This is a genomic window from Leeuwenhoekiella sp. NPDC079379 (genome assembly GCF_044542075.1).
In the GTDB taxonomy this organism is placed as follows: Bacteria; Bacteroidota; Bacteroidia; order Flavobacteriales; family Flavobacteriaceae; genus Leeuwenhoekiella.
This window is the reverse complement of record NZ_JBITTU010000011.1, coordinates 1-57,671: the sequence shown is the minus strand read 5'-3', so window position 1 is coordinate 57,671 and position 57,671 is coordinate 1. Positions and strand designations below refer to the sequence as shown.

Annotated in this window: 56 protein-coding genes (1 of these 56 running past the window's edge); 35 read left to right on the top strand and 21 right to left on the bottom strand. The window is 35.9% G+C overall.

Going from position 1 to position 57,671, the window contains the following annotated elements; all coding sequences use genetic code 11:
* Positions 1-85: the beginning of a PASTA domain-containing protein gene (locus ACIGAM_RS16655; RefSeq protein ID WP_396512609.1), read on the bottom strand. The gene continues 551 nt to the left of window position 1, outside the view; the window shows 85 of its 636 coding nt (coding positions 1-85); it begins with the start codon at positions 83-85; the stop codon falls past the left edge of the window.
* A gap of 143 nt (positions 86-228) precedes the next feature.
* Between ACIGAM_RS16655 and ACIGAM_RS16650 the strand changes: the two genes are divergently transcribed.
* The 4 genes from ACIGAM_RS16650 to ACIGAM_RS16635 all read left to right on the top strand — a co-directional run bounded on the left by ACIGAM_RS16650 (position 229) and on the right by ACIGAM_RS16635 (position 3,358).
* Positions 229-1,209 carry a D-alanine--D-alanine ligase gene (locus ACIGAM_RS16650; protein ID WP_396512608.1) on the top strand — a complete coding sequence of 327 codons (981 nt, stop codon included), beginning with the start codon at positions 229-231 and terminating at the stop codon, positions 1,207-1,209.
* Between the two features lie 82 nt (positions 1,210-1,291).
* Positions 1,292-1,744: a pantetheine-phosphate adenylyltransferase gene (gene coaD / locus ACIGAM_RS16645; RefSeq protein ID WP_396512607.1), complete on the top strand. Its 453-nt coding sequence runs from the start codon at positions 1,292-1,294 to the stop codon at positions 1,742-1,744.
* A gap of 51 nt (positions 1,745-1,795) precedes the next feature.
* Positions 1,796-2,551, top strand: coding sequence for a hypothetical protein (locus tag ACIGAM_RS16640; protein ID WP_396512606.1), 756 nt, complete (start codon positions 1,796-1,798; stop codon positions 2,549-2,551).
* Positions 2,552-2,578: 27 nt separating this feature from the next.
* Positions 2,579-3,358 (top strand): hypothetical protein, encoded by a 780-nt coding sequence (locus ACIGAM_RS16635; RefSeq protein ID WP_396512605.1) that lies wholly within the window; start codon positions 2,579-2,581, stop codon positions 3,356-3,358.
* 19 nt (positions 3,359-3,377) lie between these two features.
* On the opposite strand, the gene ACIGAM_RS16630 is transcribed toward ACIGAM_RS16635, so the two are convergent.
* Both ACIGAM_RS16630 and ACIGAM_RS16625 read right to left on the bottom strand, forming a co-directional pair.
* Entirely contained in the window at positions 3,378-5,465 is a 2,088-nt protein-coding gene (locus tag ACIGAM_RS16630; protein WP_396512604.1) for a TonB-dependent receptor family protein, read from the bottom strand.
* A gap of 3 nt (positions 5,466-5,468) precedes the next feature.
* Positions 5,469-6,740: a PQQ-dependent sugar dehydrogenase gene (locus ACIGAM_RS16625; RefSeq protein WP_396512603.1), complete on the bottom strand. Its 1,272-nt coding sequence runs from the start codon at positions 6,738-6,740 to the stop codon at positions 5,469-5,471.
* A 388-nt stretch (positions 6,741-7,128) separates the two neighbouring features.
* On the opposite strand from ACIGAM_RS16625, the gene ACIGAM_RS16620 reads away from it, so the two are divergent.
* Positions 7,129-8,670 (top strand): SulP family inorganic anion transporter, encoded by a 1,542-nt coding sequence (locus ACIGAM_RS16620; RefSeq protein WP_396512602.1) that lies wholly within the window; start codon positions 7,129-7,131, stop codon positions 8,668-8,670.
* A gap of 696 nt (positions 8,671-9,366) precedes the next feature.
* Here ACIGAM_RS16620 and ACIGAM_RS16615 read toward each other — a convergent pair.
* The 11 genes from ACIGAM_RS16615 to ACIGAM_RS16565 all read right to left on the bottom strand — a co-directional run bounded on the left by ACIGAM_RS16615 (position 9,367) and on the right by ACIGAM_RS16565 (position 18,453).
* Positions 9,367-9,495, bottom strand: coding sequence for a hypothetical protein (locus tag ACIGAM_RS16615; protein ID WP_262490346.1), 129 nt, complete (start codon positions 9,493-9,495; stop codon positions 9,367-9,369).
* A 120-nt stretch (positions 9,496-9,615) separates the two neighbouring features.
* Complete coding sequence (gene trpA / locus ACIGAM_RS16610) at positions 9,616-10,380, bottom strand: tryptophan synthase subunit alpha (protein ID WP_396512601.1); 765 nt, start codon at positions 10,378-10,380, stop codon at positions 9,616-9,618.
* A 192-nt stretch (positions 10,381-10,572) separates the two neighbouring features.
* Positions 10,573-11,757 carry a tryptophan synthase subunit beta gene (trpB, locus tag ACIGAM_RS16605; protein ID WP_396512600.1) on the bottom strand — a complete coding sequence of 395 codons (1,185 nt, stop codon included), beginning with the start codon at positions 11,755-11,757 and terminating at the stop codon, positions 10,573-10,575.
* 71 nt (positions 11,758-11,828) lie between these two features.
* The gene (locus tag ACIGAM_RS16600; RefSeq protein WP_396512599.1) at positions 11,829-12,572 is read right to left on the bottom strand and encodes a phosphoribosylanthranilate isomerase; all 744 of its coding nucleotides are present in this window, start codon (positions 12,570-12,572) and stop codon (positions 11,829-11,831) included.
* A gap of 4 nt (positions 12,573-12,576) precedes the next feature.
* Positions 12,577-13,383 (bottom strand): indole-3-glycerol phosphate synthase TrpC, encoded by an 807-nt coding sequence (trpC, locus tag ACIGAM_RS16595; protein ID WP_396512598.1) that lies wholly within the window; start codon positions 13,381-13,383, stop codon positions 12,577-12,579.
* A 96-nt stretch (positions 13,384-13,479) separates the two neighbouring features.
* Entirely contained in the window at positions 13,480-14,478 is a 999-nt protein-coding gene (gene trpD, locus ACIGAM_RS16590; RefSeq protein WP_396512597.1) for an anthranilate phosphoribosyltransferase, read from the bottom strand.
* A 78-nt stretch (positions 14,479-14,556) separates the two neighbouring features.
* Positions 14,557-15,138, bottom strand: coding sequence for an anthranilate synthase component II (locus ACIGAM_RS16585; RefSeq protein WP_396512596.1), 582 nt, complete (start codon positions 15,136-15,138; stop codon positions 14,557-14,559).
* A 41-nt stretch (positions 15,139-15,179) separates the two neighbouring features.
* Positions 15,180-16,577 carry an anthranilate synthase component I family protein gene (locus tag ACIGAM_RS16580; protein ID WP_396512595.1) on the bottom strand — a complete coding sequence of 466 codons (1,398 nt, stop codon included), beginning with the start codon at positions 16,575-16,577 and terminating at the stop codon, positions 15,180-15,182.
* Between the two features lie 205 nt (positions 16,578-16,782).
* Positions 16,783-17,349: a YceI family protein gene (locus ACIGAM_RS16575; RefSeq protein WP_396512594.1), complete on the bottom strand. Its 567-nt coding sequence runs from the start codon at positions 17,347-17,349 to the stop codon at positions 16,783-16,785.
* Between the two features lie 20 nt (positions 17,350-17,369).
* The gene (locus ACIGAM_RS16570) at positions 17,370-18,002 is read right to left on the bottom strand and encodes an NAD(P)H-dependent oxidoreductase (protein ID WP_396512593.1); all 633 of its coding nucleotides are present in this window, start codon (positions 18,000-18,002) and stop codon (positions 17,370-17,372) included.
* On the bottom strand, positions 17,995-18,453 hold the full coding sequence (locus tag ACIGAM_RS16565) for a MarR family winged helix-turn-helix transcriptional regulator (protein WP_396512592.1): 459 nt from the start codon (positions 18,451-18,453) through the stop codon (positions 17,995-17,997). Before ACIGAM_RS16565 ends, ACIGAM_RS16570 begins: the two co-directional genes overlap by 8 nt.
* Before the next feature lie 287 nt (positions 18,454-18,740).
* Between ACIGAM_RS16565 and ACIGAM_RS16560 the strand changes: the two genes are divergently transcribed.
* The 24 genes from ACIGAM_RS16560 (at position 18,741) to ACIGAM_RS16445 (ending at position 44,569) form a co-directional block, all read left to right on the top strand.
* Positions 18,741-19,184, top strand: coding sequence for a TlpA disulfide reductase family protein (locus tag ACIGAM_RS16560; protein WP_396512591.1), 444 nt, complete (start codon positions 18,741-18,743; stop codon positions 19,182-19,184).
* 24 nt (positions 19,185-19,208) lie between these two features.
* Complete coding sequence (locus tag ACIGAM_RS16555) at positions 19,209-19,829, top strand: thioredoxin family protein (RefSeq protein WP_396512590.1); 621 nt, start codon at positions 19,209-19,211, stop codon at positions 19,827-19,829.
* 70 nt (positions 19,830-19,899) lie between these two features.
* On the top strand, positions 19,900-20,217 hold the full coding sequence (locus tag ACIGAM_RS16550) for a rhodanese-like domain-containing protein (protein WP_396512589.1): 318 nt from the start codon (positions 19,900-19,902) through the stop codon (positions 20,215-20,217).
* Positions 20,218-20,470: 253 nt separating this feature from the next.
* Complete coding sequence (locus ACIGAM_RS16545) at positions 20,471-20,950, top strand: UpxY family transcription antiterminator (RefSeq protein ID WP_396512588.1); 480 nt, start codon at positions 20,471-20,473, stop codon at positions 20,948-20,950.
* 218 nt (positions 20,951-21,168) lie between these two features.
* Positions 21,169-22,509, top strand: a complete 1,341-nt coding sequence (locus ACIGAM_RS16540) for a capsule assembly Wzi family protein (protein WP_396512587.1) — start codon at positions 21,169-21,171, stop codon at positions 22,507-22,509.
* A gap of 44 nt (positions 22,510-22,553) precedes the next feature.
* On the top strand, positions 22,554-23,948 hold the full coding sequence (locus ACIGAM_RS16535; RefSeq protein ID WP_396512586.1) for a nucleotide sugar dehydrogenase: 1,395 nt from the start codon (positions 22,554-22,556) through the stop codon (positions 23,946-23,948).
* Between the two features lie 22 nt (positions 23,949-23,970).
* Positions 23,971-24,846 (top strand): glucose-1-phosphate thymidylyltransferase RfbA, encoded by an 876-nt coding sequence (rfbA, locus tag ACIGAM_RS16530; RefSeq protein ID WP_396512585.1) that lies wholly within the window; start codon positions 23,971-23,973, stop codon positions 24,844-24,846.
* A gap of 6 nt (positions 24,847-24,852) precedes the next feature.
* Positions 24,853-25,428 (top strand): dTDP-4-dehydrorhamnose 3,5-epimerase, encoded by a 576-nt coding sequence (rfbC, locus tag ACIGAM_RS16525; protein ID WP_396512584.1) that lies wholly within the window; start codon positions 24,853-24,855, stop codon positions 25,426-25,428.
* On the top strand, positions 25,425-26,288 hold the full coding sequence (rfbD, locus tag ACIGAM_RS16520; RefSeq protein ID WP_396512583.1) for a dTDP-4-dehydrorhamnose reductase: 864 nt from the start codon (positions 25,425-25,427) through the stop codon (positions 26,286-26,288). The genes rfbC and rfbD overlap by 4 nt, the downstream gene beginning before the upstream one ends.
* Complete coding sequence (gene rfbB / locus ACIGAM_RS16515) at positions 26,288-27,298, top strand: dTDP-glucose 4,6-dehydratase (RefSeq protein ID WP_396512582.1); 1,011 nt, start codon at positions 26,288-26,290, stop codon at positions 27,296-27,298. The genes rfbD and rfbB overlap by 1 nt, the downstream gene beginning before the upstream one ends.
* A 524-nt stretch (positions 27,299-27,822) precedes the next feature.
* The gene (locus ACIGAM_RS16510) at positions 27,823-28,749 is read left to right on the top strand and encodes a glycosyltransferase family 2 protein (RefSeq protein WP_396512581.1); all 927 of its coding nucleotides are present in this window, start codon (positions 27,823-27,825) and stop codon (positions 28,747-28,749) included.
* Between the two features lie 56 nt (positions 28,750-28,805).
* Entirely contained in the window at positions 28,806-30,056 is a 1,251-nt protein-coding gene (locus tag ACIGAM_RS16505) for an O-antigen ligase family protein (protein ID WP_396512580.1), read from the top strand.
* A 34-nt stretch (positions 30,057-30,090) separates the two neighbouring features.
* Positions 30,091-31,077, top strand: a complete 987-nt coding sequence (locus tag ACIGAM_RS16500) for a hypothetical protein (RefSeq protein WP_396512579.1) — start codon at positions 30,091-30,093, stop codon at positions 31,075-31,077.
* Positions 31,078-32,196 carry a glycosyltransferase family 4 protein gene (locus ACIGAM_RS16495; protein WP_396512578.1) on the top strand — a complete coding sequence of 373 codons (1,119 nt, stop codon included), beginning with the start codon at positions 31,078-31,080 and terminating at the stop codon, positions 32,194-32,196.
* 2 nt (positions 32,197-32,198) lie between these two features.
* On the top strand, positions 32,199-33,416 hold the full coding sequence (locus ACIGAM_RS16490) for a glycosyltransferase (RefSeq protein WP_396512577.1): 1,218 nt from the start codon (positions 32,199-32,201) through the stop codon (positions 33,414-33,416).
* A gap of 73 nt (positions 33,417-33,489) precedes the next feature.
* Complete coding sequence (locus ACIGAM_RS16485) at positions 33,490-34,920, top strand: NDP-hexose 2,3-dehydratase family protein (RefSeq protein WP_396512576.1); 1,431 nt, start codon at positions 33,490-33,492, stop codon at positions 34,918-34,920.
* Positions 34,921-34,986: 66 nt separating this feature from the next.
* Positions 34,987-35,877 (top strand): NAD-dependent epimerase/dehydratase family protein, encoded by an 891-nt coding sequence (locus tag ACIGAM_RS16480; protein WP_396512575.1) that lies wholly within the window; start codon positions 34,987-34,989, stop codon positions 35,875-35,877.
* A gap of 10 nt (positions 35,878-35,887) precedes the next feature.
* Positions 35,888-36,856, top strand: coding sequence for a Gfo/Idh/MocA family protein (locus tag ACIGAM_RS16475; RefSeq protein WP_396512574.1), 969 nt, complete (start codon positions 35,888-35,890; stop codon positions 36,854-36,856).
* A gap of 66 nt (positions 36,857-36,922) precedes the next feature.
* Complete coding sequence (locus ACIGAM_RS16470) at positions 36,923-37,825, top strand: SDR family oxidoreductase (RefSeq protein ID WP_396512573.1); 903 nt, start codon at positions 36,923-36,925, stop codon at positions 37,823-37,825.
* A gap of 3 nt (positions 37,826-37,828) precedes the next feature.
* Positions 37,829-38,932 carry a DUF1972 domain-containing protein gene (locus ACIGAM_RS16465; protein ID WP_396512572.1) on the top strand — a complete coding sequence of 368 codons (1,104 nt, stop codon included), beginning with the start codon at positions 37,829-37,831 and terminating at the stop codon, positions 38,930-38,932.
* A gap of 2 nt (positions 38,933-38,934) precedes the next feature.
* On the top strand, positions 38,935-39,873 hold the full coding sequence (locus tag ACIGAM_RS16460; RefSeq protein WP_396512571.1) for a UDP-glucuronic acid decarboxylase family protein: 939 nt from the start codon (positions 38,935-38,937) through the stop codon (positions 39,871-39,873).
* 87 nt (positions 39,874-39,960) lie between these two features.
* Positions 39,961-41,307, top strand: a complete 1,347-nt coding sequence (locus ACIGAM_RS16455; protein WP_396512570.1) for an exopolysaccharide biosynthesis polyprenyl glycosylphosphotransferase — start codon at positions 39,961-39,963, stop codon at positions 41,305-41,307.
* 57 nt (positions 41,308-41,364) lie between these two features.
* Positions 41,365-42,165 carry a polysaccharide biosynthesis/export family protein gene (locus ACIGAM_RS16450; RefSeq protein WP_396512569.1) on the top strand — a complete coding sequence of 267 codons (801 nt, stop codon included), beginning with the start codon at positions 41,365-41,367 and terminating at the stop codon, positions 42,163-42,165.
* Between the two features lie 22 nt (positions 42,166-42,187).
* Positions 42,188-44,569 (top strand): GumC family protein, encoded by a 2,382-nt coding sequence (locus ACIGAM_RS16445; protein ID WP_396512568.1) that lies wholly within the window; start codon positions 42,188-42,190, stop codon positions 44,567-44,569.
* A gap of 263 nt (positions 44,570-44,832) precedes the next feature.
* Here the strand turns inward: ACIGAM_RS16445 and ACIGAM_RS16440 are convergent, their stop codons facing one another.
* Genes ACIGAM_RS16440 through ACIGAM_RS16415 form a run of 6 tightly spaced genes read right to left on the bottom strand, consistent with a single transcriptional unit; the run spans position 44,833 to position 51,352 of the window.
* On the bottom strand, positions 44,833-45,804 hold the full coding sequence (locus tag ACIGAM_RS16440; protein WP_396512567.1) for a glycosyltransferase: 972 nt from the start codon (positions 45,802-45,804) through the stop codon (positions 44,833-44,835).
* Positions 45,797-46,429, bottom strand: a complete 633-nt coding sequence (locus ACIGAM_RS16435) for an acetyltransferase (protein WP_396512566.1) — start codon at positions 46,427-46,429, stop codon at positions 45,797-45,799. The genes ACIGAM_RS16440 and ACIGAM_RS16435 overlap by 8 nt, the downstream gene beginning before the upstream one ends.
* Entirely contained in the window at positions 46,426-47,340 is a 915-nt protein-coding gene (locus tag ACIGAM_RS16430; RefSeq protein ID WP_396512565.1) for a hypothetical protein, read from the bottom strand. The genes ACIGAM_RS16435 and ACIGAM_RS16430 overlap by 4 nt, the downstream gene beginning before the upstream one ends.
* A gap of 15 nt (positions 47,341-47,355) precedes the next feature.
* Positions 47,356-48,804, bottom strand: coding sequence for an MBOAT family O-acyltransferase (locus tag ACIGAM_RS16425; RefSeq protein ID WP_396512564.1), 1,449 nt, complete (start codon positions 48,802-48,804; stop codon positions 47,356-47,358).
* Between the two features lie 38 nt (positions 48,805-48,842).
* Positions 48,843-49,919, bottom strand: coding sequence for a DegT/DnrJ/EryC1/StrS family aminotransferase (locus ACIGAM_RS16420; protein WP_396512563.1), 1,077 nt, complete (start codon positions 49,917-49,919; stop codon positions 48,843-48,845).
* On the bottom strand, positions 49,916-51,352 hold the full coding sequence (locus ACIGAM_RS16415) for a lipopolysaccharide biosynthesis protein (protein ID WP_396512562.1): 1,437 nt from the start codon (positions 51,350-51,352) through the stop codon (positions 49,916-49,918). The genes ACIGAM_RS16420 and ACIGAM_RS16415 overlap by 4 nt, the downstream gene beginning before the upstream one ends.
* Positions 51,353-51,593: 241 nt before the next feature.
* Here ACIGAM_RS16415 and ACIGAM_RS16410 point away from each other — a divergent pair, with 241 nt between their 5' ends.
* The 5 genes from ACIGAM_RS16410 to ACIGAM_RS16390 all read left to right on the top strand — a co-directional run bounded on the left by ACIGAM_RS16410 (position 51,594) and on the right by ACIGAM_RS16390 (position 54,162).
* The gene (locus tag ACIGAM_RS16410; RefSeq protein WP_396512561.1) at positions 51,594-52,214 is read left to right on the top strand and encodes a tyrosine-protein kinase family protein; all 621 of its coding nucleotides are present in this window, start codon (positions 51,594-51,596) and stop codon (positions 52,212-52,214) included.
* 625 nt (positions 52,215-52,839) lie between these two features.
* Positions 52,840-53,355 (top strand): hypothetical protein, encoded by a 516-nt coding sequence (locus tag ACIGAM_RS16405; protein WP_396512560.1) that lies wholly within the window; start codon positions 52,840-52,842, stop codon positions 53,353-53,355.
* Position 53,356: 1 nt separating this feature from the next.
* On the top strand, positions 53,357-53,827 hold the full coding sequence (locus ACIGAM_RS16400) for a DUF5675 family protein (protein WP_396512559.1): 471 nt from the start codon (positions 53,357-53,359) through the stop codon (positions 53,825-53,827).
* The gene (locus ACIGAM_RS16395) at positions 53,817-53,942 is read left to right on the top strand and encodes a hypothetical protein (RefSeq protein ID WP_396512558.1); all 126 of its coding nucleotides are present in this window, start codon (positions 53,817-53,819) and stop codon (positions 53,940-53,942) included. The genes ACIGAM_RS16400 and ACIGAM_RS16395 overlap by 11 nt, the downstream gene beginning before the upstream one ends.
* A 22-nt stretch (positions 53,943-53,964) precedes the next feature.
* Positions 53,965-54,162, top strand: a complete 198-nt coding sequence (locus tag ACIGAM_RS16390; protein WP_396512557.1) for a hypothetical protein — start codon at positions 53,965-53,967, stop codon at positions 54,160-54,162.
* Positions 54,163-55,956: 1,794 nt separating this feature from the next.
* On the opposite strand, the gene ACIGAM_RS16385 is transcribed toward ACIGAM_RS16390, so the two are convergent.
* Positions 55,957-56,199 (bottom strand): helix-turn-helix domain-containing protein, encoded by a 243-nt coding sequence (locus tag ACIGAM_RS16385; protein ID WP_396512556.1) that lies wholly within the window; start codon positions 56,197-56,199, stop codon positions 55,957-55,959.
* Between the two features lie 744 nt (positions 56,200-56,943).
* Here ACIGAM_RS16385 and ACIGAM_RS16380 point away from each other — a divergent pair.
* The coding region (locus tag ACIGAM_RS16380; protein ID WP_396512555.1) for a TonB-dependent receptor plug domain-containing protein at positions 56,944-57,671 on the top strand (728 nt) is incomplete at its 3' end.

The window sequence follows — 57,671 nt, the reverse complement described above, 5'->3', positions numbered from 1 at the left end:
CAAAACCCAGCACAATCAATACGATTACGGCTAACAGTAACTGCATCAAAAATGCTTTGCTAAATATAAATTTTATGAGTCCCATATACATGCGATTTTGCGGCTACAAACTTAGTTTAAAATTGGCTGACCCTCAATTGCAATCATTTTTTTTGCCTAATTATTCTAAAATTAGCGTTCTTTGAGCCCCTATTTCTTATTACTTAACGCAAAGGATTTCTATTTACTATGTCAAAAAAAAATATAGCAGTTATAATGGGTGGTTTTTCAAGCGAGGTTGCCATCTCTATGCTTAGCGGAAACACGGTTTGTAAACATTTGGATACTTATAAATATACGGTTTACCCAATTTCTATTTTAAAAGAGGGCTGGTTTTGTACACATTCAGATCATAAACCTATACCTGTAGATAAAAGTGATTTTTCGTTAACTATCGAAGGCACAAAGATTACTTTTGATTGTGTGTTTAATACCATTCACGGCACTCCTGGAGAAGATGGTATCATACAGGCGTATTTTGATTTAATGCAGATACCTCAGACGGCTTGCGATTATTATGAGGCTGCGCTTACCTTTAATAAGCGCGATTGTGTAAGTGTGTTAAGGGCTTATGGTGTTAAAACAGCAACAAATTATTTTTTAAATAAAGGAGATGCCATTAATCCTGCCGAAATTGTTGCCAGAGTAGGCTTGCCTTGTTTTGTAAAAGCCAATAAGGCGGGGAGCAGTTTTGGTGTTTCTAAGGTGTATGCAGAAGAAGAACTGGAGGCGGCAATTGCAGTTTCTTTTAAAGAAGACGATGAGATTATTATTGAATCGTTTCTTTCGGGCACCGAAGTTTCAGTAGGCGTAATTAATTATCACGGAAAAATACAGGCTTTGCCGGTCACCGAAATTGTAAGCGAGAATGATTTCTTTGATTACGAAGCTAAATACGCCGGAAAGTCTCAGGAAATTACTCCTGCACGAATTTCAACAGAACAAACCGAAGCTGTGCAGCGTGAAGCAGAGAAGGTTTTTAAAGTTTTAAAATTGAAAGGGCTCACTCGAGCTGAATTCATTTTTCATAACGGGGAACCCCATTTCTTAGAAGTAAATACGACTCCGGGGTTAAGTCCCGCGAGTATTATTCCGCAGCAGGCACAAGTAGCAGGTATTAGCCTTTCTGATTTGTTTGATAATGTGATAGCGCAAGCGCTTTTAAAATAAAAAACACGAAATACAAAAAGTATCTTGAACCTTGAAGCATTACTAATTTGTATTTTTAATCTTCAATATTGAATACGTTATTATGAAACGCGCAGTCTTCCCCGGTTCTTTCGATCCGTTAACTTTAGGTCATTTTGATATCATCGAACGTGGTTTGAAGCTGTTTGATGAGATTATATTAGCTATAGGTGTCAATGCAGATAAGAAATATATGTTCACGTTAGAGCAGCGTGAGGCTTTTTTAAAGGACTCGTTTAAAGACGAACCTAAGATTAAAGTAATGACCTATAAAGGGCTTACGGTAGATTTTTGTAATGCGACAGATTCGGGTTTTATCCTTCGTGGACTTAGAAATCCAGGGGATTTTGAATTTGAAAAAGCCATTGCGCATACAAACCGAAAGCTTTCTCAAATCGAAACCGTATTCTTGCTCACCTCTTCAGGTAAGAGTTATATTTCTTCTTCAATAGTTAGAGATGTAATTCGTAATGGCGGTGATTATACCGGTCTGGTACCTGATACGGTGCGGGTTTAAAAACGTGCAACTTTAGCGAGTCATACCGGTCTTTAGTATAGATTTTACTTTATGCTGAAAACCCGTTTATTTATTCTCACTCTTTTTATAGCGCTCAACAGCTATTCTCAAATCACTAGAGGAAAGGTTTATGCAGACAATAGACCTAAAGAAGGTGTTTTGATTATTAATACTACTCAAAATACAATGTCTTCTACTAACGTTAAAGGGGATTTTAGCTTTGCCGCAAATCTAGGAGATTCTCTTGTCTTTAGCGCTTCTTTTTATAAAACTCAACTTATTAAAGTGGAGCACTACCATTTAGAAAAAATCTGGGTGGTAGAGTTACTCGAAAACCGTAACGATTTAGATGAAGTACATTTAACCGGAGCTTCAAAGATTAAAGCCTTTAGTATAGAGGAGTATGATAAAAACTTTAATACGTGGCTTCAGAAAGATATAAAAGAAAATCCATTTGCGTACAGTCCGCAACCATCTGGAGGACTCGATTTATTAGCAATAGGTAAGATGATTTTTAATGGAATTAATCGAACTAAAGAAAAAGAGGCTCTTGATGCAAAAAGATTTAGAACCTTAGAACTTGAGGAATTAATAGTTTTTTTTAAAAGAGATGATTTTTTTAATGAAGATTTGCTGCGTAATCAATTGGCTATTTCTAAAAGCGAAGAAGGCACCTATTTTGATTATTGTCAAAGTCAACAAATAGATTCTCGATTATTACTAAAAAAGAATCAAATTCGATTTTTAGATTATCTTTTAAAACGCAGTGATGAGTACCATAATTTATCACAAGCGGAAACCAATTAGATTAGCTTAACGCTGTAATACCTAAATATGAATAGTAAACAAGTTCTCTTTTTTTGTATTTCACTCTGTGCTGTGGCAGGATATTCTCAAAATACTTCAGGCAAAGTTTACGCAGGAGAAAAGCGGGTTCCAGGTGTTTTGGTAGAAAACAGAACTCAGAATAAAAGTACTGTAACTACAGATGAAGGTGATTTTAGTTTAGCCGCTCGACTCAAAGATTCTCTGGTGTTTAGCGCGCCGTTTATGGAAACTCAGGTTTTTATTGTAGAACCCTATCAGCTTGAAAAACGTTGGGTAGTTGAACTTAAAGAGAATCTAAACGAACTGGAAGAAGTGCGTCTTACGGAAGCGCCAAAAGTTCGGGAGTTTAACTTAAAAGAATACGACAGTATAGTTAATGCAGCCATACAGGCTGATGTTAAGAAATATCCACATTTGTATAAACCACCAAATTATACAAATGGTATGGATTTTATTGCAATAGGTAAAATGTTTTTGAGCTTATTTAAAAAAGACCCTTCAAAACAGAAAAAGGAATACAATCCCATCACTTATGAGCAGTTGCATGTGCTATTTGCCACTAGCGATTATTTTGATCGAAAATTCTTAAATCGCCAGTTAGAAATAGAATCCTACCATCAAAATTTATTTTTTGAATATCTTGATGCTAAGCAGTTGAAAGGTGAACTTTTGCTTCCGGAACATCAACTTGATCTTTTGGATCGTCTTATGGTTTTAAGTACCAGTTTCAAAACTGAACTTAAGAATTTTGAACAGGAAGGTGTTTCTATTCCTGAGAAAAATTAAAGTTCAGTTTTTAATAATCTTAGTTCAGGTTTACATTTAACCCTACATAAAAGTTTATAGGCTCCCCGGGATAATAATAACGCGGTGCAGCACCACCAAATCCTGTGGCATTAGGTAAAATTTGAGCGGCATAATTGGTGTCAAATACATTATTTACACCACTATAAAGTGTTGCTTTAAATTTTTGTGAAAGCTGAAATGCGTAATCTGCTCTTAAATTTACCAGATTATAACTGTCACTATAAATTGTATTTGCATCATTTAATGGGATAGCGCCGGTATATCTATAATTCACATTAAACCGAAGTCCGTTTGCGTGTTGTAAATCTACACCCAGATTAATTATTTTATCGGCCACGCCGGTTAAATCATTACCGCCGTAGTTAATATCATTATCGGTAAATTCATCAAAAGAGTAATCGTTTATTGTAGCCGAGGCATAAGGTCTAAACTCCCAGTTTGCAGCAAGTTGCGTTCTATAATTAATCAGTAATTCTATCCCATTATGATCAGTTTTGCCGGCATTACGTCCAACGTACTGATCATTGCCAACGCGCTCTGCAACCAGTAAATCATTTACCTGTACCGTGTAAAACGCAAGCTCTGTATAGAGTGTTTTATTAAACCACTGTGCTTTTAAACCCAGTTCATAATTAATGCCGGTTTCCGGTTTGATTTCGGGGTTTATAGCGCCTTCGGGAGTGAGTGTTTCGGCAACTGTGGGTAATGAAAAACCTCTGCTTACGGTTGCATATAAAAACTTATCTGTATCCACTTCGTAAGTCAAACCTGCCTGAGGTAAAAACAAGCGCGGGTAGGTATATACTCCAGAATTGTCAATATTGCTTTCGTTGAGGTAATCGTTAAGTACATACCTGCTGTGATTGTAGTTAAGCCCTATATCTGCCTTTAAACGTTCAGAGAATTGAAGACTTATTTGTGCAAAAAGGTTAAGATATTTTCGGTCTTGTTCCTGATTACTAAACAGGTTACCTTGTAAACTTCCGTTTCCGGAATTATCCTGATATAAATTTTCAAAGAGTTTTGCCTGGTAATGCTCGTCAAAATACTCAACTCCAATGCTGCTTTTTGCAGGAATATTAAAAATAGAAAAGGAGGATTGTAAATTGCTACGTATCCCGAAAGCAAAAGAATCTTCATCTAAAATATCAAACGGTCGTGGTTCGTAACCATCTCTGTAGTTGACAAACACATTGGTTGTCCACGAGTTGTGCTCATTAAACTGCCAGTTGTACGAAAGCCCTGCAAGACCCTTATCGTACGATTCAAAACCCTGAGCAGCATTCCACGTAAAAGCTGCTTTTTCGGGATTATTTTTTAAATCTTCCGCGTTAATTGAGCTCGGGATAAAGGCTTTTAAACGCGTATAATTTCCAAAAAACGTTAGTGAACTTTTGGCATTGAGTTCTGTTTTCGCGTATGCGGTATAGGTATTCCTGTTGTAATTACTATTATCTCTAAAGCCTTCTTTTTCAAGATGATTATAACTGATGAAACCTGCAGTTTTATTGTTTGCTAAAGATGTCGTTACTCCGCTTTTAAAAAGGCCAAAAGAGCCACCAAGACCATTAAGCTGAACTGAAGCAGATTCTGGTTTTGGTTTTATTACCGAAATATTGATTGCTCCTCCTAGACCGGCACCATAACTACTGCTTGCGGGACCTTTAATAATTTCGAGACGTTCAATAAGGTTGAGGTCAAGGTCTTCTAACGTAGTTTCTCCCTCACCGGTAGTGAGTGGTATACCTTCTATATAGGCTTTCACCCGGTTTGTAGTATACTGGCTACGCGCACCCAAACCGCGAATACTGATGCGGCTGGTGTTTAAAGCGCCTTGCTGCATTTGAATACCAGGATTCTTATTGATTTCGTTTGCGATAGAGAGTTGGTCACCGCGCTGCAGATCTTCTGCATTAATAACATTTACCGATGCGGGAATGCGCTGCAATTGATCTTGAATAGGGGTAGAAGTGATTACCACTTCCCCCAGAGTGTTACGTACAAAAACAGAATCTGCTGTTGTCTTCACTTGAGCCTGAGCAAAAGTAGAAAGCAACAGCAGAAAAAGAATAGCTATTTTGTTCATAGATTATTTTGCAGAAATCTTCCAGATAATACCACTATCATCATCATTAACAAGTAGTGAACCATCTGGAGTAACTGTAGTTGCTACCGGGCGGCCATATACTTCGTCACCATTTGCATCTGGTATAAAACCGGTTAAGAAATCTTCTGCAGGTTGTGGTTTTCCATTTTCAAAAGGAATAAAAACAACTTTATAGCCTGAAAAAGGATCACGGTTCCAAGATCCATGTTGACCTACAAAAGCTCCGTTTTTATATTTAGCAGGAAATGCATCTGCGGTGTAAAAGGTAAAACCTAAAGAAGCCGTATGTGGTCCTAAAGGTACATCTGGCATAATCGCTTTATCCACTAAATCCTGATGCGGATCATCTGCCCAGCGTGGATCTTTAATTTGACCGTAGTAGCTATAGGGCCAGCCATACCAGCCGCCTTTTTGAACGCTTGTTGCATAATCTGGTACCAGGTTGTTTCCTAATTCGTCACGCTCATTTACCGCAGTCCATAAATCACCAGTAACCGGATTCCAGTCCATACCCACCGGGTTTCTAAGTCCCGAAGCATATACGATTTCACCGCTTCCGTCTAGATTTACCTCAAGAATATTAGCGCGGCGCTCTTCTTTTTCCATCCCCTGATCTCCCACATTACTTGCAGAACCTACAGAGATGTAAATTTTATCTTTAGCAGCGTTTGTGATGATATTACGCGTCCAATGGTTGTTATAGCCACTTGCAGAAAGGGCAACAATTTTCTCACCTTTACCTTCTAGTTTAGTTTGTCCTTCTTTATAAGGGAAACGATATAAACCATCTGTATTAGCAATGTAGAAGTAGTTGTTTACAACCAGCATACCAAAGTTTTGATTTAAGCCATCTTTAAATACAAAACGCTTATCTACTTCGCCATCCTGATCTGTATCTCTCAACAGCGTAATTTGATTTGCGCTATCACGGGTATTTGCTTCAGCGACAAAAATATCATTATTAGGTGCGATATACGTCCATCGTGGGTGCTTTAAAGAGTCGGCAAAACGCGTAACGGTAAAACCTTCTGGTGCCACGGGTGTTTTACCTTCTGGCCAACCTATAACCTTACTGTTTTTAGATACAGATTCTGAAGAAAAAGGAGCTACAAGGTCTAAAGGACCTGCTGCAGTTTGTACGGTTGTAATTCCCGCATCTGCAAGCTCTTCTTTTTCTGCATCCGGTACAGATTTTTCATTTTTGCACGCTGAAAGTAGTAGTAGACCTACTGTTGCATATAGATATGTTTTCATAAAATCATTTTCAACGAAAATAGTATTTAAATAATTCCTCAATCCCTTATAGCAGCGGATTAATAAAAATTTAACGGGTCTCAAGGCAATATATCGTTTGAGTTTAATTTAAAGTAACGTATACAATGCTTAAAGTGCTGTTTTTTAATAATTTATCTTACTGAACTACAGGTGTCTTGTCCTTTTAATTAAAAAGATTATTTTTGCCAACTTATTATGAAAATTACCATTCATTTTATCGCAGTTACTCCGCCTTGATTTACAGCCTTTAAATCAATGTTTAACACTCAATTCTTATACGATTCTAATAAATTGAATGGTTTGAAAATTTGAGACCCAATCCTAATTCCTAATCAGCCAGTAATCCTGCAGTTTATCAATACTAATTATGAAAAAAGTACTCAACTTATTTGATTTAACTCAAAAAGTAAATTATAAAACCGAAGTATTAGCAGGTTTGACTGTTGCAATGACGATGATTCCAGAATCGTTATCTTTTGCAATACTGGCAGGTTTTCCACCTTTAATGGGGCTATATGCTTCTTTTATTGCGGGTTTAGTAACGGCAATTTTTGGAGGAAGACCAGGAATGATTTCGGGTGGAGCGGGAGCAACCGTTATTACACTTATTGCATTAATGAATTCTAATGGGCTGGAGTATGTATTAGCTGCTGTAGCGCTTGCCGGTGTCATTCAAATTTTAATCGGTCTTTTTAAACTGGGTAAGTTTATACGACTGGTACCGCACCCGGTAATGTTTGGCTTTGTAAACGGTCTTGCGATTGTAATTTTTATGTCACAGATAAAGCAATTTAAAGTATTAGTGGGCGGCGAGTATGAGTGGCTAACAGGTACCCCGTTATTGATTATGGCCGGTCTGGTAGCTCTTACTATAGGTATTGTTGTGTTTTTACCAAAATTGACTAAAGCCGTGCCTTCTTCTCTAGTAGCTATTATAGTAGTTTTTGTTTTAGTTTATTTCTTAGGAATAGATACGAAGACTGTAAAAGATATTGCTTCGATAAGCGGTGGTTTTCCTCCGTTTCATATTCCTAACATTCCTATAAGTTATGAGACTTTAAAAATAATAGCGCCCTATTCGTTAATAATGGCAGCTGTGGGACTAACAGAAGGTTTATTAACCTTAAACCTTGTTGATGAAATTACTGAAACTAAAGGTAACGGAAACAGAGAGTGTATTGCTCAGGGAGGTGCAAATATGCTTAATGGCTTTTTCTTTGGGATGGGTGGTTGCCCAATGATCGCACAAACTTTGGTGAATCTATCTGCCGGCTCTAGAGCACGCCTCTCTGGTATAATTGCTGCACTAACAATTTTGGTAATTATCTTATTTGGAGCTCCTGTAATAGAGCAGGTGCCTATGGCTGCATTAGTAGGAGTTATGATTATGGTTGCGATAGGAACCTTTGAGTGGGTGAGCCTAAAGATTTTTAATAAAGTGCCTAAGAAAGATATTTTTCTAGTTATTATCGTTGCGGTTATAACTGTAGTACTACACAATCTGGCACTAGCGGTTTTAGTAGGGGTGATTCTTTCGGCTTTGTTTTTTGCATGGGAAAGTGCAAAACGTATTCGAGCCAGAAAGTTTGTTGACGAAGATGGGATTAAGCATTATGAGATATTTGGTCCCTTGTTTTTTGCCTCTACGACTAATTTTATTGAAAAGTTTGATGTTGTAAATGACCCCGAAGTGGTGATAATCGACTTTAAAGAAAGCCGTGTTTCTGATATGTCTGCTATTGAGGCTCTAAATGTAATTACCCAGCGCTATCATAAAGTAGGAAAGAAGGTGCATTTACGGTATTTGAGTAATGACTGTATTCGCCTACTAAAAAATGCAGAAGCGATAATAGATGTCAATATTATGGAGGATCCAACTTATAGACTTGTAGAAGATAAAAAGAGCTAGTTTAAGAGTTTTATAATTATTTGGGCGTGTCCCTATGGGTCGGGCTATACGCTGCAATTCCTTGGCTGCGTTGTCACTTGCCTGTGGGATTTACGCTGCTCTCCCTCAAGCGAATATTCTAGTCATTCTTTTTATAATTTTTTGGGCGTGTCCCTTCAGGTCGGGCTATACACTGCAATTCCTTGGCTGCGTTCTCACGTGCCTGCGAGATTTACGCTGCTATCCCTCACGCAACTATTCTGGTCATTTTTTTTATTATTTTTTGGGCGTGTCCTTTCAGGTCGGGCTATGCGCTGCAATTCCTCGGCTGCGTTATCACTTGCCTGTGGGATTTATGCTGCTATCCCTCACGCGAATATTCTAGTCATTCTTTTTATAATTTTTTGGGCGTGTCCCTTCGGGTCGGGCTATACGCTATAATTCCTCGGCTGCGTTATCACTTGCCCGTGGGATTTACGCTGCTATCCCTCACGCAAATATCCTGGTCATTCTTTTTATAATTTTTTAGGCTTGTCCCTTAGGGTCTGCAATTCCTCGGCTGTGTTATCACGTGCCTGCGGGATTTACGCTGCTATACCTTAAACGATTACGCTCTGAAAAGTTAATTGAAGTATTAGAAATAAACCTTTTAAAAAATAGTAAACAAAAAAAGCCGATCTAATACGTTAGATCGGCTTTTATAGGTAGAAGTTTTAATTACTTCTTATTTTGTTGGTCTTTGATGGTTTTCTTATCAAAGTCCACTTTATTTGTATTTACGTTTCTATCTCCCGTAGGATTCGTTGGGTTTTTCTGGTCTACTTTACTATCAAATTTCTTGTCCATAATATATCTTATTTTAATTTATTTAAAGTTACACAGTGATGTTGTTAATTAGTGGTAACAACATCCTAAAACAAGGTTAATATAAAGACAGCGAAGTGATTAATATCAAAAACTAATAACCTAAGCTCTTATGGTTTTGATAAAATTAGATATTCCCGAAATTCCATTTTTAGTTAAGTCGGTGATAAATGCCGAACCTATAATCGCTCCTTTTGCTGATTTTGTAGCTGCTTTAAAGGTTTCTTCATCTTTAATTCCAAAACCTACAATTTGTGGGTTGCTGAGTGAAAGCCCTGAGATACGCTCAAAATAATCGGTTTGAACACTGCCAAACCCCGAGGTTTTGCCGGTTGTACTTGCGCTACTTACCATATAAATAAAACCATCACTAGCAGCGTCAATTTGTCTTATACGCTCGTCAGTCGTTTGAGGCGTAATTAAAAAAACCATTTTAAGGTCGTATTTCTTGAAGATCGCCTGGTAATGCTCCTGATATTCCGCAAGTGGAAGATCTGGCATTATAAGACCGTCAATACCTATTGCTGCACACTCTTTGCAAAACTTCTCAACCCCATATTGCAGCATCGGGTTAAAATAGCCCATTACGATTAGCGGAATATCTACGGTTTTCCTGATGTCTTTAATCTGCTCAAATAGTTTTGCGGTAGTCATTCCGTTTTTCAAGGCAGCTGTAGAACTTTCCTGTATGGTAGGACCGTCTGCTAAAGGGTCGCTAAACGGAAGTCCGATCTCAATCATATCTACACCGGCTTTTACCAGTTCTTCAATCACAGGCACGGTATCTTCTAATTTAGGGTAACCCGCAGTAAAATATATAGACAGAAGCTCTTTGTCTTCCTGTAGGCGTTTGTTTATTCTGTTCATGGTTTGTATTTTTTTAAGTCATTTCTAAACTTCGGCTTTTGCTCAAGATTAGCTTTGTTAGAAATCTTTATGTTTTAGGACTTGCGTTAGGGATTGAGGCTTTTTTGGAGCTCTTTTTTATGTGCTTTTTAACCACATAAAAAAAGCGACTGCCAAAAGCCCGACCCAGCTCCTGAGAGCAGGGGAACGCCCTTATGCTAAATCAAAATATTCGATATAGGTGTTGAGGTCTTTATCACCACGACCACTCAAATTAATCACAATCACATCATCTTTTTTAAATTTGCGATCGTTAAAAATTGCCAGTGCGTGCGAGGTTTCAATTGCCGGGATAATACCTTCTAGTTTACTCAGTTCTAGACCAGCTTCCATCGCATCTGCATCAGTAACGCTTATAAATTCGCCTCTTCCACTTCTAAATAAATTTGCGTGCATAGGGCCAACTCCGGGATAATCTAGTCCGGCAGAAATAGAGTACGGCTCTGTAATCTGGCCGTCTGCAGTTTGCATCAATAAGGTTTTGCTTCCGTGGATGATACCTTCTTTACCTAATGCTGAGGTTGCAGCGCTTTCTCCACTATGAATACCTTTTCCGGCAGCTTCTACAGCAATAATGCCTACTTCAGGATTGTCTAAATAATGGTAATAAATACCTGCAGCATTACTACCGCCACCTACGCAAGCCACCACATAATCCGGGTTTTCGCGACCTTCTTTTTCTAATAACTGTTTTTTTACTTCTGCCGAAATCACACTTTGAAAACGAGCAACCATATCAGGATATGGGTGAGGTCCCACCACGCTACCTATGATATAATGCGTATCTGTAGGGTTATTAATCCAGTCTCGTATAGCCTCATTCGTAGCATCTTTAAGCGTTTTACTGCCCGATTCTGCCGATACCACTTTGGCGCCCAGCATTTTCATACGGGCAACATTAGGAGCTTGCCTTTTAATGTCAACAGCACCCATATATACAATACATTCAAAACCCATAAGCGCACAAACAGTAGCCGTTGCCACACCGTGTTGCCCAGCTCCGGTTTCTGCTATAATACGGGTTTTTCCTAAGCGTTTAGCCATTAGAATCTGCCCAATCGTATTGTTAACTTTATGTGCTCCCGTATGGCATAAATCTTCCCGTTTTAAGTAGATTTTTGTACCGTATTTTTCTGAAAAGCGCTTTGCAAAATAAAGCGGGGTAGGGCGACCTACATATTCTTTCAGCAGCTCATTAAACTCTTTTTGAAATTCTGGCTCCTGCATTACGTTTATGTAATTCTGGCGCAATTCTTCTACATTAGGATACAGCATTTCTGGGATGTATGCACCTCCAAAATCACCGTAATAGCCTTTTTCATTTACGTTGTAATTCATAGCACTATTTTTTTATTACGCCTTTCGATTATCGTTTAGGATAAACCAAGGCGGAGTCGTTTATTGTTTAATTATTTTTTTAAAGCTGAAACTAAGTTCTTCAAATCTTCAATATTTTTTAATCCCGGTTCTAGTTCAAACTTGCTATTTACATCTATCGCATACAGCGGAAGATTTAATTGCAGGAACTCTTTTACCGAGCTAATTTCTGCTAAGCCAATACCGCCACTTAAAATAAAGGGTTTTTGTGATGGGTATTTTTTTAAAACTTCCCAATCAAATGTATAGCCGTTTCCACCTTTTTCTTTGCCTTTAGTGTCAAATAGAAACATATCAACTACGTCCTCATAATCTTCTAATACGGAAAAGTCAAACGTATCTTTTATGCTAAAAACTTTCCAAAGTTCGATTAGATTCTGCGTAGGTACTTCAAATGCAGACGGTGTAGTTTTTTTTTCCGAATCTCTACTGCGCTCGATCTGACAGAGTTTTTTCAGTTGCAGGCAATATTCTGGTGATTCGCTGCCGTGCAATTGAATAGCGTCTAAATCGAACTGCTGTATTTTTTCTAAGACAAAATTAAGTTCTGCATTCACAAAAACGCCCACTTTTTTGATGGCAGCAGGTAATTTGGGTATTTTGTTCAAGTCAAAGTTGCGCGGACTTTTAGCATAAAATATAAAACCTAAATAGTCGGGTTTGAGCGCTGCCACCTCAGTGGTGTTGGCTTTCATTCCACAGACTTTAAGCCGCAGCGCGGCAGGCTTAGTGGAAGAGGGAACTTTATTTTGATATGTACTTTTTTCCTTAGACATATATTTATATTCCCCCTTTGGGGGTTAGGGGGCTTAGTTCTTTGATAAAAGCCTCCGCGCTGCGGCCGGGATTATCTGTTTTCATAAAGTTTTCTCCTATTAAAAAACCTTTATATCCATAAGGTTTCAATTCGTTTATAGCTTCGATGCTGCTAATTCCACTTTCAGAAACCTTTACAAAATCATCAGGAATTTCTGTAGAAAGGGTTTTACTGATGTCCAGACTTACCTCGAATGTTTTGAGATTTCGGTTATTTACGCCCAGCATATCAAGTGAGGGCATAATCGATTTTTGCAACTCTTCCAGATTGTGTACTTCTAACAGCACATCAAGGCCTAAGGACTTTGCAAATTCAGAAAGCGATTTAATTTCGCTTTGCGAAAGCACCGCGGCAATTAAGAGAATCACATCTGCACCATAGGCTTTGGCTTCTAAAATCTGATATTCATCAACGATAAATTCTTTTCTCAAAAGCGGAAACGAACTTGCAGCTCGTGCGATTAGTAAATCATCTAGCGAGCCGCCAAAATATTTTCCATCTGTTAAAACACTCATCCCACATACACCTGCCTGCTCATAACCCATCGCGACATCCTGTACATTTAAACTATTATTGATAGTTGCTTTACTGGGAGAACGTCTTTTATGTTCGGCAATAATACCGGTTTCACTAGCTTTTAAAGCAGCTGCAAGCGAAGGGCTTTTACGCTCAAAGAGTACCGACTGTTCTAATTGTTTTACCGGAATTAATCCTTTTCTTAAGGCTACTTCCTTGTATTTATCTGCAATGATTTTATCTAGAATATTCACGTAATCTATTGTTATTTCAATTCTTATTTTTATTCATAGCCAACTTCTCTAAATTTTTTCGCATAGCGAAAAATAAAAAGGTTCCCCCTTTGGGGGCTAGGGGGCTTTGCTCAATTCTATTAGTTTATTCAGTTTTTCTAAAGCTTTTCCGCCTAAGAGCGATTCTTTTGCCAGCTCAAAACCTGCTTTTGGTTCGAGGTTTCTCACGGTAGCAATGGCCATTCCTGCATTTGCCGATACCACATTAATCTGTGCTTCGGTACCTTTACCGCTTATAACTTTTTTAAAAATAGCTGCCGAAGATTCAATACTATCACCTCCGTAGATTTCTTGTTGGGTGATTTGTTTCACCCCAAAATCTTCAGCACTAAGCATACGTTCGCTTGAGTTGCGTATTGCTTTGGTATTGCCTGTAAGTGAAATCTCATCGTAGCCGTCTATACTGTGCAGAATCGTAAAATTCTTAGTGGTTTGCTGGTATAAGTAACCGTACATTCTGGCCAATTCCAGATTGAAAACGCCTACCAGTTGATTGTCTGGAAAAGCAGGATTTACCATAGGACCCAGCATATTGAAAAAGGTTTTAACACCCAGTTCACGACGTATAGGACCTACGTTTTTCATCGCGGGGTGAAATAGGGGAGCGTGCAATACACAAATACCCGCCTCGTCAAGACAGCGTTTTAAAAAGTCTTTATCACTACTAAATTTAATGCCCAGATGTTCCATCACGTTGCTGCTTCCGCTTACAGAGGAAACTCCGTAATTACCGTGTTTGGTCACATTAATCCCTGCGCCTGCCGCAACAAAGGAAGCAAGTGTAGAAATATTAAAGGTGTCTTTACCATCGCCACCCGTACCACATAAATCAATTGCATTGTAGCCTTCAAAAGGTACAGCAATACACAAATCTAAAAGGGCGTCTCTAAAGCCGGCAAGCTCTGCTACGGTAATGCTACGCATCATATAAACGGTTATGAATGCTGCAATCTGACTCGTATTATACTTACCTTCAGATATGTTTACCAGAACCTCACGCGCCTCTTCTTTACTCAGCTGATCGTGATTTATAAGTCTGTTTAAAATAGTTTTCATTGTCCCCCTCTTGCTCCCCCAAAGGGGGAGAATTAATATTTGAATTTAGGTAAAAGAAACCCTGTTCCCTTTTGGGGGTTAGGGGGCTGTTACCCAATTTTTAATCATTTTCTTGCCTTCTGGTGTCAATACAGACTCCGGATGAAATTGTACACCACGCACATCAAAAGTTCTATGACGTAGCGACATAATCTGCCCATTTACATCTACAGAAGTAATCTCTAACTCTTCCGGAAAACCTTCAGGAGCAACCACCCACGAGTGGTATCTTCCTATTTCAAAAGTTTCAGGAATATCTTTAAAAAGAGGTTCGTCTGCCACCAGTTGTTTTGCTGATGTGGCTACCCCGTGAAAAACCTGATCCAGGTTGGTAAGGCTTCCGCCGAAAACTTCACCTATAGCCTGTTGCCCCAGACAAACGCCCAGCATGCTTTTACTAGCCGCATATTCTTTAATTATAGCTTTTAAAAGTCCGGCTTCATCGGGAATACCGGGACCTGGTGAAAGCAGTATTTTATCGTAGCGTGCAACATCTTCTAACTTTAATTGATCATTGCGTCTAACAGTAACTGTGCAGTCTAAATCTTCTAAATAATGCACCAGATTGTAAACAAAACTGTCGTAATTATCGATGACTAAAACGTGTATTGGCTTCGCCATTATTTTTATGTATTGATACTAATTAATCTTTACTCTTAGGTTTAAATTTCTTCAGCAAGTTTAAGTGCTTTAGTAAGTGCACCCAGCTTGTTGTAGACTTCTTCCAATTCTTTTTCAGGAACACTGTCACTTACGACACCGGCACCGGCCTGATAGTGTAATTGGTGATTTTTACTTAAGAACGAACGTATGATAATTGCGTGGTTAAAGTTTCCGTTAAAATCCATAAAACCTATAGCGCCACCGTAAAAGTCACGGTTTACCGTCTCGTATTTTTCAAGCAGCTTCATTGCATTGTGTTTAGGAGCACCACTTAAGGTACCTGCCGGAAAGGTGTCTGCAACCACGCGCATAGTTGAAGTTTCGGGATGTTTTGTACCGGTTACTTTACTAACCAGGTGAATCACGTGCGAGAAAAACTGAACTTCGCGATAGGTCTCTACCTGTACATTGCTGCCATTACGGCTTAGATCGTTACGCGCCAGATCTACGAGCATTACGTGCTCGCTATTTTCTTTTGCATCTTCAGATAGTTTTTTGGCTAAAGCGGCATCCTGCTCATCATTACCGGTGCGTTTAAATGTACCTGCAATGGGGTGAATTTCGGCTTTACCGTCCTGCACAATAAGTTGGGCTTCGGGTGAACTGCCAAATATTTTAAAATTACCGTAATCAAAATAGAACAAATACGGTGAAGGGTTTACGCTGCGCAAGCTTCGGTATACATTAAATTCGTCTCCACTAAATGCCTGCGAAAAACGCTTTGAAGGTACAATCTGAAAAACATCACCTCGTTGACAATGCTTTTTACACGTACTCACTAAGTCTTTAAATTCTTCATCTGTAGAAAGCGATTTACGCTCGCCCTCAAGTTTAAAACTATATTCAGCGAAACTCTTTATTTTAAGTAATTGAGCGATTTCGTCCAGATTATTCTCGTCGGAATAGGTGTGCGAAAAAATATGCGCTTCATTGTTGAAGTGATTTATGGCAATTATGTTTTGATAAACCGCATAGTAAATATCAGGAACCTGTAAGGCGCCTTCTTTTTTAGAAACCTGTACATTTTCAAAATAGCGCACCGCATCATAACTCATATAGCCAAAAAGCCCGTTCTGAATAAATTTCTGATCATTCGTTTCTGTTTCAAACTTCTTAGCAAAAGCTTCGATAATACCTACCACATCGGTTTCTGATGTGATGGGTGTTTCGTTTGTAGTTCCGTCAGGAAAAACTTCTTTGACCCGTTCATTTTCCACCGTTATGGATGCAATAGGCTTGCAACAGATATAGCTAAAGGTATTGTCGTTTGCACGATAATCACTACTCTCCAGCAATAGGCTGTTGGGGAATTTATCGCGTAATCTTAAATACACCGAAACCGGAGTAATAGTGTCTGCGAGTATTTTTTTACTAAAAGTCTTTAACGTGTACTTCATTTTTAAGATACTATGCTACTAACAAAAAAGGCCTGTCGTGAGACAGGCCTTTTTTTATTTGAATATTAAATACAAGGTTGCTTCACGACGTTACTGTTGCGAGATCCACCACCAGGTATTTACTGTTTTGTTTTTCATAATGAGCATCAAAGATAAAAATAGAATACTCAGCTAGCAAACAAATTATAGAATTACTTTTAAAAAATTACAGGGTTAATTTTATGTCTAATGTAAAATCATCATAAATCGCTTTATCTCCCAGGTTATCGAAGAAACTGCCTGAGCCATAACGCACACCATATTTAGTACGATCTATGGTTAATAAGGTACTTAATGTGTTACCCGCTTTTACTAAATCAAACGTTACCGGCGCTGTGGTATCTTTAATCGTTAAGTCACCTGTTACCGCATAGGTGTTTCCTTTTTTTACTGCCTTAGTAATTACTAATTTTGCTGAAGGAAATTTTTCTACACCAAAAAAGTCATCACTCTTTAGGTGACCTTCTAATTGACCTTTGCTGTCTCCTTCTAAATCTGTTACGTTGATGCTCGACATATCGATAACAAATTCACCACCGGTTATTGCATCGCCTTCCATTTGAAAAAAGCCGTCTTTTAACTGAATTGTTCCTTCGTGATTGCCGGTTACTTTTTTACCTTCCCAGGAAATAGAGCTGCTTTTAACGCTTACTTTCTCTATAATTTCAGAAGTAAATGATGCTGCTGAAACGCCAACAGCTAAAATAAGAATTGATTTAATTGTAGTTTTCATAGTGTGTTTTAATTTAAAATTTAAATAGTTGTGAATAGTTCGTCTTGAGGACGTCTAACTTTTTTACCGTGTTGGTATTTATCATCTTCGCTACGATAGCCTACAGCGACTACAGCTATAGCGTGTAAATTATCTTTTTTAAGATCTAAGATTTCATCAAATTTTGAAGCATCAAATCCTTCCATAGGGCAGGCGTCGATTTTGTTAATAGCGGCAGCGCTAAGTAAGTTGCCTATTGCAATATAAGTTTGACGAGCAGTCCAGCCGGCTTTTGCTTCTTGTGGAAGGGGTAGCAGGCTCCCTTTCATCATGTTGGCATAATCTTCCATGCTGCCGGTCTCTAAACCTTGTATGCGCTCTGCGTGTGCAATATAGCTGTCAACAAGTTCAGGACCAAAATCTGTTTGGTGTGCAAACACAAAAATTTCTGAGGCATCTGTAAATTGAGACTGATTGTAACCGGCTTCTTTAAATTGTGCCTTTACTTTTTCGTCTTGAACCACAAGAATTTTATACGGCTGCAAACCGTAAGATGATGCAGAAAGTTGAACAGCTTCTTTTAAGATTTCTAAATCTTCAGCGCTTACTTTTTTGGAAGCGTCAAATTTTTTGGTGGCGTAGCGCCAGTTTAAATCATCGATATACTTATTCATCTATTTTTAATTTATTTAAAAGGTTATTTAAAGTTTCTAATTCTTTGGTATTAAAATTTTCAAGTGTTAGGGCATTGAAATTTTTCGTAACCGGATCCAGTTCCTTTAACAGGTCTAATCCATCTGGAGTAATTTCAATTTCCACTTTTCTTCGATTCTCAGGGCAGGTTTGTCTTTTAGCCAGATTCTTAACAATAAGTTTATCTACTAATCGCGTGGTGTTGCTGTTGCGATCTATCATGCGTTCCTGAATGCAAGCCAGGCTAGCGGGTTTGCCTTTTTGACCTCTTAAGATGCGTAATACATTAAATTGAGGGTTACTTAGATCGTGTTCCTTAAGTAGTGCGTTAAACTTTTCTTCAATTAACCGTGAAGTGTAATGCAGATTAATCAGCGTTTTAGAAGCTAAATCTGTATTACTGGTAATTTTTAAATCGGCTTCAATTCTCATTATGTATGTACAATTGTTGTAGGTACAAATGTAAGACTAAAAGATATTTGAATCTAATTAATTTTAATTTTAACGCATTTTTATCGTTTTAAAAAAATCCTATTCACAAAAGTCTGGAGTATTTGTGTTATACAAATCTTAAAATGCGGTTAGAGCTATGGTAAATATTTAAGTTTGCTATGGTTTTATAGAATTCTATTTTGCAGAAGTACCTATTTATTTTTCTTATCTATTGCTTATTTACCAGTTGTTCTTCCACGAATTCAGTTGCAACGCAACCCATTCCTTTGGATATCGTAAGGCAGGAAGGTTTGATTTTAGAAGTTTATGATTTTGAGGGATTAAAGCCTTTATTTGCATCTGCTGAAGAACCTACTCTTAAAGTAATCAATTTTTGGGCTACATGGTGTAGTCCGTGTGTTGCAGAACTGCCGGCATTTGAACAACTGAATGAACTGTATAAAGAAGCGGGAGTTGAGGTTATTTTAATCAGTCTTGATTTTCCAGATCAATTAGATACAAAGCTCATTCCTTTTATAAAGAAACATAAACTTAAGTCTAAAGTCATCTACTTAGATGATCCTCACGGGAACGAATGGATTCCGCAGGTTTCCAAAGATTGGAGCGGGGCAATTCCGGCAACGGTCATTATTTCTTCTGATACGTATTCCTTTTATGAGCGCTCCTTTTCCTTTGAGCAACTGCAGAGCGAAATTTTAAAATTTAAGTAATCTAATAGTCTTATTTTTCAGTATATGAAATCCTTAAAAATACTTAGTGCACTCGCCCTTGTTTTAGTTGCAGCAGCGCTTGTTATAATCCGATTGGGAGATTACAAATCAGGTTATGAAGTAGGGGATGTTGCAGCAGATTTTAATCTTAAAAATGTAGATGGCTCTAGGATATCGTTATCAGATTTTAAGGAAGCACACGGGTTTGTCGTGGTATTTACGTGCAATACCTGTCCTTTTTCAAGAGCTAATGAAGATCGCATCATCGCATTGGATACTAAATACAAAGCGTTGGGATATCCTGTAATTGCTATAAATCCCAATAATCCTGAAGTAAGTGTGGGTGATGGTTTTGAAGCCATGCAACTCAAAGCTCGTGAACAGGGGTTCACCTTTCCGTATTTAGTTGATGAAGGTAAGCTCGTATACGCACAATACGGGGCAACGAAAACCCCACATGTTTTTATTTTACAGAAAGAAGCGGGAGCACTAGTTGTAAAATATATAGGGGCGCTAGATGACAGTGTTCGGGATCCTGCAACCGTTACCACGAAGTTTGTAGCTGATGCGTTAGACTTACTGCTAGCTGGGAAAGCGATTAAAACCACGAGTACCAAAGCAATAGGCTGTTCTATAAAAGTATAAGGTTTGTTTGCAATCTTTAAAAAGAACATTTCTTATTTTTGACTATCTAATGATCTAAAGTTTAATTACGATGAAAAATGTAACACAGGAAGAATGGGAGCAGTTGTTATCTACTGATGATAATGCATATATTTTAGACGTACGCACTCAAAATGAGGTGGACGAGGGGATACTCTCTAATTCTCATAATATAGATATTTATGAAGGTCAGGGCTTTATAGATAAGGTTAATGAACTAGACAAATCTAAAAATTATTACATCTATTGCCGTTCTGGTAATCGCAGTGGGCAGGCCGCTCAATTGATGGATCAATTGGGTTTTGAAACCACCTATAATCTTTTAGGAGGTTTTATGGAGTGGGATGGTGAAGTAACGTATCAGGAGTAAGCAATTTACTCTCATAAGAACATTTAAAAGAGCCTTACGGGCTCTTTTTTAATTACTTACAATTCCTATAATTTAAAAGCGATTTTCTGCTATACTAACAACGTTTGCGTAGCGTTTTGTAGGTGATGCTATTTTATGAAAGCCTTAATTTAATGCTAAATTATCCTTGTTTAACGTTTGGTTTTGGTTATTTTCGCGCCTTAATTAATCTTAAATAGTTCTTAATAGAGATCTAAAATCGAGCCTCAGCTGCATGAGTTGGTACGTACTGTATGTAAAATCAAAGTCAGAGAAAAAAGTAGCATTGGCGCTTCAGAATTTGGGTATCAACGTTTTTTGTCCAACTATCACCGAACTGAAAGTCTGGAGTGACCGCAAAAAGAAGGTAGAAACCCCCCTGTTTAAATCCTATATATTTGTCAATTTAGCCGCCTCAGAACGCAATGCTGTATTTGCCGTGGCCGGAGTGGTGCGTTATTTATTTTGGTTAGGGGAGCCGGCAGTTGTTAGAGATGAAGAGATTGAGGTCATTAAGAATTGGTTAGATCACGATAATTTAGATAGCATAGCGCTTGAGAATTATGTGCCCGGTGCTACCGTTCAACTCACCAAAGGAGTGTTGAAAGGGCGGGAAGCCGAAATTATAGCCGTTAGCGGAAAAAAAATGCGTCTGTATTTAAAGTGTTTGGGGATGATTGTAGAGGCCAAATTTAAAGATGTTTTGGATGAATAAGATGTGATTCTTAGAAACGTCCCCTCTGTGTTAGCATTAATTTAGATGAAAATACACTTTTTGTTCTCTTAAAAAAGTGTGAAATTGCGGAGCTTGAGTTTACGCGTAAAGCTCAGAAAAATAGTTTTTTAGTTTATAATAGGGAGTCCGTATGTGACTCACGGCGGCGAAGCCATGTTTAGTAATGTAAGATTGATTCAATTGAATTATAAAAATAAATGAAAAAATTTATCAAATTATTTTTTCTTCTTGTAGCTGTAAACTACGGCTTTGCACAAGAAGGTTTTAATTTTTCGATTGAAGGGAAAGCTTTGGCTTCTACCGGATCAGATAACCCATTTTGGTTTTATTCTAATCAGAAGGGTCGTTTGGATTCAGAGACAAATGTATTAGGTCTTATACAAGCGTCATACAAAAATCAGTTTAATGAAAATAGTGAACTTGAAATAGGGGGTGGTATTCTTGCTAATGATGGTTTGTATGATGGTGTTAAAATAGATGAGTTATACGCGACTTATCGTTGGAAAATTATAGAAGCCAGTGTAGGAGTTAAACATAGAGATGAAAAACTACGTGGAATTTCAAGTGTAGGTGGTGATATTATTTGGAGTAACAATGCACGAGCATTGCCGGGTATATATGTAGAAATGACAGAGCCCATTAAAGTTTTTAAATGGTTAGAGACAAAAGGATCCTTTGGGCATTACTTTTTAGAAGAAGATCGATATGTAAAAAATGCTCAGGTTCATCATAAAAGTCTCGAGTTGGCGTTGGTGTTTAGTGAGAATGATCGCTTATCTGGTAGCATGAAGCATTATGTGCAGTTTGGGGGTACATCACCGGTGTATGGAGAACAACCTGACTCTTTTTCAGATTATATCAAGGTATTTTTTGGTAGTTCCGGAGGTGGTAGTGCTATAGAAGGGGATCAAATAAATAGTTTAGGAAATGGACTAGGTTCTTATGAATTGGCTTATGATATGAAACGCGATAACTATAATTTACGTTTGTATCATCAAAATTTATTTGAAGATGCTTCGGGGATAGAATTGAATAATTTCCCCGATGGAGTTTGGGGTGCTTATATAGAACCTAAAAATGTATCCTGGGTAGATGCTATTGTTGCAGAATATGTGCAAACCGTATCTCAAAGCGGAAGACCTGTAACCGGTATTTTTGGTAAAGAAGGAGATCGATATTTTACTAATGGTACTTATCGTACGGGTTGGAGGTATGAGAATCGTATTATTGGGTGGCCCTTTATTATAGGTAAGCCAGATGGAATTGGAAATACTAATGATCGTAGTTATGTTGTGCATCTAGGCGCAACCGGTAGTCTAGGAAATTTTCGATATACAGGTAAATTAAGTTATGCTACTAATCTGGGTACTTATGATGTAGCATACACCCCCCGCAAGCATGCGCTGTACAGCTATGGGGAGCTAGAATATGCTACCTCTTTTGGTATTTTTACAGGATCTGCCGGTCTTGATTGGAGTGATCGTATTCAAAACACATTGGGTGTTGCAGTAGGTTATAAATATTCTTTTAAAAAATAATATATTTCCACTTTAATGGAAATACAAAATTGTGATAAATTATAATGAAAATTAAAAACATCTGTTGTATTGGTGCCGGATACGTAGGAGGACCTACCATGGCAATTATTGCTCAAAAAGCACCTAGTATTACAGTAACCGTGGTAGATATTAATGAGAAACGTATCGCTGCATGGAATGATGCAGATGTAAACAATATTCCTATTTATGAACCCGGGTTAGCTGATGTAGTAGCGGAAGCTCGTGGACGTAATCTGTTTTTTTCAACAGACGTGGATAGAGCTATTGATGAAGCAGATATGATTTTCATATCTGTAAATACCCCTACTAAAACTTATGGTATTGGTAAAGGGATGGCTGCTGATTTAAAGTTTATCGAATTGTGTGCCCGGCAAATTGCCCGGGTTGCTACCACCGATAAAATAGTTGTTGAGAAATCTACTTTACCTGTACGTACAGCTGAAGCCTTAAAAAATATTTTAGATAATACTGGGAATGGGGTAAATTTTCAAATACTTTCCAACCCGGAATTTTTAGCGGAAGGAACTGCGGTGACCGATTTGCAGTCTCCCGATCGCGTGTTGATAGGAGGTGATCTCGATACCGAAGCCGGTAGGGAAGCGATTGATGCTTTAGTAGATGTATATGCGCACTGGGTTCCTAAAACAAATATTTTAACCACAAACGTTTGGTCTTCCGAACTTTCTAAATTAACCGCAAACGCCTTTTTAGCTCAACGCGTTTCCAGTATTAACGCCTTGTCAGAATTGTGTGAGCAAACGGGTGCAGATATTAAGGAAGTCGCTAAGGCGATAGGGATGGACAGCCGTATAGGACCTAAATTTTTACAGGCTTCTGTAGGATTTGGGGGTTCGTGCTTTCAAAAAGATATTTTGAATTTGGTGTATATATCAAAATCATTAGGTCTAACTGAAGTTGCTGATTACTGGGAGCAGGTGATTATTATGAACGATCACCAGAAGCGTCGTTTTGCGGCGAAGATGGTTAAAACGCTATATAATACTGTTTCAGGTAAAAAGATTGCCTTGTTAGGCTGGGCGTTTAAAAAAGACACGAATGATACGCGGGAGTCAGCAGCTATTTATGTAGCAGATTATTTGCTAAATGAGCGTGCCGAAATTGTGGTTTATGACCCTAAGGTTAATGAAGAGCAAATACTTGCAGACTTGGATTATTTAAATAGTCGAAGCGCAGCAGAGAACCGCGCAAATATTACAGTGGTAAACAATGCAATTGAAGCAACACAAGGAGCTCACGCTATTGCCATAATGACCGAGTGGGATGAGTTCAAAACATTAGATTGGAAACACATATATCAAACAATGCTTAAACCAGCCTTTTTATTTGATGGGCGCAGATTGTTAGATCGTCAAGAACTTGAAACTATAGGATTTGAGTTTTATTCAATAGGAAGTTAACTAAAAATAAACAACACAAACTATGAAAGGAATTATTCTTGCAGGTGGGTCAGGAACTCGTCTTTACCCTATAACTAAAGGGGTTTCTAAGCAATTATTAAATGTATATGATAAACCAATGGTTTATTATCCACTTTCAGTTCTAATGTTAGCCGGTATACGTGAGATTCTAATAATATCTACACCTGTAGACTTGCCTAACTTTGAAAAGCTTTTAGGTGATGGTTCTGATATAGGTATGCATTTTGAATATGTAGTACAGCCTAGTCCTGATGGTTTAGCTCAGGCATTTATACTAGGGGAAGACTTTATAGGAGATGATGATGTTTGTCTTGTTCTAGGGGATAATATATTTTATGGACACGGATTTACAAATTTACTTAAGGAATCTGTTTTAAATGTTACATCAAAAAAGAGTGCTACCGTTTTTGGTTACTATGTGACAGATCCAGAGCGTTACGGTGTTGCAGAATTTGATAAAGAGGGTAATGTTTTAAGTCTTGAAGAGAAGCCTAAAGAACCAAAAAGTAATTATGCAGTTGTAGGTCTTTATTTTTACCCTAACAATGTCGTACAAAAGGCAAAGGAAATTAAACCTAGCGATCGTGGTGAGTTAGAAATCACAACCTTAAACGAAGAATATCTTAAAGAAGATAATCTTAAAGTGGTCTTAATGGGCAGGGGTTATGCTTGGTTAGATACAGGAACGCATGAATCTATGCTTGAAGCTTCAAATTTTATACATACTATTGAAAAAAGGCAGGGCCTTAAAGTTGCTTGTTTAGAAGAGATAGCGTATGAGATGGGCTATATAACTAGAGAAAATTTATTGTCCTTAGCAGAACCTTTAAAGAAAAATGGGTATGGTCAATATCTTATAAAAAGAGCTCAAAAATAATAAAATATGAATTTTGAAAGAACAGCCATACCAGATGTAGTTATATGTAAACCTGATATTTATGGTGATCCGAGAGGCTATTTCATGGAATCATTCCGAGGAGATCATTTATCTGAATTTTTAGGTTATTCTGTCGATTTTTGTCAAGACAATGAGTCAAGTTCTTCATTTGGGGTGCTTCGAGGATTGCATTATCAACTACCGCCATTTGCCCAAACCAAACTCGTGCGAGTATTAGTTGGTAAAGTTTTAGATGTTGCAGTTGATATGCGTAAAGGTTCACCAACATTTGGAGAAAGCGTTGCCGTTGAATTAAGCTCGGAAAATAAACATCAATTATTTATACCTAGAGGTTTTGCTCACGGGTTTGTAGTATTGTCTGAAAGTGCAACTTTTTTCTATAAGTGCGATAATTATTATGCTCCAGAGTTTGATACGGGCTTGGCCTTTGATGATCCTGAGCTCAAAATAGATTGGAGAATAAAGTTAGAAGAAATGATGCTTTCAGAAAAAGATAAAAATCAACCCTCTTTTTCAAATGCTAAGTATTTTGATTTTGACCAAAAACTTTATAGTAAATGAAAATTTTGATAACTGGAAGTGCAGGTCAACTTGGCTCTGAATTAAATACATTGTCACGTGAGTTTAATACAAATGATTTTTATTTCACTAATTCAAAAGAGCTTGACATTACCAATGCTTCTAAAGTTGAAAATTTTATAATTGAAAATAAAATTGATTGCATTATAAATTGTGCGGCATTTACTGCGGTTGATAAGTCTGAAAATGAGAAAGAGCAAGCAGAGTTAATTAACCATTTTTCTGTAAAATCACTCGCTTTATTAAGCAAAAAGTATAATTGTAAACTTATACATATTTCTACAGATTATGTTTTTGATGGGGAAGGTCATAAGCCTTACTTTCCTGATGATTTAACGAGTCCTGTAAATTTTTATGGGTCTACAAAGCTTGCTGGTGAGCAGGCTATGTCAACTATAAATCCTAAGGGCTCAATAATCATAAGAACCTCTTGGGTTTATTCGTCGTTCGGAAATAACTTTGTAAAGACGATGTTAAAATTAGGAAGTGAAAAAGAAAATTTAAACGTCATTTATGATCAGGTGGGATCTCCTACATATGCTAGAGATTTAGCTCAATTTATATTAGAAAGTGGTATTAGTTATGAAGGAGATGATGTGAAAGTATATCATTATACAAATGAGGGTGTATGCTCTTGGTATGACTTAGCTAAAGAAACTTTAGAATTATCTGGTTTAAACTGCACTGTTAATCCTATACCAACATCATCTTACCCTACAACAGCAAAAAGACCTCATTACTCTTTGATGAGTAAAGACAGTTTAAAGGTTGACTTTAATACTGAAATCCCTTACTGGAAAGATAGTTTGAAAAAATGCTTAGTACTTTTAAATAATAAATAATGAAAAATATTCTAATTACCGGCGGAGCCGGCTTTATAGGCTCAAATTTTGTTCCCTATTTCCTTAAAAACAATCCTGACGTTAATTTGATTAATCTTGATTTATTAACTTATGCTGGGGATTTAGCGAATCTTGATGAGATAAAAAATCATGATCGTTATACTTTCATAAAGGGAGATATACGCGATCGTAAGGTCGTAGAGCATATATTTGATGAACACAATATTGAGGGAGTAATACATTTTGCTGCAGAATCGCACGTTGATAATAGTATTAAAAATCCAGGAGTATTCATTGAAACCAATGTTAATGGAACTTTTATATTAATTGATGTTGCTTTTAAAAAATGGATGGACAAACCATTTCAATACAAAAGCGATTTCACCAACTGTAGATTTCATCATGTAAGTACAGATGAGGTTTATGGCACACTAGGAGAGACCGGTCTTTTTACTGAAGAAACTCCATATGCTCCAAATTCTCCATATAGCGCAAGTAAAGCGGGTTCAGACATGATTGTTCGTAGCTATCATCATACCTATGGTATGAATACGGTTATAACAAATTGTTCTAACAATTATGGTCCTAAACAGCACGATGAAAAACTTATACCTACAGTTATTAGAAAAGCTTTAAATGGGGAAAATATTCCTATATATGGTGATGGTAAAAATATAAGAGATTGGTTATATGTTTTAGATCACTGCACGGGTATTGAACTAGCATATAAAAATGGTAAATCTGGAGAGGTTTATAATATAGGTGGAAAAAATGAACGCAATAACAATTATATAGCTAAAACAATTTGTGAACTTCTTGATGTACTAAATCCTAAAGATTCGGGTTCTTATAATGAACAGATTATCTTCGTTGAAGATCGAGCTGGGCATGACCGAAGGTATGCAATAGATGCTTCAAAAATTGAAAAAGAATTAGGTTGGAATGCTGATGAAAATTTTGAAACAGGAATTAAAAAAACTATAGAGTGGTATTTAAAGAAATATAACTAATTTGTTTTCTTATTTACCAACCAATTAATTTTGAAATTTTAATATAATTAGTATTGAGACCAATTATTTACAAGTTTTTTTACTAAAAAATAAAAACCAAATCATCACTTAAATTATATCTTCCCTTTTTACTTTAAATCTTTGTTTCAGTAAAAAACTTTTTATTGATCTTTATTAAAATTACTAATGTTAATTATTTTAAAGTGTTAATGAATATATATTTTCTAACCGGGATTTAGATTAAAAAAAACAGATGATGTTTACGAAAATTATATAATTCTGATAATACTGTGTTCTCATTTATAATTATCAATGTTTTAAAATATAGATTATCGTTTAGATAAAGCATTATCATTAATAAAGCTATAAATAACTTAATATGTGATAGTCTTTAAAAATAGTGGTTATTTTTTTTGAAAGTATTTATTATTGGCATTCACCTACTTCTTTAAAATAATTAACTATGTGTTTGTTTCAATTATAAGAATATTCAAGCTATAACCAATTAAATTTCTTAAGTATTTATGTGTGAACTGGCTATAGTACTTCCCGTATATAAAGCAGTATTTTTAAAAGAAGCCTTAAATTCTCTGGCAAAACAAACAAATAAACAATTTAACGTTTATATAGGGGATGATTGTAGCCCAGATTCAATTGAAACAATAGTGGATGAATTTAGGGAGGTATTAAATATTACTTATTTTAGATTTACTTCAAATCTCGGTTCAAAAAGTTTGGTTCATCAATGGGAGCGTTGTATTGATTTAACGAAAAACGAAGAGTGGCTTTGGTTATTTTCAGATGATGACGTAATAGACGCGCATTGTGTCGATACTTTTTATAAAGAATTAAGTATAAATCGTAATTCATTTGATCTATTTCGTTTTAATGTGAAGGTCGTAGATGAGGCTAATCAAACTTTATACGTTGAAAAACTTCCTCAAATATTAAGCTCATTTGATTTTTTAAAGAAAAAACTTCGAGGAAATATATCTGCATATGTTGTTGAATATATATTTAGGAGATCTTTTTTTGAAGAACAAAAGAGATTTGAAGAGTTTGATTTAGCATGGAATAGTGATGTTGCCACTTGGTTAAAGTTAGCATCTAAGAGAGGAATAAAAACAATTTCAGGACCTTTTGTGCGCTGGAGGTCAAGTACTTTTAATATTTCACCAAATCATACTGATTTAGTTTTAATTAACAAAAAAATTCAGGCTAATCTTGATTTTAGTAGATGGTTGAAAACGGTTTTTTTTAAAAATAATATTATTGGATTTTGGAAGATATATCCTTATTTAACCACTTGGTTTATTACTAGCTTGAGTTTGTATACGAATGTTATTGAAAAAAAAGAGTTGTTAAAATTTATGAGGAATTTTTTTAGTATTACTAGTTCCTCATCACTTAAACCCTTAGGAGTTTTGTATTTAAAGTTCAAGAAGCGTTAAAGTTTGAATGTAATATTGAACCCACAATTTTCTAGTCTTTATATCCCAATTGTAAATTGAAGGAAAAATTAGTAGTTTTTTTATTGTTTTTTTTTGGAATTTATTATGATAGTTTAATATCATTCTTACCTGAAAGTATTAAGATTTTAGATGAGTTTATATCTCTTTTGCTTTTACCCTATATTCTTGTCTATATAAATATTATTTTAAAGAATAAATTTCTTCTTAGAATATTAGGCCTACTATGTAGTATTTTATTTATAGGGTTTTTAAGTTCGTTTTATTTTGAGTATCAACCTATTAAAATATCGCTATTAGGAGCGCTTGTTTATGTTAAAAGTTATATTCCTTTTCTTTTTTTTATTCTATTTCTGAATAATAATCATTTAAATCGGCTTAAACTTTATAGGTGTTTAAAAAATCATTTTCACTTCAGTTTATTGCTTATTATTCTAGGGCTTTTAGGTCAAATTGTAATTTTTAGGGGTAGTATAGAATTTTTAGGTCCCTTACCTCAGCTAACTAGTTACTTTAATCCTAAAGCTAGCTATGGTATTGTAATTTCTTTTTTAGGACTTGTCTTTTTCTATCTGAATTTTTTGAAAAAACAACCCAAATTTATTTCTCTTTTAGTATTTACCCTACTTATCATATCCTTTAGGGTTAAAGTTTTTGCGTTTACAGGAGTTTTACTAGTTTTTATATACAGTAGTAATGTTAAAATATTCAGCTTTAAAAATATTATGGTGTTGTCATTATTTTTAGTTGTTTTAGTTAGCTTAGGAGGTGTTTCTCAATTGATTGAACAAAAATTTGTTGATACTTTTGTCGCAAAAAAAGCAGACAATCGTACAGCGCGGTCAGAACTTTATATAAATTCAATCAGAATTTCTCGAGATCATTTTCCCTTGGGAACTGGTTTTGGAACTTACGGGTCCCATTATTCTGTAGTTACCTATTCGCCGATTTATGATATGTATAACCTAGATAATGTTTATGGGTTGACAAAAAAAAAACCGATTTATGTTAACGATACTCAATGGCCTCCAATATTAGTAGAGCTAGGGGTATTTGGCTTTATCTGTTATTTACTGCTATTGTATAATATTTTTAAACTTGCTCAGCGATGGAACGCTGATAACAAACTTATACAGGTATCTATCTCAGTTTGTTTTCTGTTACTTTTTATAAACTCAATTGGTATGCCAGTGTTTTTTAACTCTGCAGGTGCTGCAATTTTTATACTCATTGGGTTGATCTTAATGGACAAAAACATTCTATATAGCCTTAAAACTAGGGTACTATAAATTAAAATTGCAAAATTTCTAATTCTAAATCTAAATGTCTCAAAAAGTATATTATATATATCCCACATATAATCCTGATAAAGATACTTCTGGAAATTTATATATAAAATATTTCACGGAATCATTTATAGAAAATGAAGATTATGTTTCAAATTGCAATGTGAAGTTGGGAATAATAAGTGCTTTTACTAATCTTAAGGCAGAAGTATTCATTTTCAATTGGGTAGATTTAATCCCCTACAAACGGTATGGTTCTATTCAAACAATTCTCTTTATATTTTTACTTCCACTCTTGTGGATTTTAAATAAAAAGTTAGTTTGGATTTTACATAATAAGCAATCTCATTACGGACCGAATTATCTTGTTACAAAAGTAATGGATTTAATGGCTAGATTCGCAGATGTGGTAATTGTACACAGTCAAGAAGGAGTTGAATTTTTTAATGAAAAATACGCAGCTAAGTTTGGTTTTAAAGTGCGTCATATACCACATCCCGTTTATTCACAAAAGATCCATGCACATATTGATGAAAAATGGGATTATATTATTTGGGGAGGAATTGGACCTCATAAAAAAATACTGGAGTTTTTAGAGTATGTTGAGCAGAGTTCTTTTTTTAGAGATAAAAAAATCTTGATTTGCGGTCAAGGGCAAAATGAAAACTATGCTAGTAAAATTATGAGTAAAACAAATACAAATATTCATTTTATAAATAGATTTATTACTGACAAGGAATTAAAAGATTTAATTAGTAGTTCGCGAAGTACCCTTTTTACATTTAGTCCAGACTCTGTTTTGTCATCAGGTTCTTTAATTTATAGCTTGAATTTTAATAGGCGAATAATTGGAAAAAATGTCGGTAACTTTAGAGATTTAAAAGGTATTGTTAATTGTTATGATACTTTTGATGAAATAGAGAAGATTGACATTAGTAAGCCTCAAAACCGCGAAGCAGTCTGTAGCTATTTGGAAGAAAATACCTGGAATAAATTTCCTAATAAACTCGAGAATTTTATTTAAATGTATCTCGCTATAGTTAGGACGGCAAACGGCCCATTAGATACTAATGGGTATAATATACAGGAAATAGGTCTGGCCACCGGTCTTTTAAAACTGGGTTATAATGTTGATATCTACTCAACATTTAAAGATATTACAGACGAGAAAATCATTGTTACTTTAAAGGATTTTAGAATAAAATTAATCCCGATTAAGGGTTTTGCTTTAAAGCAAGTTACGTATTATCAAGGCTTAACAAAATTCATCTTAAGTCAAAATTACCAAGTTCTCCAGATACACGATGATTCTCAACTTATGGGGCCGTTTATAGCGGCACAGGCTAAAAAACATGGCTTAAAAACCGTCCTATATCAGGGGATGTATACAAACTATAGCGGACTAGGGAAAATTTATCAAACCCTTTTTGATTGGTTTTTAAAAAGAAAGCTTCAAAAAAACATAGATGTGATTTTTGCTAAAACAACAAAAGCAAAGGAATATCTCGAAAATAAAGGCTTTACAGATATAACCATTCTTCCCGTAGGGCTCGATTTTAAAAAACAAAATCCATATATAGATCAAGCACAACTAGATAGTTTTACTACCAAATTTGAAACTACTTTTTTATACATAGGTAAGCTGGAGCCTAGGAGAGATTTAACCTTTGTAATTAATGTATTTAGAGAACTCATACATTCAAAAAATAAAAATCTGGGATTTGTAATTGTGGGTAAAGGCCCAGATGAATTTAAACTGAGAGAACTTGTTAGTACCTATAATCTTAAAGACCGCGTTTTATTTATAGAACAAATAGCTAATAATGAGATAGCGCATGTTTATAAAAGTTGCGACTTATTTATTTTACCCTCAAATTATGAGATTTATGGCATGGTAGTGCTAGAGGCACTATATTATGGGATTCCGGTTGTATCTACAAAAACAGCAGGGCCACTAGATATTTTAAAAGAAGATTATTTAGGTTGTTTGTTAGATTTTAATACACAGACGTGGTTGACCTCCTTAACTGCCTTAGTAGCGTCAAATTTATTGACGGAAGAGTACGCATTACAAAGGAAACAATATGTAGTTAATAACTACAGTTGGGATATTATAGCAAAATCGTATATAAAAGAGTTATAGTTATGCGGGTATTACTAGTACATAAATTTCATAAATATACCGGCGGTGCAGATGTATTTTATCTTGAAGTGGGCAGAGTGCTTAAAGATCACGGGCACGATGTTGCTTATTTTTCTACCATAGACAGTGATACGCTAGACAATGCCTATAAAGATTACTTTGTTAAAGCACCAGACTTTAAAACGGGAGGTATTTTAGGACAGGTAAAAGCCTTCTTAAAAATACCCTATAATTTTGAAGCAAAGAAAGCGATAGGCAGGTTATTAGATGATTTTAATCCAGATATCGTTCACGCATTTGGTGTGATAACACAACTTTCTCCTTCAGTCTTTGATGCAGTAAGTTCGAGAAATATACCACTGGTAGTTTCTCTTAACGATTACAAGCATATTTGTCCCAATTATAAGCTTTTTCATCACGGTCATCTCTGTGAAGATTGTAAAGGGGGTACTTTTTATAAAGCTATTACTAATAAATGCAGTCATAATTCTTTAAAATTTAGTATCGCCAGTTCTCTGGAATCTTATATTCATAATTTTCTAGATATTTATAAAAAAAATATTGATTTATTTCTTTTTGCTTCAGATTTTATGGCTCACAAGACTGAGGATTTCTGGGGATATAATACTTTTAATTGGGGAAAATTAAAGAATCCATTTAAAATATCTACTCGCGCTATTGAGCAGAATAAGGATGATTATGGCTTATATTTTGGTCGTTTAATAGAGGAGAAAGGGGTAGATTTAATACTAAAGGCATTAGTAGATAACAAAGATATACCTTTTAAGATTATAGGTAATGGGCCAGAACTTGAGCCTTTAAAAAATCTGGCTATTCAGTTAAACTTATCTAATGTTGAGTTTTTAGGGGCAAAATGGGGTGATGAACTAGAGGATATTCTTTACAAGGCAAAATTCACGGTAGTTCCCTCTGTATGGCATGAAAACTTTCCTTACGTGATTTTACAAAGCTTTGCTGCAGAGGTACCAGTTTTAGGGTCAAATCTTGGTGGAATACCTGAACTAGTGTCTAATGAGCGTGGTTTATTATTTGACGTAAACAGGATAAATTCTTTATCATCTGCAATACGAGAATTATATGATAATAATTTATTACGCAAAAAGATGGGGGAGAATGCTCGCGAATTTGTGTTGTATAATTTTAATGACACTTCATTTTATAAAGAGATATTACTTAATTACGAAAGTGTATTAAAGTGATTCATATAGTCTATAGACAATTCTTTCTCCAATTATTGTTCAGTTTATTACATAGGAGATTAAAAATAAAACTATGAAAAGTTTAAAAGAGCTAGAATTTTTAAGATCTGCATTGCAGTCTGACAGTGATATTTTTCCTAATGAGAAATTCTTAGAATGGATTAAGCAGAAAAACCAGGATGTAACCGTTAAGATTACAGAGGTTCCTTTTAAGGAATTGCGTAAATGGCGTGTAGAAGAACAGACAGGAAATCTGGTGCATGAAACAGGTAAATTTTTCTCTATAGAGGGGATACAGGTAGAGACAGATTTTGGTAATGTGAACAGCTGGACTCAGCCCATCATAAACCAAGCAGAAATAGGTTTCCTAGGTATAATAGTTAAAAAAATTAATGGTATACTGCATTTTCTTATGCAGGCAAAAATAGAGCCTGGTAATATTAATGTGGTACAACTATCCCCTACCTTACAGGCTACTAAGAGTAATTATTCTCAAGTACATAAAGGTAAAAAACCTTTATATCTTGAGTATTTTAACGGAGAGAATAAGGTAGAAGTAATTGTAGACCAATTACAATCTGAACAGGGAGCCCGTTTTCTTAAAAAAAGGAACAGAAATATTATTGTAGAAATTTCTGAAGATATTGAGCTCTATGATAATTTTTGCTGGGTTACATTAGGCCAGATAAAAGAATTTATAAAAAACGATAATATTGTAAATATGGATACACGCACCGTGATATCTTGTATACAATATGGGTCTTACACCTCTAGTACCATTAATTTTCATTCTGCCATTTTAGGGGAGAAAACTATTAATAAGAAGGAGAGAGCACTTTTACATTCTATACTAACAAATGATGTAGCATTAAACTCAATAGATAATATTATATCATGGCTAACAGGTTTAAAATCACATTATGAATTAAATGTGAAGCAAATACCACTTAATACTGTTGATAATTGGGTTAATGATGGTACCTCAATCTATCACATACAAAATAAATATTTTAAAGTAATAGGTGTTAATGTTGAGATAAGTAATAGAGAAGTTGCTTCATGGGATCAACCTATAATTAGACCAGCTCAGGAAGGTGTAATAGCATTTATTACTAAAGAAATTCAGGGTGTTTATCACTTTCTGGTGCAAGCTAAACTAGAAGCCGGTAATTTTGATATTGTAGAATTAGCTCCCACCGTGCAATGTCTTACAGGAAATTATAGAAAAGGTTTGAATAGCTATAAAGTGCCATTTATAGATACCGTTTTAAATGCTTCTGAAGACCAGGTATGGTATTCTTCATTTCAGTCTGAAGAAGGAGGGCGTTTTTATCACGAGCAAAATAGAAATATGATTGTTGAAGTAGGTGATGATTTTCCTGTAGAGGTACCTACTAATTATAGTTGGATGACACTAAACCAATTGTATGATTTTATTAGATTCAATAATTATTTAAACATTTCCGCTAGAAGTCTTTTATCTGCCATACGCTATAAACTCTAGCAGTTAACGATTAAAAATACAATGCTGGCTTAGATGGGCATTAGTAATAAATATATTTAAAATAGAATGGGAACTAGAAATTGTATAATAGGAGCTACAGGTTACATAGGGAAAAATCTTGCGTATTTTTTAAATGAAAAAGGTGAGTCTATAACGTGTTATGACCTTAATGATAAAGGAAGTGAAACATGGATGAATCATAGCTCCTTAGATATTACAAATCTTGAAGCTCTGCGTGAGATAGCCTTAGACTATGATTATATTTATTTTTTTGCAGGTTTGACAGGTACTTCTCAAGGATTTGAAGAAGTTGAACGCTATAATCAGGTAAACGTTGTAGGGCTTTCAAACCTTTTAACGTGCATGAGAGAAAAAGGGTCAAAAGCACGTATACTATTTCCATCTACTCGTTTGGTTTATAAAGGGGTTTCAGAAACACCACTTGCTGAAAATGCAGAAAAGGATCCTAAAACTATTTATGCGTTAAACAAACTTACCTGTGAGTCTTTACTTCAAATGTATGGTCAAATATTTAATATAAATTATACTGTTTTTAGAATTTGTGTTCCTTATGGTTATTTATTACCGGAAGGATACTCATATGGTACAATAGGGTTTTTTATAGGTAAAGCCGCCAAACAAGAAAACATAAGTTTATTTGGTGATGGTGAATTAAGAAGAACTTTTACTCATGTTGCAGATATATGTATAGCTATGTATAGAACAGCACGTTTAGCATCAACAAATAGAAATATTTACAATATTGGAGGAGAGAATTTTAGTTTAAAAGAGGCAGCTAGTCTTGTTGCTAGTAAATATGGGGTAGGATTATCTTATGTAGATTGGCCTGTTATGTCACTTAAAATAGAATCAGGCGATACTATTTTTGAGGACACTAAATTAAAAGATGAAATAGGAGAATATCTTAATTATAATTTAAAAACGGCAAAAATCTAAGTATAGCAAAATGGCAAAAATTAAAATAGGTATAATGGGTTGTGCAGCAATCGCAAGGCGATCTGTCATACCTGCAATAAAGGAAATGAGTAATAAATTTGAGCTTGTTTGTGTAGCCAGTAGAAATGAAGGTAAGGCAAATGATTTTGCTAAAGAATTTAATTGCAATGCCATTGTAGGTTATGATAAATTATTAGAAGAGCAACTGGATGCTATTTACATGCCTCTACCAACAGGGATGCATGATGAGTGGGTAGAGAAAGCTCAAAATAAAGGGCTTCACATTTATGCGGAGAAATCTATAGCATTAGACAATGCTGGAGCTCAGAAAATGGTGGCAAGAGCTAAGTCTAAGGAACTTGCATTAATGGAAGGCTACATGTTTCAATATCATCCTCAACACGCAATGGTTAAGGATCTATTGAATAATAATGAAATAGGAGAATTACGCTGTTTTAGAGGATCATTTGGATTTCCTCCTTTAGCTGAGGGTAATTTTAGGTATGATTCTCAAATAGGTGGAGGCGTATTACACGATGCAGCAGGATATCCTCTAAGGGCTGCATATTATATTTTAGGAAATGATCTTGAGGTTGTAGGTAGTTCTTTGTTTTTTGACGTGAATACTAATTCAGAAACTTTTGGGTCTGCATTTTTAAAAGGTATAAATGGTATAGGAGCACAGATAGCTTTTGGTTTTGATAATTATTATCAATGCAACTACGAGATTTGGGGTAGTAAAGGTAAAATTAGTTTAGACAGAGCATATACGCCAGGGGCAAACTTTAGCCCTAAAATAATCTTAGAGAAATCTGGTGAGAGTATCAGGGAGATTAATGTAACCCCTTGTGATCATTTTAAAAAAGCCTTTGAAGTGTTCTATGACAGTATCTTTAATAAGGAAATTAGAGAAAAAAACTATACAGATATTCTAATACAAAGTACTAGTTTGCAAAAAATAAAGCAACTTAGCGTTTAAGCGGTGCTTACACATTCTTAAAATAATTAAAAACTTAATAATCGATAATAAATAAACTCAGAAACCATGAAAAAAAAGATTTATATCGCAGGAAGCGGTGGTATGCTAGGGGAAGCTTTTTACACACAATTTAAAGAAGAGTACGATATAAAATGTACAGATAAAGATGTAAACGAAGATTGGCTTTCATTTCTAGATTTTAGAGATAAAGATGCTTACGAAAAAGATGTTAAAGATTTTGCTCCAGACTATTTATTTCACTTGGGGGCATATACAGATTTAGAATATTGCGAGGAACATTCAGATGACACTTATGCTACAAATACTTTAGCAGTAGAGAATGCAGTTAGCCTGGCAAATGAATTAAATATACCATTGCTTTATATTAGCACTGCTGGTATTTTTGACGGTAAGCAAGATCTATATGATGACTGGGATCAGCCTAATCCTCTAGGAGTGTATGCTCGTTCAAAATATATGGGAGAGCGCTTTGTTGTAGAAAATGCTAATCGCTATCTAGTTTGTAGAGCTGGTTGGATGATGGGTTCAGGTCCTAAAAAGGATAAGAAATTTGTTCAGAAATTAATGAAACAAATTAAAGATGGTAAAAAAGAGTTGTTTATTGTTAATGATAAGGATGGTACTCCAACCTATACGCAAGATTTTGCAAAAACAGTTAAGGAACTTATAAAAAAAGAATATTGGGGGCTTTATAACTGTGTTTGTGGAGGTCAAACCGGTCGCTTGGAAGTAGCTACAGAGTTAGTAAATATATTAGGATTAAATAACGAGATTAAGATAACCTCAGTTAATTCAGATCATTTTAAAGAGGAGTATTACGCTGAAAGACCAGCTTCTGAGCGCTTACTTACTAAGAAGTTAGATTTGAGAGGGATTAATCAAATGAAAGATTGGAAGATTGCTTTGAATGAGTACATCGACGGATATTATCAAGGTTATTTAGATTAATCAATGATTAAAAAGAAAAAAGTCCATATTGTGGGTACACACGGTGTTCCGGCTAAATATGGAGGATTTGAGACGTTGGCAGATTACATTTGTCAGAATTTAGCTGAGTCTTATGATATTACAGTTTATTGTAATGGACATAAATATGAGGATAGACCTAAATATTATCATGGAGCGCGTTTAAAGTATTTAAACCTTGAAGCAAATGGTTTTAAAGGTATATTTTATGACCTAATAACTTACTGCCAGGCTTTATTATCTGCAGACATTATTCTTTACTTAAGTCCGGTAGGTTCGGGATTTATGACACCTATAAAATATTTATTTGGTAAAAAAGTAATAGTAAATCACGGAGGATTAAATGAATGGGAGCGAGAAAAGCTTAGTTGGCTACAAAAGAAATGGGCTAAATTAAATCATTTTATTGCATCAAAATTTAGTGATATTAATATTGCAGATAATAAACTATACAAACAAAGTTTGAAAGATAATTTTAATGCTGAATCTGTAATTGTGCGTTATGGAGGAGATCATGTTAAATTTATAGACAAGCAAAGACCAGATTTCAATGTAAAATATCCATTTGTAAATACACGTTATGCCGTAAGTGTATCTCGCGCACAATTAGATAATAACCTTCATCTCGTTTTAGAGGCTTTTGAGAACTTTACAGAATATCCATTAGTTTTAATTTCTAATTGGAGTATTTCAAATTATGGTCTGAATTTGAAAGAGAAGTATTCAGGCAATCCTAATTTAATTTTGCTTGATGCAATTTATGACAAGAATGAGCTAGATTATTTACGGGGAAATTCTTACATATATATACATTCACATTCCCGATGTGGGACTGCACCTTCTTTAGTAGAAGCAATGTGTTTAAAAAAAGCCATTATATCATTTGATGTTCCTACTAATAGAGAAACTACTAAAAACCATGCTTTCTTTTTTAAAAATGCTAAAGAGCTTTCAAAAGTTTTGGCTGATTTAAAAGATAAAGATATTATCTCAAATGGTTTGGATATGTTTTCGATAGCAAGTAAGAAATATACTTGGGATATTATTTGTAGCAATTATGACAAATTATTCAAGTCATTTAACAAATAGTAATGAAAAAAATTTTAGTGACAGGCGGAGCGGGATTTATAGGTTCGCATTTATGTGAACGTCTTTTAAGTGAAGGTAATGAAGTAATCTGTCTGGACAATTACTTTACAGGAAGTAAATCAACTATTATTCATCTGCTTGACAATCCGTATTTTGAATTGGTACGTCACGATGTCACCGAACCTTATTATGCCGAGGTCGATGAGATTTATAATTTAGCCTGTCCTGCAAGCCCGGTACATTATCAGTATAACCCTATTAAAACCCTAAAGACTTCGGTTATGGGAGCGATTAATATGCTGGGGCTTGCCAAGCGTGTAAAGGCAAAAATTCTACAGGCCAGTACTTCTGAGGTTTATGGTGATCCTATAGTACACCCGCAACCAGAAACTTACTGGGGGAATGTAAATCCTATAGGTCCGCGGTCATGTTATGATGAGGGTAAACGTTGCGCGGAAACCTTATTTATAGACTATCATCGTCAAAATAATGTAGTTATTAAAATTGCACGTATTTTTAATACCTATGGCCCCAATATGGATCCTCAAGATGGGCGCGTGGTATCTAATTTTATTGTACAAGCATTAAAAGGGGATGATATCACTATTTTTGGAGATGGTAAGCAAACACGCTCATTTCAATATATTGATGATCTTATAGAAGGTTTAATACGTCTAATGGCAAGTGATGTTAGTTTTACAGGCCCCGTAAATATTGGAAATGCACAAGAATTTACCATGCTTGAGCTGGCAAAAACAATCTTAAAAATTACGGGATCTAAGTCTAAAATCCAATTTATGCCCTTACCTGAAGATGACCCAAAACAAAGGCAACCTGATGTTTCTTTAGCCTATGCAAACTTAAATAATTGGCAAGCTCAAATAGATCTTGAAACCGGTCTTTATAATACAATTAGGTACTTTAATGAACTACTAAAATAATTTAATAGTTTTAAACATTAATTCATTTTGAAGTTCTTGATATACTACTTAACAGTTTATTTTAAATAATCTTATAATTAACTAGACTTGCGTTTTTCAAAATATACGATTCCGATATCTATTGTAATTCATTTGACACTTACCAATGGAATTCTGGGATTTTTTGTACCCGAAACCTATCTCAATTTTTGGGCAATTGTGTACTTTAATTTTTCCTGGGTATTGAGTACCTACTGGCTTAATTTTTATCCTACTGCACGTAAAGAACGATTTTGGGATAACTCCCACCGTTTTGTGCAATTATTAGTTGTTTTTGGTTTGGCGTTTTTTGCCTGGTTTGGCTTTCGAAGGGCCGGCATCACCGCATCGGGAAATCCATCTTTTGCATTGGGTATTCTTTACGCGTGCCTTTTAGTCTATCGGATTTCATTTTTTTGGGCACGTAGTAGCTACCGTGAGATGGGGGGGAATCAGGTCAATGTCGTGGTGATCGGTCGGGACCGGAATTTGAAAAAAATACGTAGTGTTTTTGATGAAGGCGATTTAGGATACCGCTATAAAGGCTATTTTGACAATCAACATTCGCAAAGTCCTACCTATCTAGGTAAAATAGAAGAATGTTTTCAATTTATATTGAAAAATGACATCGATCAGATTTTTTGTACTGTTTCCCGGCTGTCGCAGGCAGAACTGCTCAACCTGATGGCTTTTGCAGATAACAATATGAAAAAGCTGAAAATTATTCCCGATAATAAAGAAATATTTACCCGGGCGATGACCATTGAGATGTACCGGTCTGTACCCGTCTTAAATATGCGGGAATTGCCTTTAGATACGCTCTGGGCACATTGGTCTAAGCGTACTTTTGATGTAGTATTTTCGCTGCTGGTCATCGTAGGCATCTTGTCGTGGTTGAGCCCTCTAATTTTTATCTTGCAGCGTTTTGATTCTCATGAACCCTTATTTTTTAAGCAAAAGCGGCACGGGGTAGATCGTAAGGTATTCTGGTGCTATAAATTTAGATCGATGACTACCACTGCAGATGCTGATAAAACCATGATGACTAAAAATGATAAACGGGTTACCAAACTGGGGCGTATTTTGCGTCGTACTAGTATCGATGAATTGCCTCAGTTTTATAATGTATTGCTGGGTGATATGAGCGTGGTAGGACCCCGCCCGCATATGGAATTGCATACCGAGCTGTATCAAAGCTCGGTAGATAAATATCTGGTGCGGCATTTTGTCAAACCCGGCATTACCGGCTTGGCACAGGTACGGGGATATCGGGGAGAAATCGTGCAGCAGGCCGATATCGTTAATCGCACGCGACTCGATATTTTTTATGTGGAGAAATGGTCGTTGCGGTTGGATATAAAAATAATTATTAAAACAGTGCTAAACGCCATTCAGGGCGAGGAGAAAGCTTACTAAGTCAAATTAAATGTAGCTCCTTAAAAAGATAATACTATTTTTGAGCAAAATTTACCTATGAAACGTATTCCGATTTTTAGTTTATATATAGTTGTACTTCTGTTATTCTTTAGCTCCTGTGTATCGCGTAAGGATACTACGTACTTTTACGAGTCTAATGAGCTGCCTATTCCAGCACAGCTATCTATGGAGCAGCCTGCTAAATCGTTCTTAACGATACAGCCTAATGATGAATTGACCATCACCGTGAGCGCGATAGAACAAGAAGCAGCATTACCCTTTAATCCACCTATTACAAGTTCCGGGAGCGTATCCGGCGGTTCTGTTAATGTAGGTGGGGGTGGCCAATTACAAACCTATTTGGTAGATCAAAATGGGAATATTGAGTTTCCGGTATTGGGTACTATCTATGTGCGTGGATTAACACGTGTGGCCTTAGCCGATAAACTGAAAACAATGATTACCGCCTATGTCACTAAACCTATAGTTAATGTGAAACTTTCTAACTTTCAGGTTTCGGTATTGGGAGCTGTTCGTAATCCTGGGACCTATACGATTTCTAACGAATATTTGACCATACCTAAAGCCCTGGGTTTGGCCGGGGATATGCAGATTTTTGGGCGTAGAGATAATGTTTTGGTGATGCGTGAAGAAAATGATAAAGTAACCAAGGCCTACTTAGATCTTACTGATAATAGCATCATTGATTCTGAGTATTATTATTTGAAACAAAATGATGTATTGTATGTTGAGCTCAATAATTCGCAGCGGCAGGCAGGTAGTTTAAATCCAAATAGTGGGTTATTTATATCAGTAGCATCTGTATTAATATCTCTAGTGGTTTTATTTTTAAGATAAAGTTTTAAAGCTGTATAATAGTATGAATGACTTGAATGAAGAGATTAATATTCGAGAAGAACTCGATAAGTATTTACGCTACTGGCCGTGGTTTATCTTGGGGGTGCTCACTGCATTAATCATTGCCTTTGTCTATTTAAAATTAAGTGTTCCTGTATATCAAACTGTTGCCAGTGTCATTATTAAGGATGAAGAAAGTAAAGGTGGGGGGTTAGGTGATGCTGCAGGATTTGCAGATTTGGGACTGTTAGGTGGTATGAGCACTAATAGTATTGAAAATGAAATTGGGCTTCTAAAATCGCGTCGTTTAATGATTAGTACCATACAGGCTCTAAAAGCGAATGTAGAGTATTATGATTTAGAGGGTGTTAAAGAAGATGAGTTGTATTTGAACACGCCATTTATCGTTGAGGTAATTACGATTGATGAAGCACTACTCAGTAAAGCAGCAGGCTTAGGAATTAATGTGTTATCTATAGAACCCAATGGAAGTACTAATTTAACCCTCACCTATATAGAAAGTGGCGAAACTAAACAAGCAAAAATTGGTGAATTGGTTAAGTTACCATTTGGAAGCTTTGTCATTAAAGATAATCGGGTAGATGCTCAAGGTAATGCTATAGCCGAAAAAGGCAGGGTTCTAGTAAAAATTAAGAACCTAACAGATGTTGCAGATAAATACCGTGAATCTGTAGAGATTAATTTAATAGACGATAATGCAACCCTACTGGAGTTTAGTTTGGGGAGTACGGTTAAAGAAAAGGCTCAGAATATTTTAGATCAGTTAATCTTTGAATACAATAAAGAGGCCATTGAAGATAAAAATGAAGTGGCGGTAAGTACTGCGCGTTTTATAGATGAACGCTTAAAAATAATAAGCGGCGAACTCGATACAGTAGAGGTAGGGCTTGAAGAATTTAAAGAAGACAACAGCTTAACTAATATAGAGGCAGAAGCTTCGCTTATTATCGAAAATGCCAGTGAGTATAGAAAGCGCGAACAAGAACTGCAAACCCAACTGTCTATCTCGCGATCGATGCTAAGCTATTTAAGAAATGATACTGAAAATAGTGGGTTGTTACCTGCTAATGTAGGATTAGAAAGCGAATCTGTAAATACACAAATTGCAAACTACAACCAATTGGTTTTAGAACGCAACCGCATCTTAGCTGGTGCTACTGAGTTGAACCCTACCGTAATTCGTTTAAATTCTCAGATCAAACAATTAAAGTCAAATATTATTAACGGACTTGAACAAACCTTGTCTAACTTACGAATTGCAGAAAATGATCTTAATAGACAGTCTCGATTAATAGGTTCTGAAATCTCCAGGGTTCCTGCAAAAGAGCGTCAGTTTAGAGATATTTCGCGTCAGCAAAACATTAAAGAAGCCTTATATATATTTTTGCTTCAGAAACGGGAAGAAAACTCATTATCCTTAGCGGCAACTGCCCCTAAAGCAAAAATCGTAGATAGTGCGTATTCGCTGAACAAACCCTTATCTCCAAAACCGAAAATTATTTTTGCAGCAGCTTTATTATTGGGTCTGGCAATTCCTTTTCTGGTTATTTATATCAAACGCTTACTCAATAATAAAATCGAGCGTCGAGAAGATATTGAGAAAGTAACGAAATCTATTCCTATTGTAGGGGAATTGCCCAGTATTGCTAAAGGAGAATCTGATCTGGTTGTCGAAAACGACCGTTCGGTACTGGCGGAGTCTTTTAGAATTATGACGACTAATTTGCAATATTTGTTAGTAAATGTAGCTAATGAAGATCGAGGCTATTGTATTTATGTGACCTCTACGGTAAAGGGGGAGGGGAAAACCTTCACCTCAATCAACCTGGCTATGACCCTGGCCAATACCGGTAAAAAGGTAGTAATTGTGGGAGCTGACCTTAGAAATCCGCAGCTGCAGCGATATGATAACTCTTCCAAGAGTTTCTTAGGGGTGAGCGATTATTTGGTTAATAATGATCACAAAATTGATGATTTGGTTCACGATTCTAAATTTCATAACAATCTGAAGTTGTTTCTTTCTGGCAGTATACCGCCTAACCCGTCTGAACTCTTAAGACAGGCGAAGTTTGGGCATATGCTGAAAGACTTACAGACCAAGTTTGATTATGTGATTGTAGATACGGCACCTTCGATGCTGGTTACCGATACCTTCTTAATCAGTAGGCATGCAGAACTTATCCTCTATGTTACCCGGGCCGGTTACACTGAAAAGCGCTTGTTAGAATTCGCTGTTGATTCCAACAACGAAGGGAAACTACACGATGTAAGTTTTGTTATTAATGACGTGAAGAACGCTAACTTTGGTTATGGTAATAAGTATGGGTATGCTTATGGGCAAAGTAAACCCAACTTGTGGGAGCGTTTTAAAAATAGTTTTTAGGTTGGCGTATAAGGTTTAAGATTTCTCAGTGCTTTATAAAAAGGATGCTACTGCATCCTTTTTTTTTGTTTATATTTTAACCAAAAAACATCAATTTAATTGTCTGTATAATTTAAACGTCTAAACTAAATTTGCCATATCAACTTATAAAATTGATTCTATACAATCGAATCATAAATTTTATAAGTTGATATAGTAATATTTAACTTTCTAATTTTTTAAAATATTTTTTTAAGAGATCTGTACTTTTAAACAAATCTATATCATCTTATCAAGTCAAAATAAAATTTAAGACTCATATAAATATTAAAAATTCTATATGAACTATTATTGAGAAGGATAGGAATGAAAAACAAATAATTAAACTTTTTATGTTGGCTTTTCAAAAGTAATGATGATTTTTCCCATCTATTCAAGTCTTTAATATTTTTATTAAATACAAAATAATTTATTTCTGCTTTATCATTATAAAAATTAATGATCTTTGAGTATTCAGGAAAACCTCTACTGTTTAACTCTATGCTAATATTCTGTAATGTTTGTATTTGCTCGACTGGTTTTCCACCGGTAGTGCTGTGTACCCCTCCAAAATGTACTCGATAGGTTGCCATTTGTTCTGGTAAGAACTTAATATTACCGTGAGTTGCATTAATAATATGTAATGGCCAGTCACCAGGATATGCATTAATGAGCCACTCTGGATAATCATTATAATTTCTAAATATTACCGACATAGTATGTATGTAATTTGATTTTATGATATCGATTAATGATGTGGTATCTTTCGTGTTTTTATTTGTATCATTTAAAAATGGAATTATATTATTTTCATATTCAATATTAACAGCGTGAAAGCAAATAGCATAATCGTTATTTCGTTCTAAAAAGTCAACTTGCCTTTGTATCTTCAAGGGGTCAGTCCAATAATCATCACCTTCACAAATTGCAATATATTTACCTTTAGCGCTGTTCAATGCCCATAAAAAGTTGCCCATCATACCTTTATTTTGAGCGTGCTTAGTATAGTTTATCCAATTTCCATTTTTATGGTTAGAAGTTATATTTTTAATTATATCGGTGGTTTTGTCAGGGGAATTTGGTGGATTGTCATCAGCTATTATTAATTCTATAGGATAACTGCATTGCTGCATTAAAATACTATTAATGGCTTGTTCTATAAAGTCGCCGTGTTTATAGGTAATCATTACAACGCTTACAGTGGCATTTTTATACATATTTTTTAATTTTTGCAGGAACACCATAAACTAATGAGTTGTCAGGAATGTTCTTTGTTACTACGGAGCCAGCACCTATTATAACATTCCTGCCTATTTTAATATTTGGAAGAATTGTAGATCCACTCCCCACAGTAGTGTGATTTCCAATTTCTACTCTTCCGAGAATATTTACGCCAGGAGAAATTTCTATCCAATCTCCTAATTTACAGTCATGTGTTACTACTGAATTATAATAAATAAGACATCCCTTACCAATTATGGTGTTATTAGATATTCGTACTCCGGATAAAATACAAGTTCCTTGTCCTATAAAAACATTTTGAGTTCCAATGCTTGCGTACGGGCTAACTGCAGAAACCAATTTACCTCCGTAAGTAGTCAATTTACGGGCTAGTAACTCTCTGTATGTGGGATTACCCAGTCCTAAAACGAATCTTTTAGATGATGTGGCAAACAGTTCTGTAGCTTGCTTTTCACTTTTAAGAACATTAAATTCTCCAAAGAGTGTATTTGGAACTTCAGGTGTTATATCGTCATAAAAAAAAATGTCTTCCTGTTCTTCTAAGTCTTGCAGAACTTGTAATAGTTCAACAGCAAAACCTCCAGCTCCTATTATAATCATTTTTTAGAATTTATTATATAATTTAAAAGTTTAGTAAACTTTTCCGCTCCTTTCGCGTTCAAGTGATCAGAATCTCTAAAGTCATTTAAGGAGAACTGATCATTTTTCAGGAAATTATAGTAAAAAACGTTTTGATTGTTATTTTCAAGTTCCGTAATTATTTTTAATGTTTTGTCAAATTGTTCGTCTTCAATACTTTTATAATAATACCCGGTGGTAGGTAACGTAACAAAAAATAGTTTTATTTTTTTCTTTTTAGCTAAGGAAACTATCTCTTCAAGATAATTTATATTAATTTGAAGCTCATCAGAGGTGTTTATTGTGTGTCTTTGCGCTGCTTTCTTACCATCTAATTTAAAATCAGATGGTTCTATTGAATTTTCTTCAAAACCAAAACCTAATGTATCTGAATATAAATTGTCTTGTTGATGCAAATAATAATTTCTCAAATTAGACAAGTTGGAATTTAAGTTCATTGCTGTTGTCTCAAAATGATATTTCAGTGGAATATCACTTTTGAAATCATAATCTATATAGTAATATTTGAGTCTGAAATTTTCACCGGTATCCTTAAAATCAATGAATAGCGATGGGTAAGATATTGCAACAACAAGATTTTCTAATTTTGATAATCTGTTGCTATATTTTCTAAATATTTCTAAATCATATCTGAGTGTTTGTGATACATAAGCAGCATTAAATGAATTTTTGTTTAAATATTCTGGATTTACTCCATAAAATGCGTGACTATTTCCTAGAATTAATGTTTGAATTTCCTCAGAATTATTATCTATAAAATTTTTCTTGAATTTATAATCATTCGGTAAAAAGCGTAGTAAACATTCTAGAATAACCAAGCCAATTAATAAAGGAGCTGTAAAAAATAAAATTTTCTTTAAAAATGATTTCACTGAAAATAGATTATATTAAAATTGAAAATAGATAAATTGTTGTTGCTCTCCACCATAATATAGAATCAGAAAAATAATGGTATAATAAAAGGTGTATTTCACAGGTTTCTTCCATGTTATACTTATCCTATCTATTGCAAACTCATCATGTCTGCCCAGCCACTCAATAAAAATGAAAAAAGGAAGTAAAAGAATTAATGATTTTGTTAAACCAATATCTGTATAAGAAGGAATTGTTGCTAATGATTTAGAGAATATCCCAGCTAAATAAAGCAGCGCATCTTTCACTGTTGGAGACCTGAAGAAAATCCAAGCTAAAACTGTCAATAGAAACGTTAACGACATTTGAAGAAATTCCTTCAAGCTTGGAAAAAAACGATTTTGGGCAACAGTGCCAATATTTATCCTATTTCTTTTAAATATTAGTAAGGGTAAAAAATAAATGGCATTTAATGCACCCCAAACAATAAACGTCCAATTTGCTCCGTGCCAAAAGCCACTTACAATAAAAATAATAAATGTATTACGAACTTGCATCCATAAACCTCCTCTACTTCCTCCAAGTGGTATATATAAATAATCTCTAAACCAAGTAGACAAGGAAATGTGCCATTTTCGCCAAAATTCTGCCATATCTCTAGAGAAATATGGGAAATCAAAGTTTTTCATGAGGTTAAATCCAAACAGACGTGCGGTACCTATTGCGATATCTGAATAACCAGAGAAATCTCCATATATTTGAAATGTGAAAAATACAGCGCCTAATAATAAAGTACTTCCTGAGAAGTCTTGATAATCATTGAAAATTATATTTGCAAACTTTGCACAATTATCAGCAATCACCATTTTTTTAAACAGTCCCCAAAGGATTTGTTTTAAACCATTTATTGCTTCACTTTGACTAAAATGTCTTTTACGATAAAATTGAGGAAGCAAGTTTACCGCTCTTTCTATTGGACCAGCCACTAGTTGCGGAAAAAAACTAACATAAGCAAAGAAGTCAACAATATTATTAACCGGTTTTAATTTTTTCCTATATACATCTATGGTGTAGCTCATAGTTTGGAATGTATAAAAGCTAATACCCACTGGAAGAATAATATTCAATCTTGAGGTTTCAATATTATGCCCCATAATTGTGTAAGCATCAGAAAAACTATCAACAAAAAAGTTATAATATTTAAAAAAACCTAGAAAACCTAGATTTACAGACATGCTAAGAAATAGCAAAAATTTTCTATTAGTATCTTTATTAGTTTGAATTAAAGCGTTTCCTACAAAATAATCTATTGCAGAGCTAAAAGCAATTAATCCTAAAAATCGCCAATCCCACCAGCCGTAAAAAATATAACTGATAATAAGTATATAAAAATTTTGTATTCTTAAGCTTTTATTAAATACAAACCAATAAAGTAAAAAAACAAGAGGCAAAAAGATGCCAAATTCGATAGAGTTAAATAACATATATACCTTTATAAGAAATTAAATAAAAAACCGATTTTCTATAAAGTATCGTTTATTAATTTGATTATTTTATCTACATCATTATTTTTTAAACCACTATATAAAGGCAAACATAAAATACACTCTGCAATACCTTCTGAAACTTTCATTTCAGTAGACCTCACGTAATCTAATGTATTTAACGAAGGATAAAAATAACGTCTCGGAAAAATGTCAGCCTTATTTAATTCCTTTTGCACTCGTAAAAGTGTTGCTTCGCTTTCAAAGATTATCGGGTAATAGCTGTAATTCCAAACGGTATTATCCCTCAGTTTCATTGCTCTTAGTTTAGAAAAATCTAATTGTGAGCGGTATTGCTCAACAATACCTTTTCTACTATCCACTATGTGCTCCATATAGGGCAGAACGCTCAAGCCCATCGCAGCTTGCAATTCGCTTATTTTAGCGTTAATGCCTACACCATAAAAATTTGTAGGGCCATTGTGTCCAAAGTTATGGCTGTAATACATTTTATGTAATAAACTATCATCTGAATTACAAAAGGCTGCGCCCCCTTCACCGGTATGAAATATTTTAGTTGCATGAAAGCTGCACGTACTTACATCGCCATATTCAAAAAGGGATTTATTTTGATAAGTAACCCCAAAACAATGAGCAGCATCGTAAATAACTTTAAGGTTGTGCTTTATCGCAATAGCTTCAATAGCTTCAACATTACACGGATTCCCAAATACATGCGTTGCCAGAATAGCTGTTGTTTTTTCAGTTATTGCAGCTTCAATCTTGGTCTCATCAATCGTTAAATAATCAGGATGTATATCTACAAACACTGGAGTACATTGTTCCCATACAAGTGCTGATGTAGTTGCCACATAACTGAATGGCGTAGTAATCACTTCTCCTCCACTTGCTAGCAATTTTAAAGCTATCTGAATAGGCAGCGTACCATTGGTCATTAAAATGATATTAGGTACTTTGAGATGGTTTTTTAACTTTTCCTCTAGTTCCAATACCAATTCTCCACGATTAGTAAGCCATTCATTCTTCCATACACGTTGCAATTGTTGCTCATACTCTGCTAAAGGTGGAAAAAAAGTTTTTGTTACATTAGTCATTTTAAATTTTGTTTAAATTGTAATATCAATTGTAATGAGGGAGTTTTTAGTAGATAATTAGTAACCAAATAAAATAAAATACCGGTCAAAGAAGGGACTAAAATTTTTAAAAGCAAGTAACCTTCGAAAAAATAATATTGCACAGCAAACATAATAATAAACATGATAATGCTCAGCAGTAATATTATCCAAACATCTTTGAACTGTTTCCATAAATTGTAATCTATTAATAGATTTGTATAATATGTATTAATTGCAAGAGCCAAAAAAGAAGTAATTACAGAACTCCAAACCAAACCATAAATCCCAAATTGAAAAGCAACTGAAACAATTAGCGCAATCATTATTTTTTTAATTAATTCTAGTTTTAAGAACCAATCACTCCGACCATATACTTTAAGTAAATTTAGGTTAAAGACGTGTACAGGATACAGCATACCTGATATGCACAATATCTGAAAAAAAATTGCGGCTTGTTCCCATTGCGGTCCAAGTACAAATAAAAATAGGGGTTTCGAAATTGAAGATAGACCTAGCATTAATGGTGCAGAAATAAAAAAAATAAATTGCAAAATATGCTTATAGGCTTGTTTAAGCCTTTCTTTTTCGTCCTGTATTCCTGCCATTAGAGGGTAGCTCACCTTACCTACGATTGTTGTTAATACTAGAGAGGGATACTGGGAAAATGTGTAAGACCTTTCAAATTGACCAAGGGCTGCAGTTGAAAAGTACTTGCCTATTAAAATGTTATAAATATTTTCAAATATAGAATTGAGGATTCCAGATATCGTCAATTTATATCCAAATCCAAAATGTTGACGCAACTTCTCCCGAGAAAAAATTAAACTTGGTTTCCAGTCGCTTATTATCCAAAGCATTAATGATAAAACTACTTGCGTTGCCAATTGCATAAAAATAATACTCCAGACACCATATTTTAAATAAGCCATGCAAACTCCAACAATAGCGCCAATAAGAATTCCTGGAATATTGAGTAACATCAGCTTTTTAAAAGCCATTTTTCTTTCGAAATATGCGTGCTGTACTGCAGAAAAAGAGGTTATAACAAAGATTAAAGCATAAACACGTATAATTAAGATTAGTTCTGCTTCCTCATAGAACTGTGCTATTAAAGGAGCTAATAAATATACAAGCAAATAGAGTATAAAGCTTATTGATATGTTAGTATAGAATATTGTGCTATAGTCTTTATTTGTTATATTTTTAGTTCGTATAAGTGATGCGGTAAGACCACCATCAACTAGAGTGGCTGAAATTGAAGTAATAATATAGATCATTCCTATTAAACCAAATTCTCTAGGTGAGAGTAAACGTGCTAAGGTTATTGATGCTGCGATTCCTACCCCTTTAGCCACAATGGTGTCTAAAAAAGTCCAAAGTAAACCTAAAGTAGCAGTTTTTTTTAAGCTCATATATTCCTCATCAAATTTTAAAAATGATTTAATTTCTTATTTATATAAAAAACTCTAATAATCATTATTGAACTGTCAAATATACCATTCTAATCTAAAAATTATAGCTGTCTTTATTTTTATTGAGTTGACATTCTTAAATACTATAAAAATTTTTAGTTATTAGTGAATTTTTTAAAAAATGTTGGGCTTTAATTTTTTTAAGCTTTGAAAACTCTGTTATTTTTAGAGAATAGCGAGTATGGATATAATTTTTAAATCACATACCCCAAAAGTGGAGGGGAAAACCTTTACTTCAATCAACCTGGCTATGACCCTGGCCAATACCGGTAAAAAGGTAGTTTTTGTAGGGGCCGACCTTAGAAATCCGCAGTTACAGCGTTATGATAACTCTTCCAAGAGTTTCTCAGGGGTGAGTGATTATCTGGTTAATAATGATCATCAACTCGATGATTTGGTTCACGATTCTAAATTTCATAACAATCTGAAGTTGTTCCTTTCGGGAAGTATTCCACCTAACCCGTCTGAACTCTTGAGACAGGCGAAGTTTGAGCATATGCTGAAAGATTTACAGACTAAATTTGATTATGTGATTGTAGATACGGCACCTTCAATGCTGGTAACCGATACCTTCTTAATCAGTAAGCATGCAGAACTTATACTCTATGTAACCCGGGCCGGATACACCGAAAAGCGCTTGTTAGAATTCGCTGTTGATTCCAACAATGAAGGGAAACTTCACGATGTAAGTTTTGTAATTAATGACGTGAAGAACGCTAATTTTGGTTATGGTAATAAATATGGTTATGCTTATGGGCAAAGTAAACCTAGTTTGTGGGAGCGTTTTAAAAAGAGTTTTTAAGCCTTGCTTCATTGGGTTTAGAACCTTTACTTACTTTATAAAAAGGATGCTTCGGCATCCTTTTTTTTTGCTCTTTTTTACTGTCAATTTTTTTAATTTAAACTCATTTTACAGCGTGATATTTGCCGGTATTTTCTTAATTCCGGGCTTTTGGATTTCATACACTCTTCATACTCTATCATGGGCTTTGGGTAGGGTCTGGGTGGGGGATGGGCGACGGGAGTTGGCGCATCTTTTTATAATTCAGCTTATCTACTATTCAACGACCGGCATCTATGGCAAATTACTTCTTAAACGGCAGAATCGGCACAGGTGTACATTACTTCCGGTTTTTTGCTTGTCTGGCTGCGTTCTTTGTGGCTTAATCAAAATCTTTTTTATTATGGCCAGACAATCTGGAATTATCAAATTAAAGGGCACTATCGGGGATATTGCCTTTTACAAAAGTGGAGACGGGCATATGGCCCGACTTAAGGGCGGGATCGATGGAAAGCGTATTGCAAATGATCCGGCATTTCGACGTACCCGTGAAAATGGGGCTGAGTTTGGGCGCGCCGGTAAAGGTGGTAAGTTGGTGCGCAACTCTATGCAGGTGTTGCTGCAACAGGCGAAAGATGCGCGTGTAGTGAGCCGATTAACCACCCAGCTGCTTGCCATCATCAAAACCGATACCGTATCTGATCGTGGGGAACGGAATCTGATTTCGGGAAATCTCGGCTTGCTAAGCGGGTTTGACTTTAATGTAAACAGTCCGCTCCAAACCACATTGTATGCTCCCTTTACGGTGAGTTATGATCGGGCTTCAGGAGCCGTAGGAATGGTGCTGGAAGCCTACAATCCGCAGGTACAGATTGCAGCACCCGGAGGAACGACCCATTATAAGCTGAGTTGTGGAGTGAGTGAGTTGGATTTTGCGGGAGCAACCTATGTGTCGCATACCCAAACCACCGAAATTCTGCCTTATAACAATACCCCAGCGACTGCTCCTAATCTGAATGTGCAAATTACCGCAAACAGCAGTCTTAGCGTGGTGCAGGTGTTGAGTATTGAGTTCTATCAGGAAGTCAATGCTAAGATGTATGCCTTGCAAAACGGAGGCTTTAATGCTATGGCTGTAGTGCAGGTTTCTCAGCCTACTTAAGATGGAGTGGGTTTTACAACGTAGCTATTATGCTACCGGAACCCACGGCGCCCTCTATATTGAGAAGCGTTTTGTGTGTTTTACCATCGAGCTGCCCTGGCGGGAAAATCAGCGACAGATTTCCTGTATACCCGAGGGCCGGTATGAGGTGTGTCCCCGAATTTCGAAAAAATTTGGACACCACCTTATTTTAGAAGATGTGCCGGGACGTAGTTATATTTTACTGCATCCCGCCAATAACGCTCTGATGGAATTGCAGGGATGTATCGCTCCCGTAACCGAACTTACTGGTCCCGGATCCGGATTGCATTCCAGACATGCACTACAGCGCTTAATGGTCATTCATCGGGATGCTGTAGAACGTGAAGAAGCTGTTTATTTAACTATAACTTATACCAATCATGAATTTATTAGAACGTTATCAAAAACCCACCCCGCGGTTTTTCCGCATCCTGCGGGCGGTGGGCATTAGTCTGGCCAGTGGAGGAGCAGCTTTACTGGCGGTACCCGTGGCTTTGCCGGCTGTGGTTTTGAGTCTTGCCGGTTATGCCGTCGTTGCGGGTAGTGTTGTTACTGCGGTAAGTTAGGCTGTCGTTGCAGATGTGAATAATGAGCAGTAAGACGCCCCCGCAAGCCTGGGGTACGGTGGGAGGCAGTTTGGCTGCTGCACTTCCGTCGCTATATGCAGCGCAGGTATTAGAGGCGATGCTTATGGCAGGGTTGGGAGCGGTAGTGAGTTTTTTTACTTCATATTTTTTAAAAAGCCTGGTACGCTTTTATAAAAAGCGGAAGCGAAGACAACGGTGATTTGGTTAATGCCGGTGTGGACTTTATTAAACACCGGATATCTTAATGGAAAACCCTTTGTTCAGATTTAAATCTGGGGAAGGGTTTTTCTTTTTGTTTTACGCTGTTTTTTTTTATTTTCTTTTGAGTCGTTATAGGTTCCATAGGATGTTCTTTACTTTTCTTTAGCTCGCTGTCGCTTATTGGTTTTGGAGCTCGTGAATCTCCTATCGTCGATTTAGCTCGCGAGATTTTTATTTTACGGGAGCTCGTGAATCTCCTATTGTCGATTTAGCTCGCGAGATTTTTATTTTACGGGAGCTCGTGAATCTCCTATTGTCGATTTGCTTGTCCAAAGAAACCCTTCGGCTATCGCTCAGGACAGGCTCAACAAAAGAAAAGACACCCTCGCTTGGGAATTTTTCGCTTAGGCGAAAACCGCCTTGTTCGTTCCGTGTCGCTATCGCTCCTGTCCTTCGGAACGTCCTGTGGCTATTCTGAACCGAGGGATTGCAATTCGTTTTCCAATGTCACTTCGAGTGAATAAGGCGGAGCCTAAGCGTAGCTTTATTTGTATCGAGAAGTCTTATATCGTTTGGAGGTGTACGTGTGTAAGGCTTCTAAATTTTTAACGGATGCTTCTTGCTATACTGAATAAAATGAAAACTGAAGAACACTAATTTTTTATTAAAATGCAACTATTTAATTGAGAATAGGCTCCTTTTTCCTTGGGAGCAGGGTTGGGGATGAGGAGTTTTTGTTGAATTTTTTTGCTTTTGAGTTTTCTTAATTGATCAGAATTCTGAAGATCCCTGATGATATGGTGCATTCCACTTCCTACGGTCGTCGGATGCAGAAAAGAAAAGACACCCTCGCTTAGATCTGAATTAGGGGAGAGCAGTAGTATAACCCTGCGGGTTTGAGTCTTTATAGGTTCCACAGGATATTCTTTACTTTTCTTTGCTTGTCCAAAGAAACCCTTCGGCTATCGCTCAGGACAAGCTCAACAAAAGAAAAGACACCCTCGCTTAGGAATTTTTCGCTTAGGCGAAAACCGCCTTGTTCGTTCCGCGTCGCTATCGCTCCTGTCCTTCGGAATGTCCTGTGGCTATTCTGAACCGAGGGATTATAATTTGTTTTCCAATGTCACTTCGAGTGAATAAGGCGGAGCCTAAGCGCAGCTTTATTTGTATCGAGAAGTCTTATTTTGTTTGGAGGTGTACGTGTGTAAGGCTTCTTGATACATTTGCTTTCTGTGCAGCATGAATTAGATATTCGAAGCGAGTTTCAAGTTAGCCTTAAGCTCGCTTTTCCTAGGGAGCAGGGTTGGGGATGCCGAGCTGGAGTCAAGTTTTGTTAAGATGTAATACTCCTGCAGCTTTTTAAATAACGTGCTGTGGCTATTCTGCGTAGTTATTGAATATCCAATAAGGTGGTACAGTATCAATTTTTCTTAAAAACTGTTAAATTTTTTCGGTAGTACGGAGGAGGTAGGGAAGGTATATAGTTTTTTCTTTAGAGGTTTGCAGGGTAACCGGAATAAACTGTATGCTATGAAAACCCGGCGTTTGTGTATTTTTCCTAAAGACGTACAACGTATCACCGGACGGAGTGAACGGTATGGACGTCAACTGCTCGCAGATATCAAATGTTTTTTAAAGAAGCAACCGCATCAGTTCATTAGCGTTTACGAATTTGCAGCATATTGTGGTTTGAATGCTGAAGATCTTTTTGATTATTTGGAATAGAATACTTCGGTAAGCTTTTAAGAAAATTTATTTCTTAATAATGGCAGATGGAAATAATAGGAATTGGTTATTTGAAAAGTTCAGAAATAGAAATATTTAATTCTCTACAAATAATTAGTAATGTTTCTAAAGTTGGATTTGTATTGCCTCTCTCTATTTCTCCTATAGTCTTCTTGGCATGACCCGTACGATACGCCAACTCTTCTTGAGAAATGGGTTTTTGGGTTTTAGGATTAATAACTTTTTGACGGAATTCCGAAATTTTAAAACCTAACATTTTCTTTTCTTTTTCAAAACTCTCATTGCTCATAGGGATAAAATTCCCTGTTTAAATAAATAAAAAAGGATACATATATGTATCCTTTTAAAATTTTTATTATATTTATCTCATTATTATATATTTGCGATACTTCTTTAAGTAAAATATTAGAAGCATTCGCTTTGAATCTCGAATCAAAAACTGGTAATTTTTAGCAACGAGAGGATAAGCAGGGATGCTCACGACCCGGGCGTGGGCTCTCGCTTATTGTTGCGCGGTATACCAGTACCTTGATTCAATAAGTTGAGACCTGCGCCTTTTTGTATTGGGCCTGTACCTCCACTTTCAGAGCCCTTGTTTCTTCTCTTTTTAAAGCTTCGCACTCCTTTTATCCCCTACAATCAAACAGGCCAAAATGGCCGGCATCCCTGTATGGGGTGTTAATATCAACTTTTAAAGCATCAGCGCTTATGAACAACGCAACGTGTTTACGGGTACATGTTACTTCGTGCTAATCACCCGTGGGTTATGGGTTGTTTTCCTACGAGGCAGCCGGTAGTTGGGTGGGGATTGTCCTTGTTGAACAAGTGGCACGGGCTTTTACCATGTACGTTTTAAGCACACCGGTGAATTAGCCACAATAAAAAAGAGCTGCAGACCGCATGGTCTGTGAAAAAGAAACAGGCTTTTTAAAAGTCGCATTAAGCAAAAAAGCCTTCCCCTCAGAGTGGAATCAGCGGGGGAAGGCGTGAGCTTAAATAAAACGATTGTTTTACTTATTAACACGACGAAGTTATGAAAAATAAAGCTACGCGCCTTACGGGGGCTGCGTGGATACTTGTGGGCTTATTTTGGGCTACAGGAAATCTACTCTGGGCAGCATTGCCCCAACAAGTCGTATCCGGTAGGGTTACCGATACGAATGACAACCCCATTCCCGGGGTTAGTATCACCTTAACAAATAGCAGCAGGGGTACACAAACCGATATGCAAGGGGCATTTAGCCTGAATGCAAAACCGACGGATACCTTACGTATTGCCTACCTCGGATTTAAACCACTACGTATTCCGGTGGGAACGCAGGCGAATTTTAATATTGTATTGGAGCAGGACATCACCGATCTGGGTGAGGTGACCATCAATGCCGGGTATTACAATACCACGCGCCGTGAGCAAACGGGCAGCATCGCGCGGGTAACGGCAGAAGAACTGGAGCGACAGCCGGTAACCAATGTGCTAACGGCTTTGCAGGGCCAGATGCCAGGAGTCTCTGTGGTGCAGCGCAGTGGGGTGCCGGGGAATGCGCCCAGCGTACAAATATGGGGGCAAAACAGTTTACGCAGTGGTTTTGCCAATTCGGGTAACCTGCCCCTGTATATTATAGATGGGGTGCCTATAGACGGTGCCCCGCTTAACAGCTTTAGCGGGCTTACCAGTCCGACTCTTGCCGGGATTGACCCTTTAAATTCCCTGAACCCTGCAAACATAGCCAGTATTGAAATCTTAAAAGATGCTGATGCTAC

Coding starts and splice junctions, on each gene's coding strand:
- ACIGAM_RS16650 (WP_396512608.1), top strand. CDS start 229: ATGTCAAAAAAAAATATAGCAGTTATAATGGGTGGTTTTTCAAGCGAG.
- coaD (WP_396512607.1), top strand. CDS start 1,292: ATGAAACGCGCAGTCTTCCCCGGTTCTTTCGATCCGTTAACTTTAGGT.
- ACIGAM_RS16640 (WP_396512606.1), top strand. CDS start 1,796: ATGCTGAAAACCCGTTTATTTATTCTCACTCTTTTTATAGCGCTCAAC.
- ACIGAM_RS16635 (WP_396512605.1), top strand. CDS start 2,579: ATGAATAGTAAACAAGTTCTCTTTTTTTGTATTTCACTCTGTGCTGTG.
- ACIGAM_RS16630 (WP_396512604.1), bottom strand. CDS start 5,465: ATGAACAAAATAGCTATTCTTTTTCTGCTGTTGCTTTCTACTTTTGCT.
- ACIGAM_RS16625 (WP_396512603.1), bottom strand. CDS start 6,740: ATGAAAACATATCTATATGCAACAGTAGGTCTACTACTACTTTCAGCG.
- ACIGAM_RS16620 (WP_396512602.1), top strand. CDS start 7,129: ATGAAAAAAGTACTCAACTTATTTGATTTAACTCAAAAAGTAAATTAT.
- ACIGAM_RS16615 (WP_262490346.1), bottom strand. CDS start 9,495: ATGGACAAGAAATTTGATAGTAAAGTAGACCAGAAAAACCCAACGAAT.
- trpA (WP_396512601.1), bottom strand. CDS start 10,380: ATGAACAGAATAAACAAACGCCTACAGGAAGACAAAGAGCTTCTGTCT.
- trpB (WP_396512600.1), bottom strand. CDS start 11,757: ATGAATTACAACGTAAATGAAAAAGGCTATTACGGTGATTTTGGAGGT.
- ACIGAM_RS16600 (WP_396512599.1), bottom strand. CDS start 12,572: ATGTCTAAGGAAAAAAGTACATATCAAAATAAAGTTCCCTCTTCCACT.
- trpD (WP_396512597.1), bottom strand. CDS start 14,478: ATGAAAACTATTTTAAACAGACTTATAAATCACGATCAGCTGAGTAAA.
- ACIGAM_RS16585 (WP_396512596.1), bottom strand. CDS start 15,138: ATGGCGAAGCCAATACACGTTTTAGTCATCGATAATTACGACAGTTTT.
- ACIGAM_RS16580 (WP_396512595.1), bottom strand. CDS start 16,577: ATGAAGTACACGTTAAAGACTTTTAGTAAAAAAATACTCGCAGACACT.
- ACIGAM_RS16575 (WP_396512594.1), bottom strand. CDS start 17,349: ATGAAAACTACAATTAAATCAATTCTTATTTTAGCTGTTGGCGTTTCA.
- ACIGAM_RS16570 (WP_396512593.1), bottom strand. CDS start 18,002: ATGAATAAGTATATCGATGATTTAAACTGGCGCTACGCCACCAAAAAA.
- ACIGAM_RS16565 (WP_396512592.1), bottom strand. CDS start 18,453: ATGAGAATTGAAGCCGATTTAAAAATTACCAGTAATACAGATTTAGCT.
- ACIGAM_RS16555 (WP_396512590.1), top strand. CDS start 19,209: ATGAAATCCTTAAAAATACTTAGTGCACTCGCCCTTGTTTTAGTTGCA.
- ACIGAM_RS16550 (WP_396512589.1), top strand. CDS start 19,900: ATGAAAAATGTAACACAGGAAGAATGGGAGCAGTTGTTATCTACTGAT.
- ACIGAM_RS16545 (WP_396512588.1), top strand. CDS start 20,471: ATGAGTTGGTACGTACTGTATGTAAAATCAAAGTCAGAGAAAAAAGTA.
- ACIGAM_RS16540 (WP_396512587.1), top strand. CDS start 21,169: ATGAAAAAATTTATCAAATTATTTTTTCTTCTTGTAGCTGTAAACTAC.
- ACIGAM_RS16535 (WP_396512586.1), top strand. CDS start 22,554: ATGAAAATTAAAAACATCTGTTGTATTGGTGCCGGATACGTAGGAGGA.
- rfbA (WP_396512585.1), top strand. CDS start 23,971: ATGAAAGGAATTATTCTTGCAGGTGGGTCAGGAACTCGTCTTTACCCT.
- rfbC (WP_396512584.1), top strand. CDS start 24,853: ATGAATTTTGAAAGAACAGCCATACCAGATGTAGTTATATGTAAACCT.
- rfbD (WP_396512583.1), top strand. CDS start 25,425: ATGAAAATTTTGATAACTGGAAGTGCAGGTCAACTTGGCTCTGAATTA.
- rfbB (WP_396512582.1), top strand. CDS start 26,288: ATGAAAAATATTCTAATTACCGGCGGAGCCGGCTTTATAGGCTCAAAT.
- ACIGAM_RS16510 (WP_396512581.1), top strand. CDS start 27,823: ATGTGTGAACTGGCTATAGTACTTCCCGTATATAAAGCAGTATTTTTA.
- ACIGAM_RS16500 (WP_396512579.1), top strand. CDS start 30,091: ATGTCTCAAAAAGTATATTATATATATCCCACATATAATCCTGATAAA.
- ACIGAM_RS16495 (WP_396512578.1), top strand. CDS start 31,078: ATGTATCTCGCTATAGTTAGGACGGCAAACGGCCCATTAGATACTAAT.
- ACIGAM_RS16490 (WP_396512577.1), top strand. CDS start 32,199: ATGCGGGTATTACTAGTACATAAATTTCATAAATATACCGGCGGTGCA.
- ACIGAM_RS16485 (WP_396512576.1), top strand. CDS start 33,490: ATGAAAAGTTTAAAAGAGCTAGAATTTTTAAGATCTGCATTGCAGTCT.
- ACIGAM_RS16480 (WP_396512575.1), top strand. CDS start 34,987: ATGGGAACTAGAAATTGTATAATAGGAGCTACAGGTTACATAGGGAAA.
- ACIGAM_RS16475 (WP_396512574.1), top strand. CDS start 35,888: ATGGCAAAAATTAAAATAGGTATAATGGGTTGTGCAGCAATCGCAAGG.
- ACIGAM_RS16470 (WP_396512573.1), top strand. CDS start 36,923: ATGAAAAAAAAGATTTATATCGCAGGAAGCGGTGGTATGCTAGGGGAA.
- ACIGAM_RS16465 (WP_396512572.1), top strand. CDS start 37,829: ATGATTAAAAAGAAAAAAGTCCATATTGTGGGTACACACGGTGTTCCG.
- ACIGAM_RS16460 (WP_396512571.1), top strand. CDS start 38,935: ATGAAAAAAATTTTAGTGACAGGCGGAGCGGGATTTATAGGTTCGCAT.
- ACIGAM_RS16450 (WP_396512569.1), top strand. CDS start 41,365: ATGAAACGTATTCCGATTTTTAGTTTATATATAGTTGTACTTCTGTTA.
- ACIGAM_RS16445 (WP_396512568.1), top strand. CDS start 42,188: ATGAATGACTTGAATGAAGAGATTAATATTCGAGAAGAACTCGATAAG.
- ACIGAM_RS16440 (WP_396512567.1), bottom strand. CDS start 45,804: ATGTATAAAAATGCCACTGTAAGCGTTGTAATGATTACCTATAAACAC.
- ACIGAM_RS16435 (WP_396512566.1), bottom strand. CDS start 46,429: ATGATTATAATAGGAGCTGGAGGTTTTGCTGTTGAACTATTACAAGTT.
- ACIGAM_RS16425 (WP_396512564.1), bottom strand. CDS start 48,804: ATGTTATTTAACTCTATCGAATTTGGCATCTTTTTGCCTCTTGTTTTT.
- ACIGAM_RS16420 (WP_396512563.1), bottom strand. CDS start 49,919: ATGACTAATGTAACAAAAACTTTTTTTCCACCTTTAGCAGAGTATGAG.
- ACIGAM_RS16415 (WP_396512562.1), bottom strand. CDS start 51,352: ATGAGCTTAAAAAAAACTGCTACTTTAGGTTTACTTTGGACTTTTTTA.
- ACIGAM_RS16410 (WP_396512561.1), top strand. CDS start 51,594: ATGGATATAATTTTTAAATCACATACCCCAAAAGTGGAGGGGAAAACC.
- ACIGAM_RS16400 (WP_396512559.1), top strand. CDS start 53,357: ATGGAGTGGGTTTTACAACGTAGCTATTATGCTACCGGAACCCACGGC.
- ACIGAM_RS16390 (WP_396512557.1), top strand. CDS start 53,965: ATGAGCAGTAAGACGCCCCCGCAAGCCTGGGGTACGGTGGGAGGCAGT.
- ACIGAM_RS16385 (WP_396512556.1), bottom strand. CDS start 56,199: ATGAGCAATGAGAGTTTTGAAAAAGAAAAGAAAATGTTAGGTTTTAAA.